At 66.8% G+C, this 55,786-nt stretch carries 55 protein-coding genes and 1 CRISPR repeat array (2 of these 56 running past the window's edge); of the genes, 23 read left to right on the forward strand and 32 right to left on the reverse strand.

The window, feature by feature from the left end:
* From glnA to ABB22_RS06740, 8 genes are all read left to right on the forward strand, one after another.
* Positions 1-457, forward strand: the 3' portion of a protein-coding gene (gene glnA / locus ABB22_RS06705; RefSeq protein WP_055772805.1) for a type I glutamate--ammonia ligase. It extends 953 nt beyond the left edge of the window; only the last 457 of its 1,410 coding nucleotides appear in the window; its start codon lies off the left edge, out of view; it ends in the stop codon at positions 455-457.
* A 285-nt stretch (positions 458-742) separates the two neighbouring features.
* Positions 743-1,081: a P-II family nitrogen regulator gene (locus ABB22_RS06710; protein WP_055772808.1), complete on the forward strand. Its 339-nt coding sequence runs from the start codon at positions 743-745 to the stop codon at positions 1,079-1,081.
* Between the two features lie 171 nt (positions 1,082-1,252).
* A complete protein-coding gene (locus tag ABB22_RS06715; protein WP_425477789.1) occupies positions 1,253-2,512 on the forward strand; it encodes an ammonium transporter in 1,260 nt (419 codons plus the stop codon).
* Between the two features lie 79 nt (positions 2,513-2,591).
* On the forward strand, positions 2,592-3,650 hold the full coding sequence (locus tag ABB22_RS06720; RefSeq protein ID WP_055772814.1) for a two-component system sensor histidine kinase NtrB: 1,059 nt from the start codon (positions 2,592-2,594) through the stop codon (positions 3,648-3,650).
* Positions 3,643-5,076 (forward strand): nitrogen regulation protein NR(I), encoded by a 1,434-nt coding sequence (ntrC, locus tag ABB22_RS06725; protein WP_055772817.1) that lies wholly within the window; start codon positions 3,643-3,645, stop codon positions 5,074-5,076. The genes ABB22_RS06720 and ntrC overlap by 8 nt, the downstream gene beginning before the upstream one ends.
* 212 nt (positions 5,077-5,288) lie before the next feature.
* A complete protein-coding gene (locus tag ABB22_RS06730; RefSeq protein WP_055772820.1) occupies positions 5,289-7,769 on the forward strand; it encodes a serine/threonine-protein kinase in 2,481 nt (826 codons plus the stop codon).
* A 160-nt stretch (positions 7,770-7,929) separates the two neighbouring features.
* Positions 7,930-8,499 carry a superoxide dismutase family protein gene (locus ABB22_RS06735; RefSeq protein WP_055772823.1) on the forward strand — a complete coding sequence of 190 codons (570 nt, stop codon included), beginning with the start codon at positions 7,930-7,932 and terminating at the stop codon, positions 8,497-8,499.
* A gap of 45 nt (positions 8,500-8,544) precedes the next feature.
* Complete coding sequence (locus ABB22_RS06740) at positions 8,545-9,168, forward strand: superoxide dismutase family protein (protein ID WP_055772826.1); 624 nt, start codon at positions 8,545-8,547, stop codon at positions 9,166-9,168.
* 98 nt (positions 9,169-9,266) lie between these two features.
* Here the strand turns inward: ABB22_RS06740 and ABB22_RS06745 are convergent, their stop codons facing one another.
* Positions 9,267-9,647 carry a hypothetical protein gene (locus tag ABB22_RS06745; RefSeq protein WP_152984058.1) on the reverse strand — a complete coding sequence of 127 codons (381 nt, stop codon included), beginning with the start codon at positions 9,645-9,647 and terminating at the stop codon, positions 9,267-9,269.
* 205 nt (positions 9,648-9,852) lie between these two features.
* Complete coding sequence (locus tag ABB22_RS06750; RefSeq protein ID WP_055772832.1) at positions 9,853-10,740, reverse strand: hypothetical protein; 888 nt, start codon at positions 10,738-10,740, stop codon at positions 9,853-9,855.
* 107 nt (positions 10,741-10,847) lie between these two features.
* Between ABB22_RS06750 and ABB22_RS06755 the strand changes: the two genes are divergently transcribed.
* Positions 10,848-12,128, forward strand: a complete 1,281-nt coding sequence (locus ABB22_RS06755) for an acetyl-CoA C-acetyltransferase (RefSeq protein WP_055772835.1) — start codon at positions 10,848-10,850, stop codon at positions 12,126-12,128.
* Positions 12,129-12,244: 116 nt separating this feature from the next.
* Here ABB22_RS06755 and ABB22_RS06760 read toward each other — a convergent pair whose 3' ends face one another.
* From ABB22_RS06760 to ABB22_RS06775, 4 genes are all read right to left on the reverse strand, one after another.
* Entirely contained in the window at positions 12,245-12,961 is a 717-nt protein-coding gene (locus tag ABB22_RS06760) for an ankyrin repeat domain-containing protein (protein WP_055772838.1), read from the reverse strand.
* Between the two features lie 23 nt (positions 12,962-12,984).
* Positions 12,985-14,247, reverse strand: a complete 1,263-nt coding sequence (locus ABB22_RS06765) for a heme biosynthesis protein HemY (RefSeq protein ID WP_055772841.1) — start codon at positions 14,245-14,247, stop codon at positions 12,985-12,987.
* Positions 14,244-15,224, reverse strand: coding sequence for a uroporphyrinogen-III C-methyltransferase (locus ABB22_RS06770; RefSeq protein WP_055772844.1), 981 nt, complete (start codon positions 15,222-15,224; stop codon positions 14,244-14,246). The genes ABB22_RS06765 and ABB22_RS06770 overlap by 4 nt, the downstream gene beginning before the upstream one ends.
* Positions 15,225-15,320: 96 nt before the next feature.
* Positions 15,321-16,103 (reverse strand): uroporphyrinogen-III synthase, encoded by a 783-nt coding sequence (locus ABB22_RS06775; protein WP_055772847.1) that lies wholly within the window; start codon positions 16,101-16,103, stop codon positions 15,321-15,323.
* 53 nt (positions 16,104-16,156) lie between these two features.
* Here ABB22_RS06775 and ABB22_RS06780 point away from each other — a divergent pair, with 53 nt between their 5' ends.
* The 5 genes from ABB22_RS06780 to ABB22_RS06800 all read left to right on the forward strand — a co-directional run bounded on the left by ABB22_RS06780 (position 16,157) and on the right by ABB22_RS06800 (position 19,245).
* Positions 16,157-16,615 carry a YiiD C-terminal domain-containing protein gene (locus tag ABB22_RS06780; protein ID WP_055772851.1) on the forward strand — a complete coding sequence of 153 codons (459 nt, stop codon included), beginning with the start codon at positions 16,157-16,159 and terminating at the stop codon, positions 16,613-16,615.
* A gap of 25 nt (positions 16,616-16,640) precedes the next feature.
* The gene (locus tag ABB22_RS06785; protein WP_055772854.1) at positions 16,641-17,069 is read left to right on the forward strand and encodes a hypothetical protein; all 429 of its coding nucleotides are present in this window, start codon (positions 16,641-16,643) and stop codon (positions 17,067-17,069) included.
* Between the two features lie 67 nt (positions 17,070-17,136).
* Entirely contained in the window at positions 17,137-17,580 is a 444-nt protein-coding gene (locus ABB22_RS06790; RefSeq protein WP_055772857.1) for a rhodanese-like domain-containing protein, read from the forward strand.
* Between the two features lie 104 nt (positions 17,581-17,684).
* The gene (secB, locus tag ABB22_RS06795; RefSeq protein WP_055772860.1) at positions 17,685-18,197 is read left to right on the forward strand and encodes a protein-export chaperone SecB; all 513 of its coding nucleotides are present in this window, start codon (positions 17,685-17,687) and stop codon (positions 18,195-18,197) included.
* A gap of 19 nt (positions 18,198-18,216) precedes the next feature.
* The gene (locus ABB22_RS06800) at positions 18,217-19,245 is read left to right on the forward strand and encodes an NAD(P)H-dependent glycerol-3-phosphate dehydrogenase (protein WP_055772862.1); all 1,029 of its coding nucleotides are present in this window, start codon (positions 18,217-18,219) and stop codon (positions 19,243-19,245) included.
* 305 nt (positions 19,246-19,550) lie between these two features.
* Here the strand turns inward: ABB22_RS06800 and ABB22_RS06805 are convergent, their stop codons facing one another.
* On the reverse strand, positions 19,551-20,123 hold the full coding sequence (locus tag ABB22_RS06805; protein ID WP_055772865.1) for an OmpO family porin: 573 nt from the start codon (positions 20,121-20,123) through the stop codon (positions 19,551-19,553).
* 341 nt (positions 20,124-20,464) lie between these two features.
* Here ABB22_RS06805 and ABB22_RS06810 point away from each other — a divergent pair, with 341 nt between their 5' ends.
* The 6 genes from ABB22_RS06810 to ABB22_RS06835 all read left to right on the forward strand — a co-directional run bounded on the left by ABB22_RS06810 (position 20,465) and on the right by ABB22_RS06835 (position 25,613).
* On the forward strand, positions 20,465-20,803 hold the full coding sequence (locus tag ABB22_RS06810; RefSeq protein WP_055772868.1) for a hypothetical protein: 339 nt from the start codon (positions 20,465-20,467) through the stop codon (positions 20,801-20,803).
* Between the two features lie 4 nt (positions 20,804-20,807).
* Positions 20,808-21,224 (forward strand): DUF2231 domain-containing protein, encoded by a 417-nt coding sequence (locus ABB22_RS06815; RefSeq protein WP_055772871.1) that lies wholly within the window; start codon positions 20,808-20,810, stop codon positions 21,222-21,224.
* Positions 21,225-21,292: 68 nt separating this feature from the next.
* Entirely contained in the window at positions 21,293-22,024 is a 732-nt protein-coding gene (locus ABB22_RS06820) for an RNA polymerase sigma factor (RefSeq protein WP_200911412.1), read from the forward strand.
* The gene (locus tag ABB22_RS06825; protein WP_235504354.1) at positions 21,988-22,521 is read left to right on the forward strand and encodes an H-NS histone family protein; all 534 of its coding nucleotides are present in this window, start codon (positions 21,988-21,990) and stop codon (positions 22,519-22,521) included. Before ABB22_RS06820 ends, ABB22_RS06825 begins: the two co-directional genes overlap by 37 nt.
* Positions 22,522-22,833: 312 nt before the next feature.
* Complete coding sequence (locus ABB22_RS06830; protein WP_055772880.1) at positions 22,834-23,586, forward strand: DNA-formamidopyrimidine glycosylase family protein; 753 nt, start codon at positions 22,834-22,836, stop codon at positions 23,584-23,586.
* Between the two features lie 161 nt (positions 23,587-23,747).
* A complete protein-coding gene (locus ABB22_RS06835) occupies positions 23,748-25,613 on the forward strand; it encodes an alpha/beta hydrolase family protein (protein ID WP_235504355.1) in 1,866 nt (621 codons plus the stop codon).
* A 61-nt stretch (positions 25,614-25,674) separates the two neighbouring features.
* Here ABB22_RS06835 and ABB22_RS06840 read toward each other — a convergent pair whose 3' ends face one another.
* From ABB22_RS06840 to ABB22_RS18100, 16 genes are all read right to left on the reverse strand, one after another.
* On the reverse strand, positions 25,675-26,166 hold the full coding sequence (locus ABB22_RS06840; protein WP_244481332.1) for a c-type cytochrome: 492 nt from the start codon (positions 26,164-26,166) through the stop codon (positions 25,675-25,677).
* A complete protein-coding gene (locus ABB22_RS06845; protein ID WP_055772888.1) occupies positions 26,166-27,845 on the reverse strand; it encodes an electron transfer flavoprotein-ubiquinone oxidoreductase in 1,680 nt (559 codons plus the stop codon). Before ABB22_RS06845 ends, ABB22_RS06840 begins: the two co-directional genes overlap by 1 nt.
* Positions 27,846-28,176: 331 nt before the next feature.
* Positions 28,177-28,602 carry a hypothetical protein gene (locus ABB22_RS18090; protein ID WP_152984059.1) on the reverse strand — a complete coding sequence of 142 codons (426 nt, stop codon included), beginning with the start codon at positions 28,600-28,602 and terminating at the stop codon, positions 28,177-28,179.
* A gap of 68 nt (positions 28,603-28,670) precedes the next feature.
* Positions 28,671-28,895 (reverse strand): hypothetical protein, encoded by a 225-nt coding sequence (locus ABB22_RS06850; protein WP_055772891.1) that lies wholly within the window; start codon positions 28,893-28,895, stop codon positions 28,671-28,673.
* 1,248 nt (positions 28,896-30,143) lie between these two features.
* Entirely contained in the window at positions 30,144-30,527 is a 384-nt protein-coding gene (locus tag ABB22_RS06855) for a nuclear transport factor 2 family protein (RefSeq protein WP_055772894.1), read from the reverse strand.
* A gap of 68 nt (positions 30,528-30,595) precedes the next feature.
* Positions 30,596-30,973: a hypothetical protein gene (locus ABB22_RS06860; RefSeq protein WP_152984060.1), complete on the reverse strand. Its 378-nt coding sequence runs from the start codon at positions 30,971-30,973 to the stop codon at positions 30,596-30,598.
* Positions 30,974-31,054: 81 nt separating this feature from the next.
* Positions 31,055-31,681, reverse strand: a complete 627-nt coding sequence (locus ABB22_RS17700; protein WP_082443803.1) for a GNAT family N-acetyltransferase — start codon at positions 31,679-31,681, stop codon at positions 31,055-31,057.
* Positions 31,662-32,750, reverse strand: coding sequence for a ligand-binding sensor domain-containing protein (locus ABB22_RS17705; RefSeq protein WP_152984061.1), 1,089 nt, complete (start codon positions 32,748-32,750; stop codon positions 31,662-31,664). The genes ABB22_RS17700 and ABB22_RS17705 overlap by 20 nt, the downstream gene beginning before the upstream one ends.
* A 160-nt stretch (positions 32,751-32,910) precedes the next feature.
* A complete protein-coding gene (locus ABB22_RS06870) occupies positions 32,911-33,354 on the reverse strand; it encodes a hypothetical protein (protein WP_055772904.1) in 444 nt (147 codons plus the stop codon).
* Between the two features lie 57 nt (positions 33,355-33,411).
* On the reverse strand, positions 33,412-33,714 hold the full coding sequence (locus ABB22_RS18995) for a DUF3658 domain-containing protein (RefSeq protein ID WP_161809352.1): 303 nt from the start codon (positions 33,712-33,714) through the stop codon (positions 33,412-33,414).
* 81 nt (positions 33,715-33,795) lie between these two features.
* On the reverse strand, positions 33,796-34,227 hold the full coding sequence (locus ABB22_RS06875; RefSeq protein ID WP_057505122.1) for a tetratricopeptide repeat protein: 432 nt from the start codon (positions 34,225-34,227) through the stop codon (positions 33,796-33,798).
* Positions 34,228-34,306: 79 nt separating this feature from the next.
* On the reverse strand, positions 34,307-34,693 hold the full coding sequence (locus tag ABB22_RS17715) for a ribonuclease E inhibitor RraB (RefSeq protein ID WP_082443808.1): 387 nt from the start codon (positions 34,691-34,693) through the stop codon (positions 34,307-34,309).
* A gap of 65 nt (positions 34,694-34,758) precedes the next feature.
* Positions 34,759-34,959 carry a hypothetical protein gene (locus ABB22_RS06880; RefSeq protein ID WP_057505123.1) on the reverse strand — a complete coding sequence of 67 codons (201 nt, stop codon included), beginning with the start codon at positions 34,957-34,959 and terminating at the stop codon, positions 34,759-34,761.
* Between the two features lie 817 nt (positions 34,960-35,776).
* Positions 35,777-35,977, reverse strand: a complete 201-nt coding sequence (locus tag ABB22_RS06890) for a hypothetical protein (protein ID WP_055772907.1) — start codon at positions 35,975-35,977, stop codon at positions 35,777-35,779.
* A gap of 482 nt (positions 35,978-36,459) precedes the next feature.
* Positions 36,460-36,792, reverse strand: a complete 333-nt coding sequence (locus tag ABB22_RS18095) for a hypothetical protein (RefSeq protein ID WP_152984062.1) — start codon at positions 36,790-36,792, stop codon at positions 36,460-36,462.
* Positions 36,793-37,601: 809 nt separating this feature from the next.
* Positions 37,602-37,895: a hypothetical protein gene (locus tag ABB22_RS18100; RefSeq protein ID WP_152984063.1), complete on the reverse strand. Its 294-nt coding sequence runs from the start codon at positions 37,893-37,895 to the stop codon at positions 37,602-37,604.
* 249 nt (positions 37,896-38,144) lie between these two features.
* Between ABB22_RS18100 and ABB22_RS06900 the strand changes: the two genes are divergently transcribed.
* Complete coding sequence (locus ABB22_RS06900) at positions 38,145-39,170, forward strand: integron integrase (protein WP_055773107.1); 1,026 nt, start codon at positions 38,145-38,147, stop codon at positions 39,168-39,170.
* Positions 39,171-39,243: 73 nt separating this feature from the next.
* Here the strand turns inward: ABB22_RS06900 and ilvD are convergent, their stop codons facing one another.
* Positions 39,244-41,082 carry a dihydroxy-acid dehydratase gene (gene ilvD, locus ABB22_RS06905; protein ID WP_055772912.1) on the reverse strand — a complete coding sequence of 613 codons (1,839 nt, stop codon included), beginning with the start codon at positions 41,080-41,082 and terminating at the stop codon, positions 39,244-39,246.
* Positions 41,083-41,347: 265 nt separating this feature from the next.
* Here ilvD and ABB22_RS06910 point away from each other — a divergent pair, with 265 nt between their 5' ends.
* On the forward strand, positions 41,348-41,914 hold the full coding sequence (locus ABB22_RS06910; RefSeq protein ID WP_055772914.1) for a DUF1190 domain-containing protein: 567 nt from the start codon (positions 41,348-41,350) through the stop codon (positions 41,912-41,914).
* A 4-nt stretch (positions 41,915-41,918) separates the two neighbouring features.
* Positions 41,919-43,106, forward strand: coding sequence for a glutathionylspermidine synthase family protein (locus ABB22_RS06915; RefSeq protein WP_055772917.1), 1,188 nt, complete (start codon positions 41,919-41,921; stop codon positions 43,104-43,106).
* 360 nt (positions 43,107-43,466) lie between these two features.
* Here the strand turns inward: ABB22_RS06915 and ABB22_RS06920 are convergent, their stop codons facing one another.
* From ABB22_RS06920 to ABB22_RS06955, 8 genes are all read right to left on the reverse strand, one after another.
* Positions 43,467-44,765: a DUF58 domain-containing protein gene (locus ABB22_RS06920; protein WP_055772920.1), complete on the reverse strand. Its 1,299-nt coding sequence runs from the start codon at positions 44,763-44,765 to the stop codon at positions 43,467-43,469.
* 922 nt (positions 44,766-45,687) lie between these two features.
* Positions 45,688-46,707, reverse strand: coding sequence for an AAA family ATPase (locus tag ABB22_RS06925; protein ID WP_055772925.1), 1,020 nt, complete (start codon positions 46,705-46,707; stop codon positions 45,688-45,690).
* Positions 46,704-47,849 (reverse strand): DUF4350 domain-containing protein, encoded by a 1,146-nt coding sequence (locus ABB22_RS06930; RefSeq protein ID WP_055773110.1) that lies wholly within the window; start codon positions 47,847-47,849, stop codon positions 46,704-46,706. The genes ABB22_RS06925 and ABB22_RS06930 overlap by 4 nt, the downstream gene beginning before the upstream one ends.
* The gene (locus ABB22_RS06935; protein WP_055772928.1) at positions 47,846-49,420 is read right to left on the reverse strand and encodes a DUF4129 domain-containing protein; all 1,575 of its coding nucleotides are present in this window, start codon (positions 49,418-49,420) and stop codon (positions 47,846-47,848) included. Before ABB22_RS06935 ends, ABB22_RS06930 begins: the two co-directional genes overlap by 4 nt.
* On the reverse strand, positions 49,410-50,402 hold the full coding sequence (locus ABB22_RS06940) for a stage II sporulation protein M (RefSeq protein ID WP_055772931.1): 993 nt from the start codon (positions 50,400-50,402) through the stop codon (positions 49,410-49,412). Before ABB22_RS06940 ends, ABB22_RS06935 begins: the two co-directional genes overlap by 11 nt.
* The gene (locus ABB22_RS06945; protein ID WP_055772934.1) at positions 50,399-51,076 is read right to left on the reverse strand and encodes an RDD family protein; all 678 of its coding nucleotides are present in this window, start codon (positions 51,074-51,076) and stop codon (positions 50,399-50,401) included. The genes ABB22_RS06940 and ABB22_RS06945 overlap by 4 nt, the downstream gene beginning before the upstream one ends.
* Positions 51,077-51,269: 193 nt before the next feature.
* Positions 51,270-52,169 carry a DUF2167 domain-containing protein gene (locus ABB22_RS06950; RefSeq protein ID WP_055772937.1) on the reverse strand — a complete coding sequence of 300 codons (900 nt, stop codon included), beginning with the start codon at positions 52,167-52,169 and terminating at the stop codon, positions 51,270-51,272.
* 129 nt (positions 52,170-52,298) lie between these two features.
* The gene (locus ABB22_RS06955; RefSeq protein WP_055772939.1) at positions 52,299-52,838 is read right to left on the reverse strand and encodes a gamma carbonic anhydrase family protein; all 540 of its coding nucleotides are present in this window, start codon (positions 52,836-52,838) and stop codon (positions 52,299-52,301) included.
* 205 nt (positions 52,839-53,043) lie between these two features.
* Positions 53,044-55,786: a CRISPR direct-repeat array (repeat unit 28 nt; unit sequence TTTCTGAGCTGCCTACTCGGCAGCGAAC); it runs 3,229 nt beyond the window's last position.

Consider the following 55,786-nt stretch of genomic DNA (forward strand, 5'->3'; position numbering starts at 1 on the left):
CAGCTACAAGCGCCTGGTGCCGGGTTTCGAGGCGCCGGTGATGCTGGCCTACTCGGCGCGCAACCGCTCGGCGTCGTGCCGCATCCCGTGGGTGTCCAACCCGAAGGCGCGCCGCATCGAGATGCGCTTCCCGGATCCGATCCAGTCCGGCTACCTGACCTTCACCGCGCTGATGATGGCCGGCCTGGACGGCATCAAGAACCAGATCGACCCCGGCGCTCCTTCGGACAAGGACCTGTACGACCTGCCGCCGGAAGAAGAGAAGCTGATCCCGCAGGTGTGCTCCTCGCTCGACCAGGCGCTGGAAGCGCTGGACAAGGACCGCGAGTTCCTCAAGGCCGGCGGCGTGATGAGCGATGATTTCATCGACGGCTACATCGCGCTGAAGATGAAGGAAGTCACCGCGTTCCGCGCGGCGACCCATCCGCTGGAATACCAGCTGTACTACGGCTGCTGATCGAGGCGGCCGCCATCGCGCGGCCGTCCCTCCCTTGCCGCCGGCAACGGCGGCGATGGCAAAGTCCCTCCCTCCCGCTTTCGCCATCGCCGCCACCCGGCGGCAAACCCCGGCAACATCCAGGCAGTGGCAAGAGAATCCGGAAACGCGCTGCGCGGGCCAAGCTTCGTCCCCGCGTCACCGGCCCGCAGCGCCTCCGGAGCAACGCCAGCGGTCGTTTCCTGGCCGATGGACGACACGATGCCGGCCCGCGTCGGCCGGCCTCCTCCACATCGGGACCCGCGCATGAAACTGATCTCCGCCATCATCCGCCCGTTCAAGCTCGACGAAGTGCGCGAAGCCCTGGGCGCAGCCGGCGTATCCGGCATCACCGTCACCGAGGTCAAGGGCTTCGGCCGGCAGAAGGGCCACACCGAGCTGTACCGCGGCGCCGAGTACGTGGTCGATTTCCTGCCCAAGATCCGCATCGAGACCGCCGTCACCGACGACAACGTGGATGCGGTGATCGAAACCCTGCAGGCGGCCGCCGGCACCGGCAAGATCGGCGACGGCAAGATCTTCGTCACCCCGCTCGAGCAGGTGGTGCGCATCCGCACCGGCGAAACAGGCGCCGACGCGCTCTGAGTACCCGCTGACGCCCCGTCCTCCGGCGGCGGCAGCCGCCGGGCAGCGGCAGGTCGCCGGCAGCTTTCCCCCCAACCGGAGTCGACAATGCGAACGGAAATTTTCACCGGGCCCAGGGCCCGGGTCGGTGGTCTGTGCCTGTCATCCGCGTCCGCTGGCCTTGCGCTGGCGATGCTTCCCCTGGCTGCATCGGCGCAGGAAGCCGCGCCCGCGTTCGACCGCGGTGACGTGGCCTGGATGCTGACCTCCACGCTGCTGGTGCTGATGATGGTGGTACCCGGGCTGGCGCTGTTCTACGGCGGCCTGGTGCGCGCCAAGAACGTGCTGTCGGTGCTCAGCCAGGTGCTGGTGGCGTTCTCGCTGGTGCTGCTGCTGTGGGTGGCCTACGGCTACAGCGTGGTGTTCAGCGAGGGCAATGCGCTGTTCGGCTCGTTCACGCAGTTCGCCTTCCTCCGCGGCTTCGGCCCGGGATCGGTGGGCAACACGCCCGTCGCCGGCCTGCCGGATTATCTGTTCGTGGCCTTCCAGTCCACGTTCGCCGGCATCACCACCGCCCTGATCGTCGGCGCCTTCGCCGAGCGCATCCGCTTCCGCGCGGTGCTGCTGTTCTCGGCGCTGTGGTTCACCCTGGGCTACCTGCCGGTGGCGCACACCGTCTGGGGCGGCGGCTGGCTGGGCGAGATGGGCGCCATCGACTTCGCCGGTGGCACCGTGGTGCACATCAACGCGGGTGTGGCGGGACTGGTGGCGGCATGGTTCGCCGGCAAGCGCCTGGGCTACGGCCACGTGGCCTTGAAGCCGCACAACCTGCCGTTGACCTGGCTGGGCGCGATGCTGCTGTGGGTCGGCTGGTTCGGCTTCAACGCCGGTTCGGCGGCCGCCGCCGACACCGTGGCGGCGCTGGCCTTCCTCAATACCCTGCTGGCCACCGCGGCGGCGGTGCTGGGCTGGACGCTGGTGGAAGCGGCGACCAAGGGCCATCCCTCGGCGCTGGGCGCGGCCTCGGGCGCGGTCGCCGGGCTGGTCGGGGTGACGCCCGCCTGCGGCACGGTGGGGCCGCTGGGTGCCATCGTGATCGGCTTCGTCACCGGCATGCTCTGCGTGTGGGGCGTCACCGGGCTCAAGCGCCTGCTGCGGGCCGACGACACCGCCGACGTGTTCGGCGTGCATGGTGTCGGCGGCATCGTCGGCGCGATCCTCACCGGCGTGTTCAGCGCGCAATCGCTCGGCGGTACCCGGGCCAGGCTGGATATCGCGCACCAGCTGTGGGTGCAGGTGGTCGGCGTCGGCTTCACCGTGCTGTGGAGCGCGCTGGTCACCGCGCTGGCGCTGCTGGTGGTGCGCGCGCTGGTCGGCCTGCGCGTGGGCGAAGAGGCCGAGCGCACCGGCCTAGACATCAGCACCCATGGCGAATCGGCCTACGAGACGTGAGCCGGATGGGCGGCGCAACCGGTGGGCGCCGTCCCTGCAGGAATCGGCAGGGCGGCCGTCTTTGCACTACATTGGTGCAATGCGCGATTCCGGATTCCCGCCCACCCCAGACATGATGGCCACGCCCCTGGTGTGGGCCGCGCCGGACGGCCGCATCGCCGGGGCGAATCCGGCGTTCTGCCGCTGGCTGGGGGTCAGCGTGCGGCGCCTGCTGGGGCAGCCGCTGGCCTCGCTGGAAAGCCAGGGAGAGGATCTGGCGGAACGGCTGGGCCAGCGGGAAGGCACCGACGCCGCGCGCCTGCCGCGGCTGGCGCTGGCGCTGCCGGGCGAGCGCGCCCGTTTCGCCGAGGGCTGGCTGACGCCGCTGGATGCCGGCGGCTGGCTGCTGGAGGCGCACCCGGTGGATGAGTTCGCCGCGCCCGATCCGGCGCAGGTGCTGCCCGGCGCCTTCGCCGCCGCGCTCAAGGGGCTGGCCCATGAGCTGCGCAATCCGCTGGCCGGGCTGAAGGGCGCGGCGCAGCTGCTGGCGCGCCGCGCGGGCAACCGCGATGCCGCCGAAAGCGAACTGATCGAACTGATCGGCGCCGAGATCGAACGCCTCAACACCCTGCTCGAACAGCTGCTGTCGCCGGCGCCGCAGCGGCCGCACGCACCGCTCAACATCCACGCCGCGCTCGAGCGGGTGCTGCGCCTGGCCGAGAACGAGGCCGGCTGGGCATTGCAGCTGCAGCGCGACTACGACCCGAGCATCCCGGAATTTTCTGGCGATGCCGACCGCCTGACCCAGGCGCTGCTCAACCTGGTGCGCAACGCGATCCAGGCCGGCGCCACCCGCATCGTGCTGCGCACCCGCGTCGAGCATGGGGTGCGCGTCACCGAGCATGCCCCGCCGCTGGCGCTACGCCTGGAAGTGGCCGACGACGGCCGCGGCGTGCCCGACGATCTGGCCGAGCACCTGTTCCTGCCGCTGGTCAGCGGCCGCGCCGAAGGCACCGGCCTCGGCCTGGCGCTGGCGCAGCAGGTGGCACGCGAACACCGCGGCACGCTGAGCTTCCGCTCGCGCCCCGGGCATACCGTGTTCACCCTGCTGCTGCCGTTGCCGGCTGCCGGCGAGGACAAGGAGATGGCCGATGCCTGACGTTCCCGCGCCGGCAGCCACGATCTGGGTGGTGGACGACGACCGTTCGGTGCGTTTCGTCCTGACCACCGCGCTGCGCGATGCCGGCTACACCGTGGAGGGTTTCGACAGCGCCGCGGCGGCGCTCGACGCATCAGCGCGGCAGCCGCTGCCCGACCTGCTGTTCACCGACGTGCGCATGCCCGGCGACGACGGGCTGGTCCTGCTGGAAAAACTCAAGGCCGCGCATCCGCAGCTGCCGGTGATCGTGATGTCGGCCTACACCGACGTGGCCAGCACCGCCGGTGCGTTCCGCGGCGGCGCGCACGAATTCCTGTCCAAGCCGTTCGACCTGGACGACGCGGTGGAACTGGCGCGCCGCGCGCTGCCCGAACCCGAGGCCCGCGTGGAAACGCCGCGCGCCCCAGCGGAGGGCGGGCAGGCGCCGCAGCTGATCGGCGACACCCCGGCCATGCGCGCGCTGTTCCGCGCCATCGGGCGGTTGGCGCAGGCGCCGCTGTCGGTGCTGATCAACGGCGAGACCGGTACCGGCAAGGAACTGGTGGCCAATGCGCTGCACCGCGAATCGCCGCGCGCGCGCGGCCCGTTCGTCGCGCTCAACACCGCCGCCATTCCCGCCGAACTGCTGGAAAGCGAACTGTTCGGCCACGAAGCCGGCGCCTTCACCGGCGCGGCCAGGCGCCACATCGGCCGCTTCGAGCAGGCCCACGGCGGCACCCTGTTCCTGGACGAGATCGGCGACATGCCGCTGCCGCTGCAGACCCGGCTGCTGCGGGTGCTGGCCGAAGGCGAGTTCTTCCGCGTCGGCGGGCGCGAGCTGATCCACGTCGACGTGCGCGTGGTCGCCGCTACCCACCAGGACCTGGAGGCGCTGGTCGAGCAGGGCCGCTTCCGTGCCGACCTGCTGCACCGGCTGGACATGGTGCGGTTGTGGCTGCCGCCGTTGCGCGAACGGCTGGACGATGTGGCGAGGCTGGCCGCGACTTTCCTCGCTGGCGCGTCGCGTCGACTGGACATGCCGCCCAAGCGTCTGTCCTCCGCCGCCGTACACGCGCTGCGCCAGCACGATTGGCCCGGCAACGTACGCGAGCTGGAGAACGTGTGCTGGCGCCTGGCCGCGCTGGCGGTGGCAGACACCATTTCCGCGGACGATGTGCATGCGGCGCTGGCCCGTGGCGGCCGCGCCCGCGCGGGCGGAACCGCGGCGGCGCCCGCGCAATGGGACCAGGCACTGGCGCAGTGGGCGCGCCAGCGCCTGGCCGAAGGCGCCAGCGGCCTGCATGCCGAAGTGCGCGAACGCATGGAGGCGGTGCTGCTGGAGGCGGCGCTGGCCGCCACCGATGGTCATCGCGGCGACGCCGCGGCGCGCCTTGGCCTTGGCCGCAACACCGTCACCCGCAAGCTGGGAGCGGGGCGCAGGCGCTGACCGGATCCATCCTTGTCCATCCCGGACTCCTGCCGGCCGGGCGGAATCGGGGGCGGGGCGGCCGTGTATGATCGGCTCCCGATGGAGAAGCCGCTGCCACCTTCGGACATGGCCGGCCAGGCGCGGGGCGTGGCGGATGGCCGGCCGCAGAGGCGCGCGGCACCGGCGCATGGCCCGCGCCCCCTGCATGTCTGGCCTGTACCCCGGATACCATGCTGAACGCCGATGCCTGGAACCGTCTGACCGACCTGTTCCACCGCGCCACTGAACTGCCCGAATCCGAGCGGATCACCTTCATCCATTTGCATGCCGGCGATGACCCGGAGCTGCAGCGCGAGCTGCTGGCGCTGATCGTCGCCGACACCGACGCCACGCGGCTGCGCGCTCCGTTGCGGCAGGCGGTCAAGGCCGTGGTGCAGGCCCGCGATGCGGAGGTGGCGTCCGGGACGCGCTTCGGCCCGTGGGCGGTGGAGCGGCTGATCGGCTCGGGGGGCATGGGGCGCGTCTACCTGGCCCGGCGCGCGGACGGCGCCTATGAGCGCGAGGTCGCGCTCAAGCTCGTGCACACGCCTGCGCTGGACGAGCGCCGCCACGGTCGTTTCGAGTACGAGTGCCGATTGCTGGCGCAGATGCAGCACCCCGCCATCGCGCAGATCCATGACGCCGGCGTCGACGCGGACGGCCACGCATGGCTGGTGATGGAGTACATCCATGGGCAGCCGCTCTCCGCATGGTGCGACCAGGACGCGTCGAGCCTGCGCCAGCGCGTCAAGCTGCTGGCCAGGGCCGCCGAAGGCGTGCAGCACGCGCACCAGAAGGGCGTCATCCATCGCGATCTGAAACCGGGCAACATCCTGGTCGCCACGGTCGATGGACAACCCCTGCCGAAGATCATCGACTTCGGCATCGCCATCGAGACCGAAGAGGCGGCCGACGCGGTGGGCGGCGGCACGCCCGGCTACATGAGCCCGGAACAGGCGGCGCCGGGCGGCGACATCGATGCGCGCAGCGATGTGTACTCGCTTGGCGCGCTGCTGTACGAGCTCGCCTGCGGCGTGCGTCCGGAACCCGGTTCCGGCATTCCCCCGTCGGGATGCCTGCGGGCGCTGCCGGATGGACGGCAACGGGAAGCCGCGGAGCTGCGCAGGACCACGCCGCGGCGGTTGCTGCGCGAACTGCGCGACGGACTGGATGCGATCGCGCTCAAGGCGCTGCAGGCCGAGCCGGCTGCGCGCTACGACTCGGTATCGTCGCTGCTGGACGACCTGCGGCGCTGGCTCGCCCACTATCCGCCGCGCGCGGCGGGGACCGCGCGGCTGTTGGCGATGCGCTCGTTCGTACGCCGGAACCGGCTGATGGTGGCCGCCGCCGCCCTCGTGGCGGCGGCACTGGTATCCGGCCTGGCCATCACCGCCTGGTCGCTGCGCGAAGCGCGCCAGGAGGCGGCACGGGCGAAGGTGACCTCGGAGTTCCTGGCCTCGGTGCTGGACAGCGTCGATCCGGCGATCTCGCAGGACATGGACAAGACGCTGATGCTGCGCGTGCTCGACGATGCGTCCAGGCGCGCCGCGCGGGAGCTGGCCGCCTATCCGGACATCCAGGCCGACATGGAGCTGCTCATCGGCATCAACCAGAACAGCCTGGCGGAGTTCGGGCCTGCCGTCGCCCACCTGCAGGCGGTGCGCGAACTGGCCGGGCGGCATCCCGGCCTGCTCGAGTTCCAGTACCTGCGCGCGACCCAGGTGCTGGGCGATGCGTTGGTGGGCGCCGGCAAGCAGCGGGAAGCCGGCACCGTGCTTGCCGAGGGCATCGAACGGGCACGCCGCGGCAAGCCTGAGTACCTGTGGCTCGCCTACGACATGCAATCCCGCCTGGCGATGGTGCTCATCGGTATGGGGCGACCGGCCGAAGCATTGCGCGATGCGCGCGAGGCGGAGAAGGGACTGGCGCGCCTGCTGCCCGCGGACAACCAGAACCGCCTGGACGCGGAAAAGCGTCTCGCCAACGTGCTTTCCAGCACGGGCGGTCAGGTGCAGGCCATCGCGCTGCTGCGCGACCTTGTCCAGCGTCGGACGGCCGCCATGGGGGCCGATCATCCGCTGACCCTGGTCACCCGCAGCGATCTCGCCGTGGCCTATCTGTACCAGCGCGACTTCCCTGCCGCCGAAGTGCAGTTGCAGGAAGTGGTGAGCGCTTATCGGCGCCTGTATGGGGACGACAACAGCTATACCGCCTCCGTCCGCGGCCTGCTGGCCAGCGCCCTGCGCCAGCAGGGCAAGGTGGAGGAATCCGGGCCTCACTATCGCGCCGCGATGGAATGGAGCAGCGCCCATTCGGGGCCGGAAGCGCTGGATACGCTCATCACCCGTCACAATCACGCCAACTGGCTGCTGGAGTCCGGCCACGCGGAAGCGTCGGAACAGGAGCAGCGCGCACTGCTGGAGATCGCGGACCGGACCCTGTCGCGCAACCACCCGGTCACCGCCGAGATCCTGCGCGGCCTGGCCGAGGCCGAACTGGCGCTCGGCGAAGTCGGCGCTGCGCATGGCCATGCCGAAGCCGCACTGCGGGCGATGCGGGCGGTCCATGGCGACGACAGCGACGATCCCCTGCGCAGCGTGCGCGAGACCCTGGCGAAGGTCGAGGCGGCCGGCAAGAAGGCGTCCGGCGGCTCGAGACAGGCACCGCCGTAGCGCACCGTCTGCGCTCACGCGGCTCGCATCGTGCATGCGCGGAGCCGCATCGGCGCCCGCGATCAGGGCGATGCGTGCGTTTGTCTGGTGCCGGGCATACGATGGTTTCCCTGCCCGAGGCAGGAGCAGACGACCATTGCAGATGCCCCGGGAGCCCACCATGCGCCTTCGCCTACCTCTGACGATCCTCGCCGGCAGCGCCCTGCTGGCCGGTTGCGGCACCCGCCCGCCGGCCAGGCCGGAAGCGCCGCCAGCACCGGCGGCGGTCAGCACCGCGCAGATGGCCGAGGCGAACCTGGCACCGGCCTCGGCCAGCCTGGTCAGCGGGCGCGTGGCACTGGTGCCGGAAGCCGGCGGCGTACATATCACCGGCGTGATCGGCGGCCTGCCGCGCGGCCGCCAGGCTGCATTCCACGTGCACGAGAAGGGCGACTGCAGCGCGGTGGATGCCGCCAGCGCGGGCGGTCACTTCAACCCGGCGGCGCAGCCGCATGGCCGCGCCGGCAGCGGCGCGCACCATGCCGGCGACATGGATAACCTGCAGGCCAATGCCGATGGCGTCGTGCACGTGGACGTACACCTGCGCGGCGTTACCCTTGGCGGCGGCGCGGCCAACGACATCGCCGGTCGCGCGCTGGTGGTCCATGCCGATGCCGATGACTACCACAGCCAGCCGGCAGGCAATGCCGGCGCCCGGGTCGCCTGCGGGGTGATCCGCGTGACCCGCTGAATGCGGCGATCCGGTCGATCCGGCACCAATCAAGGGAGTACGACGATGCGTTTGATCCACACCAGCCTGTTCCTCGCCAGCGCCTTGGCGCTGGGCGCCTGCAAGCAGGGCGCCGAGCCCGCTGCCGCCCCCGCCGACGCCGCCAGCGCGCCGGCCCCGGCCGTCGATCCCGCCGCGCCGCCGGCCATGGAGCCTGCGGCAGCCAGCGCAGCAGCCGTGGCCACCGCCGACCTGCAGCCGACCAGGGACAGCACCGTCAAGGGCAGCATCCGCTTCACCCTGGTGGACGGCAGGCTGCATGCCAGCGGCGACATCAGCGGGCTCAAGCCGGGCAGCGAGCATGGTTTCCACATCCATGAGAAGGGCGACTGCAGCGCGCCGGACGGCACCAGCGCCGGCGGCCACTTCAACCCGGGCAACGCCGAGCACGGCAGCATCGACGCGGCCGTGCACCATGGCGGCGACATGCCCAACATCGTCGCCGACGCGCAGGGCAACGCCCATGTCGACGGCCCGGTGTCGAGCAACGTCAATGCCGGCAAGGGCGATGGTTTCGACATCATCGGCCGCGGCCTGATTGTGCATGCCGATCCGGACGACTATCACAGCCAGCCGACCGGTAATGCCGGCGCGCGGCTGGCCTGCGCGGTGATCACCAAGGCCGAGTGAGGTTTCCGTCGCGGAAGTGAAAACGCCGGCATTGCCGGCGTTTTCGATCAGGCGTTTCCCCGCAGGCGCTTGAATGTGGGCGGGTGGTGGGGCCCGGGCTAGGTCCCGCAGCCGGCGGGGCTCGCCGGGGCCGGGCTCACATATGTGACTTGCCCGTTGCAGATGCGGTAGGCGAACGATTGGCTTGCCAGGCCCGGGTCGGGAACGGTCGCGGTATGCAGCACGCGGCCGTCGCGTGATACCAGGCGGACCAGCGTCCCATGCGGGCTGGCGGCATTGCCTGGCGTCACGAGTTCCAGTGCGGCGCCATCGGCCAGCTGGAGTGTCATTGCCTGGCGGGCCGGAAGGCGAAGGTCGAAATCCACCGGCACACCGTCGTCGTACTGCACGGAGCCGGTGAACTGGACTTGCTCAGGGGCAAGTGCGAAAGCGGGAAGCGGCAGGCCGCACACCAATAAGGCGATAGCGATGGTCTTCACCGTGCATCTCCAATGTTGTGTGAGCGGGCCCCGTACAGGATAGAGCGGATGATCCCCGCAGCCTGGCCGGCATCGTCGCCCTGCGGGAAGACCGCTGCAAGCAGGGCGCCATCGCATCGGAACAGTGGGCGGCAGGGAAAAGAAAACGCCGGCGGAGGCCGGCGTCTGTCCATTCATGCTTGGCTGGCCCGTGGTTGCCCGATCGTCAGCGCGCCATCACCACGCGCGCGTCCTGGCCGGCTTCGACGTGCACGTACAGCACGTCCAGGCCGTGGGCCTCGAGCACCGCGGCCATCTGCCGCTGGCGCATCAGGTACTGCTCGTAGATGCGCTGCAGGCGGTCGCAGTCGTTTTTGTCCTGGGCGTAGTGCGCGCACCAGCCGGCGGGATCGAACAGCGCCATGCGTACCTCGCTGCCGGCATAGCGCAGCAGCGGTTCGGGCGCGACGTCCAGCCACTGCTCGCGCTCGGGCGAGAACATTGCCGTCTCCAGCAGCGGCCACAGTCCGGCCAGGCCCTGGTTGTCGTACTGCATGGCCATCATCGCGGCCAGGTCGTTGACGGTGAAATAACGCGCGTGCTCGACCTGCGCGCCGAAGGCGTTCTGCGCCAGCAGGGCGGTATCGGCCTGGGCCATGCCGTTGGCCAGCAGTACCTCTTCCAGCGCATCGCGGGTCTCGGCCAGCAGCGTGCCATCGCTGCCGGTCAGCACGAACGGCAGGACGCGCAGGCCGCCGCCGGTGAGCGCAGGGTCGGCCTGCAGGGGCAGCGGCACCTCGCCGGAGGCGTCGGCACCGAAGGCGAGCAGGCGTGGTCCCTGGTTGCGGCCGGGCGCGCGCATCTGCAGCTCTTCCAGGCGCCGGTGGACCGGCCAGCCAGGGCGCAGCACCTCGGCCGGGTCGAAATGCGCCGCGGCCAGCACCAGGTCCAGCCCGCTGGCCTGTGGCACCAGCCTGGCCAGGTCGCGGCCCACCAGCGTGGCCAGTTCGCCGGCCTGATCGGAAGGCAGCGCGGCGCGCGCGGGTTGCTGGCCGCCGGCCAGTTCCAGCGCCATCACGCCCAGTGCGTTCATGTCGGGGTTGGAATTGCTCATGGTTCGCGGTTGGCCCGTCACAGGCTCGAAGCTACACTCGATGTCCATTATGCCTGCTGCCGCAGGCAGGTCCGCGTCGCCTTCCCCCACCAGCCCCAGGTAACCGCATGTCCAGCGCCCGTCCCGTCGCCATCCTCGGTGGTGTCCGCATCCCGTTCTGCCGCCAGAACACCGCCTACGCGGATGTCGGCAATCTCGGCATGTCGGTGCGCACGCTCGGCGCGCTGGTCGAACGCTTCGGCCTGCACGGGCAGCAGCTGGGCGAAGTGGCGATGGGCGCGGTGATCAAGCACCCCAGCGACTGGAACCTCGGCCGCGAGGCCGCGCTGTCCTCCGGGCTGTCGCCGCTGACCCCGGGCATCACCCTGCAGCGCGCCTGCGGCACCTCGCTGGACAGCATCATTACCGTGGCCAACAAGATCGCCCTGGGCCAGATCGACTCGGGCATCGGCGGCGGTTCGGACACCACCTCCGACGTGCCGATCGTCTACGGCAAGAAGCTGCGCGGGCGCCTGCTGGCCGCCAACCGCGCCAAGAGCACCGGCGACAAGATCAAGGCGCTGCTGTCCGGCTTCCGCCTGTCCGAGCTCAAGCCCGAGTTCCCCGGCGTGGCCGAGCCGCGCACCGGCAAGAGCATGGGCGACCACTGCGAGGACATGGCCAAGGAGTGGAACATCTCGCGCGATTCGCAGGACGAATGGGCGGTGTCCTCGCACCGCAAGCTGGTCGCCGCCTACGAGCGCGGCTTCTTCGGCGACCTGATCGCGCCGTTCCGCGGCGTCGAGCGTGACAACATCCTGCGCCCGGACACCTCGCTGGAGAAGCTGGCCACGTTGAAGCCGGCGTTCGACAAGACCTCCGGCCGCGGCACGCTCACCGCCGCCAACTCCACGCCGCTGACCGACGGCGCCGCCGCGGTGCTGCTGGCCAGCGAGGAATGGGCGCGCGCCCACGGCCACGAACCGCTGGCCTACCTGCGCGACGCGCAGGTGGCGGCGGTGGACTTCGTGCACGGCGAAGGCCTGCTGATGGCGCCGACCATCGCCGTGCCGGAGATGCTCCGGCGCAACGGCTTGACCCTGCAGGACTTCGACATCTACGAAATCCACGAGGCCTTCGCCGCGCAGGTGCTGTGCACGCTGCGCGCCTGGGAGAGCGAGGACTACTGCCGCAACCGCCTGGGCCTGGACGCGCCGCTGGGCCGCATCGACCCGGAGAAGATCAATCCGCTGGGTTCGTCGCTGGCCACCGGCCATCCGTTCGCCGCCACCGGCGCGCGCATCGTCGCGACCGTGTCCAAGGAACTGGCCGAACGCGGCGGCGGCCGCGCGCTGGTGTCGATCTGCACCGCCGGCGGCATGGGCGTGGTGGCGATCATCGAGCGCTGAGCGCAGGTGACGGCTGTCGGCCTGCGGCACGGGCCGGCCGCGGCTCACACAGGCCTGCGTGACGGGCCGAATCCCGGCGGCCTGCGTTGCGCCTGCTTCCTTCGGGTGAACCGGCGTCAGTGCCCGCTGGCGGCATCCAGCCGCATGTTCCGCTTGATCGCCGACTGGCGGATGGTCTCGTCCGGTGCGGCGCCGGACGCCAGCAGCAGGTCCACCATCGGCTGGTTGCGGCAGCCGACGGCATAGCGCAGCGCCGTGGCGCCGCTGTCGGTCGCCAGGTTCGGCGATGCGCCGGCCTGGAGCAGTACGCGGGCCATGTCGAGCCGGTTGTTGGCCGCAGCGACGATCAGTGCGGTAGCGCCGGACTCATTGGTCATATCCAGTGCCGCGCCGCGTGCGAGCAGGTAATCAAATACCTGCCGCGAGCCGGAATGGACCGCATCCTGCAGCAGGCCGCCCGCGCGTTCCTGCAGGGGATGGCCGGCGGCTTCCATGCGTTCGAGCATGGCCACGTCGTCGGCGAAGGTCGCCAGGATCAGGGGGTCGAGCCACCTGCGTTCGGTCAGCAGGGCCGGGTTGACAAAGGCTGCAACAAACTTCGGATCGGGCGACTCGGGCAAGGGGGGCTCGACGCTTGCCAGTGCGGTGCTTATGGCATTGCGTTGCGCCTCGGTCGGCACCCCCAATGCGCAGACATTGCCGGAAGTGCGGGTGTTTTCGTATTGATGGCCCAGGACATCAAATGCCAGCGCGCGCGCCTGCATGTAGCGGCTTTGCGCCAGCGCGGGCGGGATGCACAGCACCAACAGGGCGAGTGCGGCCAGCTTCTTCATGGGCGTCCTCGCGCGAGGGGTGTTCAACCCGGCAGCCGCGGGAAACCGTGTGCGTCGCGCTCCTCGGCCACGGCCTGGTCCTGGATCTGCTGGCGCAGGTCGCGGCGTTGCAACGACTGGGTGGCGTGGCCGCGGCGGTGGTGCAACGCGTTGAGCAGGCATTGACGGGCCAGTGCGTCCTCGCCGGCGGCGGCGAAGCCTTCGCCCAGTTCCTCCCAGGCGTCGCTGCCGGCGCCCTGGGCGATGGCGCGATGCAGGAATTCCTCGGCCTGCGTCCACTGGCCCTGGCCGCGCGCCAGGCGCCCCAGGGTCAGCAGCAGCGCCGGGCTGGACGGATGCGACTGCAGCCAGCGCTGTGCGCTGGCGCGGCGCGAGTCGAGCTTGTCCACAGGCAGTTCGCCGTAGAGCGCGATCAGGGCTTCGTCCCAGTGGCTGTCCAGCGCCTGTTCGATGCTGCGCAGGGCGACGTCGTTCCAGTTCAACGCCACCGCACGGCAGGCGTAGCGCGTCACCGCGACCGGCGTGCCGCGCAGTGCCCTGGGCAGGACCTCCCAACGCGCGGCCAGGGTGTTCACGTCGCCGGCCTCGTCGAGCATCTGCAGGGCGAGCCGGGTTTCCAGCGCGGCCAGGGTGTCGGCCGGTACCGCCTGCTGCTGGCGCAGCGCGCCGAGCTGGCCATAGGCCTCCTCGGCGCGGCCGGCGCGGGCCAGCGCGTCGGTGCGCAGCCATAGTCCGCGCGGCGGCAGCGGCTGGATGGCCGGCAGGTCCAGGGCGTCGATGGCCTGTTGCGGCTTGTCCAGCTGCAGCCAGCGTTCGGCGCTGTGCAGGGCGTGGAGGGTGGCGTCCAGCGCGCCCAGCTGCTGCAGGTGCTGGCCGGCGCCGGCGGCGTCGCCACGCGCTTCGGCCGCGCGCATCGCCGCGACCAGCGCGATCGGGCGCACTTCCTTTTCGCTGGCGGCGCTGGCCAGCAGCTTTTCCGCGCGCTGCCACTGCCCGCCGTCCAGGGCCTGCAGGCCGTCGATCAGCCGTGCGCGCCCTTGCCGGCGCCGGTAGCGTGCCCAGGTGCGGAACGGTGCGCTGAGAAGGGTCCACAGCAGCCACAGCAGCAGACCGGCGATCAGCAGGGCCAGCAGCGCCTGCGGCAGGGTGGCGATGTAGTCGTTGCCGCCGGCGCGCACGATCACCTCGCCGATGCCGCGTACCGACTCCTGCCCCAGCCACTGCGCGCCGAGGATGCCGATGGCGGCCACCAGCAGGACGATCACCAGCGAACGGAATGCCTTCATGGCGCCACCTTGCCGTCGCGCATGCCGCGCAGTTGCTGCAGGGTACTGCCCAGTTCCGGCAGCGCGATGCGCAGGTCGACCTTGCGCAGTTCCGCCAGCGCATGGCGCTGGCTGCGCCGTCGCGGCGAATCCGGCCACAGCCGCAGCAGCCAGCCGTCCACGCGCTGCAGCGCCTGCTGCCAGCCATCGGTGTCGCCGCGCTCCAGCGCGGCGCGGGCCAGGCTCAATTCGATCTGCAGCGCGTCGCCGGCGGCGATGCGTTCGGAACGGGCCACCAGTACCTGCGGGTCGGCCGGGCGGATCTGTACCAGCGGCGAGAGCATCTGCTGCCACCACGATGGCTGCGCGCCGGCCACCTCTGCGCCCTGTTCCGGCAGGGAGTCCAGTGCTTCGACCCACTGAGTGAGCTGGCCGGCGGTGCGGGCACGGACGCCCGGGCCGAGCGCGTCGACCGCGCTGCGCTCCTGCAGCAGCGCCTGCCGCAGGTTCAGGTAGCCGGGGCTGTCCATGTTCTCGAGCACGCCGGCGGCCAGCGCATACAGATGGCGGGCGCCGTCCAGGTCGCCGGCATAGGCCAGGCGCTGCTGCGCCTGGCTGAGCAGCAGCTCGGCCTCTTCGCGGCGCACCGCCTGCGCGCCCTGGCGCGAATGGTCGGCCAGGCGCGCCACGTTCTCCTCCAGCAGCGCGTTGCGCTGGCCCAGCCCGAGTACTTCGTCGCGCAGGATGCGGTTGGTGGCGGCGACGTCCTGCAGGCCACGAGCGTTGGCGCGCTGGTCGCGGCGCAGCGCCTCCACCGTCTGCTGCAGCGCCGCCAGCTGCTGGCCGGCGGTGGCGCGGCTGCGCTCGGCCAGGCGTTGCTCCGCCTGCCAGCTCCGCCAGCCGTACCAGGCGGCCGCGGCCAGCGCGGCGAGCAGCACGATGGCGATGATCCAGCGCGCCATGCGGCGCCGTGGGGAGGGGGAGGAATCGTCATTCATGGGGGTACGGCATCCTTGGCAGGCCGCCCAGCGGGCGGCGGCGGTGCGCTTCAAGCATCGCCGCGACGCCGCACGGCTGCAAGCCGCCCGGGTGCTTCAGGCCGGGGTGGGAAACAGCGCGTCGCGCGCGGCGGCCGCGAGCTGGCCCGGCAGGGGCCCGGCGGCCACGTACGCATGGGCGAAACCGAGCGTGGTGGCCAGTTGCGCGAGCCGTGCGCTGGCGGCGACCACCGGCTGCTCCTGCCAGCGTCGGCGCAGGGCGGGCGGCATCTGCGGCAGCACGCGTTCGAGCGCTTCGCCGCTGCTTACCGCCAGTACGGCGGGGGCATCCAGCGCCTGCAGGCGCGACCACAGCGAGGACGGGACCTGCAGCGGCACGCGTTCGTAGACGTCCACGCGCAGCAGCAGCGCGCCGCGTGCCTGCACCTGGGCCGCGATCATGCCGCGGCCACCGGGCGCGGTGACCAGCGCCACCCGCTTCCCTTCCAGCCCGGCCATGGCCGGCAGCGCCAGCAGGCCTTCGCTGTCCATGCGGGCAGGCGCCTGCACGGCGGCTGCGCCATGCCGCACCAGCGTGCGCGCCGTGCCCTGGCCGACGGCGACAAGGCTGCCGGCCTTCAATTGCCCGAGCGGCATCAGCCGGGCGGCAGCGCTGGCGGCCGCCGGACTGGTGAAGACCAGCCGGTCGCAGGCCTGCGCCTGCAGCAGCTGGTCGCGGGTCGCGGCATCGTCGCGGGCCTGCAGGCGCCACGGCGAAACCGCGACCGTGCGCGCGCCATGGCGGGCGGCGGCGCGGCGCAGGCCGTCGTGCTGGCCGGAAGGACGCAGGGAAATCAGATACCAGGCCGTGTCGGCCGGCACATGGGCACGGCTGTTCATTCCATGCATTATGCGGGCGCTTTCCGTTTCCTGTTCTCCCGTACGGCTCCCCCATGTCCGATACATCCGATCACGACGCCCTGCTGCGAAGGCTGCAGGCCACCCTCGATGCGATGCCGCCGGTTGCGGCGATGGGCATCCGCATCGCCGGCTACGCCGATGGCGCGCTGCGCCTGCAGGCGCCGCTGGCCACCAACGTCAACGACAAGGGCAATGCCTTCGGCGGCAGCCTGGCCTCGGTGATGACCCTGGCCGGCTGGGCGCTGGTGAGCCTGCGCCTGTCGCTGGCCGGGCACGGCGCCGAGGTCTACGTCGCCGACAGCAGCATCCGTTACCGGGCGCCGGTCTATGGCGACCTGGACGCCACCGCGCGCGCGGCCCCCGACGAGGACTGGGGCGCCTTCCTGGCCCTGTTCGACAAGCGCGGCCGTGCGCGCATCGCCGTGCGCGCGCAGATCGAGGGCGGCGCCGCGGAACTGGAAGGGCGCTTCGTGGCCCTGGCCAAGGGGTAGGATGGCGCGGTTCCGGGGAGACACCATGCAACGACGACTCATCCAGTCCGCCATCGCCGTGCTGCTGGGCGTGACCATGGCCGCCCAGGCCGCCGGCCCCAGCCGCAGCCAGCGCAACAAGCTCACCCAGACCCAGGACGCCTACGTGGCGGCGGTGCGCTGGAGCGACTTCGAGGCCGCCGAGGGATTCATCGACCCGGAATACTGGAGGGCGCATCCGCTGACCGACCTGCAGCGCGAACGCTATAAACAGGTGCAGGTATCCAATTACCGCGAACGCTCCAGCGGCATGGCGGCAGATGGCGCCGTTGAGCGCCGGGTCGAGATGGGCGTGATCAACCGCAACACCCTGGCCGAACGCACCGTGATGGTGACCGAACGCTGGCGCTGGGACCCCGACGCCAAGCGCTGGTGGCAGGCGCAGGGGCTGCCGGACCTGTGGCAGGGCCAATAGGCGGGGCTGGCCGTCCCGTGGCCGGCTTGTGCGACAATCGCCGCCCGCTTGTCTGACCGTGACCCGAGTGAATTACGAAGAGCTGCTGGCCTTCGCTGGCCGAAACCCGATGCTGTCGCTGGCCTTCGCCGGCCTGACCATCGCCATCATCGTCACCGAGATCGCACGGCTGTTCCGCGGCTACAAATCGATCAAGCCGGCCGAACTGACCCGCCTGATCAATGCCGGCGACGCGGTGGTGATCGACCTGTCGGCGGGCAGCGACTTCGAGAAGGGCCACATCACCGGCAGCCGCAACGTGCAGCCGGCCCAGCTGACCCCGACGCACAAGCTGCTGGCCTCGGCCAGGCAGTCCCCGGTGGTGCTGGTGTGCCGTACCGGCACCGGCACGGCCTCATCCAATGCCGCCAAGGCGCTGAAGAAAGCCGGTTTCGAGCAGGTATCCGTGCTCGATGGCGGCATCGCGGCCTGGCAGGCGGCGGACCTGCCGCTGGTCAAGGGCCGCGGCTGAGCCTTCATTTGACGTTAAGCCCTTGTGCGGGGCCGCTGCCGCCCCCATCGCAGGTCTTGTAACAATCCCATTCAACGAACGAACCGTTCTGGAGTCACAGAGAAATGTCCGAAGAGAACAACAACGCCGTTCCGGCCGAAGCCAACAACGGCCCGGCGTTCACCGTCGAGAAGATCTACGTCAAGGACGTTTCCTTCGAATCCCCGAACTCGCCGACCATTTTCAGCGAGAACGTGCAGCCGGACCTGCAGCTGAACCTGAACCAGAAGGTGCAGCGCCTGTCCGACGAAGCCTTCGAAGTGGTGCTGGGCGTGACCCTGACCTGCAAGGCCGGCGACAAGACCGCCTACGTGGCTGAAGTCGAGCAGGCGGGCGTGTTCGGCCTGATCGGCCTGGAGCCGCAGGCGATCGACGTGCTGCTCGGCACCCATTGCCCGAACATCCTGTTCCCGTACGTGCGTTCGATGGTCAGCGACCTGATCCAGGCCGGCGGCTTCCCGCCGTTCTACCTGCAGCCGATCAACTTCGAAGGCCTGTACGCCGAAACCCTGCGCCAGCGCCAGCAGCAGGCCGATGGCACTTCGCTGGCCGACTCCGAGCCGGCCGGCAACGCCTGACCGGCGTCCATCCCTGCGGATGAGTACCAACGACGCGGAAAAGATCGCCGTCCTCGGCGCGGGCTCCTGGGGCACCGCGCTGGCCAGCCTGCTGGCCCGGCATGGTCACCCGACCGTGCTGTGGGGGCGCGACGCGAATGTGGTCGAGGCGATCGACCGTCGTCACGAGAATCCCCGGTACCTGCCGGGGATTGCGCTGCCCGACTTCCTGCGCGCCAGCACCGATCTGGCCGGTACCGTCGCCGGTGCCCGCTGGATCCTGGTGGTGGTGCCGTCGCACGCCTTCGGCGAGACCGTGCGCGCGCTGGCGCCGCTGCTGCCGGCCGGTGCCGGCGTGGCCTGGGCGACCAAGGGCTTCGAGCCGGGTTCCGGCCGCTTCCTGCATGAAGTCGCGCGCGACGTGCTGGGCCCGGACGTGCCGCTGGCAGTGGTCACCGGCCCGTCCTTCGCCAAGGAAGTGACCCTGGGCCTGCCCACGGCGATCACCGTGCACGGCGACGATGCCGCGTTCACCCAGCAGGTCGCCGACGCCATGCACGGCCCGGCGTTCCGCGCCTATACCGGCGACGACATGGTCGGCGCCGAGCTGGGCGGGGCGATGAAGAACGTGCTGGCGGTGGCCACCGGCGTGGCCGATGGCATGCAGCTGGGCCTGAACGCCCGCGCCGGCCTGATCACCCGGGGCCTCAACGAGATGCTGAGGCTGGCCGCGGCCATCGGCGGCAGGCCCGAGACCCTGATGGGCCTGGCCGGGCTGGGCGACCTGGTGCTCACCAGCACCGGCGACCTGTCGCGCAACCGGCGGCTGGGCCTGGCGCTGGGGCGTGGGCAGAGCCTGCCGGAAGCGGTGAAGGAGATCGGCCAGGTGGTCGAGTCGGTGCAGACCGCCGACGAGGTCATGCGCCAGGCCGGCCGTCATGGCATCGACCTGCCGATTTCCAAGGCGGTGCAGTCGGTGCTGCACGGCGAACTGAGTCCTTCCGATGGCCTGAAGCAGCTGCTGGCCCGCGAACAGAAGCCGGAATATCCGGAGACGCTGTTCAAGTAGGAATCGGCGAAGAAGAAAGAAAAAGCCCGGCGATGCCGGGCTTTTTCGTTGGCGACTGCATTGCACGGGCGCCGGTTCCCGTGGCGGTCGCCTTCAGCTCGTCTGGATCCTGCAAAGTGGGGCAGCGCCCCGCTGGGGTCTTCCCTGCTACAGCCCGCTGGACAATGCCAGGCCTGGCAGAACATCCCGCCCCGGCAGAAAACGGCCGCCCTGGGGCACCACAAAAAAAGAGCCCGGTCGGGGAGGACCGGGCTCCGGGGCGCGGGGGAGAGAGAGCACGCGCCTTGAAACGATGTACTGCCGGCTTACCAGGTGAAACGCGGGCCGACGAACCATTCCTTGTCGCCACCCTTGCCCAGCTTCACTTCGCCGCTCACGCCCCAGTTGGCGTTGAACTTGGCGGCAGCGCCGACGCGGCCATAGAACTCGCCGTCCGGGTTGTGGCCGGCCTTCTTGTTGTAGTCCTCGTAGCCGGCCAGCGCGTAGCCTTCGATCATCGGGGTGAAGGCGGTACGCACGCCGACCTCGGCGCTGTAGCCGTTGAGGGTCGGGGCATGCTGCAGGTCGAAGCGCTGGTAGGCCACGCGGGCCAGCAGGTCGGTGTTCGGGGCGACGCCGTAGTTGTAGCCCACGCCCAGGCGCCACTGGTCGACGTCGTTCTTGAAGGTGTCGGTCTCCTGGGTGCTGTAGTCACCGAAGACATGGAAATTCGGATGCACGGCCACCGAACCCTTCACCTTCCAGCCATCGGCGTCGCCGCCCTTGGCATCGGTGTTCACGTAACCACCTTCCACGTAGTTGTAGGACAGGCCATCGGTCGCCGAAGCAGCGAACGGCAGGGCGGCCAGCAGGCCCAGAGCGATCAGGGAAGTCTTCATTACGGATTACCTTTTTATTTTGGTTTGATCGACTTGGCGGTAATGGCTTGCCGGTCGACAGGTGTGAATTATCCGTTAGCCAACGGAATCGGCCCTGAATATCAAACTGACCAGTACATAAATTAGCCGGTGTCGACGGGAACTTGTGCCGCCGCGGTGGAACACGGCCTGGCGCCGATCCAGCCGCCGCTTCCGTCGGGTTGTGTGGCGGATCCGGGCTGCATCGGGAACGCAGCGCGCCCGGGCCGCATCAGACAGGACAGGAGCGTAGGAATGGGCGGTTCGAGCTCGCATTCCCCTCCTGGAGGCTGCTTTCCCACGTCACCCACCGGAGCCGTCCAATGCTTGCCTATGCCCTGATCGTCTTCGCGGTCGCCGCCATCGGCGGCCTGGTCCTCGCCGCGCATGTCCTGCGCGGGAAGTTCGCGCCCTGGGCGCTGTCCCTGCTGCATGCGGTGCTGGGCGCCACCGGGCTTGTCCTGCTTGTCGTGCTGATGGTCCAGGGCGCCGCTTCCCGACCGGTCATGACCGGCCTGGCGGTATTGCTGCTCGCCGCGCTTGGCGGGTTCTTCCTCGCTTCGTTCCATCTGCGCCGGAAGCTGCCGCCCAAGGCGGTGGTGGCGATCCACGCCGGCGTCGCCGTCGCCGGCTTCCTGGTGCTGCTCAGCCAGGTGCTCTGACGCCATGCGCCATCCCCTGCATCCGGCGATAGTGCATTTCCCGGTGGCCTGCTGGTTGCTGGCCGTGGCGGCCGATGTTGCCGGCCTGTGGCTCGGGGAAAGCGCGTGGCGATGGTCCAGCGGCCTGCTCGTCGTTGGCTGCGCCATGGCGCTGCCGGCGATGCTGGCTGGCCTGCTGGAGCTGCGGCAGGTGCCCGAAGGCGCGCCCATGCGCGACGCCTATGCGCACATGACCGCCATGTTGATGGCGTTCGTCCTGTTCGCGGCGCGCCTGCTGCTGTGGCAGGAACAGGGTCATCCCCTGCCGCCGGGCCTGCCCGCCGTGCTGCTGGACGTCGCAGGCGCCGCCGCACTGGTGACCGGCGGATGGTTTGGCGGACGATTGGTGTACGGCCACGGCGTCGGTCGCGGACAGCCTTGAGCCGGCGCGACGACAACGTTTCATCCGATCAAGCATGACTCCCTGTCCTGGAGATGCACATCAACACCTTGTCCGCCACGCATGAATCGCTGCAGGCCCCGGGCATGCCGGAACCATCCGAGGCCGAGCTGACAGCACGCGCAATCTCAGGCGACGGCCGTGCCTTCGAAGTCCTGATGCGCCGGCACAACCGGCTGTTGTTCCGAACCGCGCGGAGCATCGTCAACGATGACGCGGAGGCCGAGGATGTCGTCCAGGACGCCTACCTGCACGCCTGGAGGGCGTTGCGCGACTACCGGACGGAGAGCCGCCTTTCGACCTGGCTGGTGCGCATCGCCATCAACGGGGCGCTGGGCCGCCTGCGCCGTAAAAGCGCGCAGGTCATTCCGCTGGAAACCGCCATGGCCGACCACGATTCCGACATCCAGTCCCGGCTTGCCGATGCGCCCGAACGCGGCCCGGAGCCGTCGGTGATGCGCGAGCAGATGCGCAGGCTGATGGAGGCGCGGATCGACCGGCTTCCGGAAGCGTTCCGCCTCGTGTTCGTGCTGCGCGCGGTCGAGGAAATGAGCGTGGAGGAAACCGCGCAGGCGCTGCGGATACCGGAGGCGACCGTCAGGACGCGCTTCTTCCGGGCACGCAGCCTGCTGCGCGAGAGCCTGGCCCGCGAAGTGGATACCGCACTCACCGACGCTTTCGGCTTCGACGGCGCGCGATGCGACCGCATCGTCGGGCGGGTGCTGGCCAAGGGCCTGGAGGAAGGATGGGTGCTCCCGGCGCCATCCTCGATGCCGGACTGAGTGGCCGCCCCCGCTACTTCACGTCGCCGCTGAAATCATGTCTTGACACCTGTGCGCCCCAAACTGAGGCTAGCGGCATGCACATCGACCTTACCGCCCTGAATCTCCGCGAGCTGGACATCCTGATCCGGGCCGCCAAGGACAGGCACAAGACGCTCACCGGGCGCGCGCCGGCGGAAAAGGTCAGGCGCATGCTGGCCACCGAAGCGCGGCGCGCCGGCTATGCGATCGAGGAAATCTTCGGGCCGGATGCCGATGCGGCGCGGCCGGAGCCGAAAACCCGCGGCAGGCGCAAGCGCGCCAAGGTCGAGCCGAAGTACCGCGATCCCGACAACCGCCGCAACACGTGGACCGGCCGTGGCCGGATGCCGCGCTGGCTTGCGGCGAAGACGAAACATGGACGGAGCGTGGCCGACTTCCTGATTCCGGGCGTGGCCAGGCTCACGCCGAAAACCCAGGCGGTCACCGGCCAACGCCGGCTGGTCAAACAGGGCTGAGTCGTTCGCCGAACCGCGTCGGCGTGGTGGCCGCCACGTCGCCGTTGCATCGGGAGAAATAGAAATCCGGCGGCGCGGTGACGATTGCCGCCACGCGGAAGGCACGTATCCACGCGCGGCGGATCGGCCGGTTTCACGCCCGCGTGCACACCGATTCACGACTGCATGACGAAACCGATGGGACCGTTGGGGCTCCGCTTCGGGAGTGCTCCGTGTCGCTGCGCATCCATCGCCCGCCATCTGCCCATCCATGCTTGGAGGCCCCGCAGGAACAAGCCGGCAGGGCGGCGCGGTGGCGGGAACGGAGGCGAAATGCCTGAGGGCCCGTCTCTTGTCCTGCTGCGCGAGGCCGCCGAGCGGTTCCGTGGCCACATCGTGCGCGAAGTGAGCGGCAACTCCCGCCAGGATCTGGCCCGCATGCGGGGGCGCGAGGTGCTCGGCGTGCGCACCTGGGGCAAGCATTTCCTGCTGGAGTTCGACGACTTCAGCATGCGCATCCACCTGATGATGTTCGGCAGCTGGCTGATAGACGAACGCAAGCCGGTACTGCCGCGGGTATCGCTGCGCTTCGACAACGGCGAGTTGAACTTCTACGCCTGCTCGGTGAAGTTCGTCGAACAGCCACTGGACGAGGTCTACGACTGGCGCGCCGACGTGATGAGCGACCAGTGGGATCCGCGCCTGGCGCGGCGCAAGCTCAAGGCCCTGCCCGACATGCTGGCCTGCGATGCCCTGCTGGACCAGCAGATATTCTCGGGCGTGGGCAACATCATCAAGAACGAGGTGCTGTTCCGGATCCGTGTCCACCCCGCGACCCGCATCGGCGACTTGCCGTCGCGCAAGCTGGGCCAGCTCATCGCGCAGGCGCGCGAATACAGCTTCGATTTCCTTGCCTGGAAACGCATCTACGAACTGCGCAGGCACTGGCTGGTGCATACCCGTGGCACCTGTCCTGTCTGTGGCGGCCCGATCAGGAAGGTCTACATGGGCAGGACCAATCGCCGCACGTTCTTCTGCACGCATTGCCAGAAGAACTACAGCGCCGAGCAGGCACCGGCGCGGTGAATCCGGCCCCGGGCCCGCCGGCGCGATTCCGGAGCATGGGCCGATAGCCTACGCTGCGGCTTCAACCTGGCTTCTTGAGAGTTGTCATGGGAAGGGGATTGCGTGGGGTGTTGTTGCTGTTGACAGGGATGTTCGGTGGCACGGCATGGGTGCCGGCAGTAATGGCCCAGGCAGTGCCGGTGGAAGCCTTCGCCAGGGCCAGCCCGTTCTCGCTGCCGCGCCTGTCGCCGACGGGCGAGTACCTCGCGTTCTCAACCGATTTCGGGGAGGGCAGCCATGCCGTGCAGGTCCTGCGCCTGTCCGACATGACGCGGACGGCCGTGCTGCGCCTCCCGCGCTACGAAAGCCCGTTCCAGATCGCCTGGGTGGGCGACAGGCGCCTGGTCGTCGCCAAGGGGCGCAAATATGGGTCGCTGGAGAGGCCGCTTCCCATGGGCGAGATCATCGCCAGCGATTTCGACGGAAAGAACCAGCGCTACATCTACGGCTACGAGCAACAGAACGCCGCGGCGGGGCTGGATCGTGGCTTCGGCCATATCGAAAGCGTGGCCGAGAGCAATGACGGCCGTTTCTACATGCGCCAGCTCAAGCGCAGCCCTACCTCGTCGATGCTCTACGTGGTCGACACGCAACGGCCGACGTTCAAGCTCATCGCCGACATCAATGTTCCGCAGCTGGAATTCCTGATCGACCGCAACGGCGTGGCGCGCTATGCATGGGGACGGAACGATGCGGACGACTACCTGTTGTACCGGTCGGATGACGGCAGGCGCTGGCAGCCCATGGCGGCGCCGCAGGCCGGCAGCATCTGGACGCCGCTGGCATTCTCGGCGGACAACACCAAGGTGTACGCCCGCTTCAGCCGCGACGAGCGGCCATCGCAGCTGGTAGTGAGTGACCTGGATGGCCGCGACTCCGAGGTGCTCGCCGGCGACAGCTTCGCGAGCATCGGCCTGACGCAGTGGACCGGCCACCCCTCGGTTCCGTTCGCGGCCGCGCCGCAGAGCGGTCGCCCCCGGCTGGATTACTTCGATCCGGGACGCCCCGAGGCCGAACTGCACAAGACCCTGGCGGGCCTGCTGCCGCAGCAGCACGTGACCTTCGTCGATGTGAGCCGCAACGGCCAGGTGGTGCTGCTGCATGTGGCCGGAGACCGCGACCCCGGCAGCTGGTATGTGTTGCGGCGTTCGGCCAACAAGCTGGAGAAGGTGCTGTCGACGCGCGAGGCCATCGATCCGGCCCTGATGGCCGAGCGGCGCGCGGTGCGCTTCAAGGCTGGCGACGGACTCGAACTGGAGGCCGTGCTCACGATCCCGCGCGACAGCGGGGGCCGCCGCCTTCCCACGGTGGTGTTGCCGCATGGTGGGCCGCATGGGGTCAGCGACGACTGGTTCTACGACACCGACGCGCAGTTCCTGGCCAACCGGGGTTACCTGGTGGTGCAGGTCAACTATCGCGGCAGCGGCGGGCGCGGGCGCGCGTTCGAGCGCATGGGCTACCTGCAATGGGGCACCCGCATCCAGCAGGATCTGCTGGACGGGCTGGATCACGCGGTGGCCTCCGGGCTGGCCGATCCTGAGCGGGTCTGTGCGATCGGCGCGAGCTTTGGCGCCTACTCGGCGATGATGCTGGCCGCGCGTGCGCCGGAGCGGATCCGGTGCGCTGTCGGCCTGGCTGGCGTCTACGACCTGAAGATGATGTACAGGAAGGGCGACATCAAGGATGACGCCTATGGGCGCAACTATCTGCAGCGCGTGATCGGCCGCAGCGACGAGGAGCTGCTGGCCAATTCGCCGGTGAGCCTGGCCGCGGACATCCAGGCACCGGTGCTGCTGGTGCATGGCGAGCGTGATGAAAGAGCGCCCATCGCACAGGCGAACGCCATGCGCAGCGCTTTGATTGCGGCAGGGAAGGCGCCGGGCTGGATGGCGGTTCCAGGCGAGGGCCACGGCTTCTACAGCGACGACAACAGCATCGCGTTCTATCGCGCGCTGGAAAAATTCCTGCAGGAGCATATCGGCGGCTGAACCGCGCCCGGAATATATCCCGAAGCGCAGCCGATGGATTCCATCGGCTGCGCTTGGCCGGCTACTTCTGTGTGGACAGGTACTCGATCACCGCCTGCCGGCGCTGCGGGTCGGAGGTCGCATTGAGCATGCGCGTACCGGGCACCTGCTTCTGCGGCGAGGCGAGGAAGGCATCCAGCGTCTGCGCATTCCAGACGATGCCGCTGCTCTTCATCGCCTCGGAGTAGGCATACCCCGGCGCACTGCCGGCACGGCGGCCGATCACGCCATGCAGGTTGGGACCGAAGCGATGCCCCAGATCGGCGCGGGTGTCGTGGCAGCCGGCGCAGATGGCGAAGGCCCGCTCCAGTTCGCGTTGATGCGGCGTGGCATCGGTGGCGTGGTTGAACGCGTCGCGCTGGCCGCAGGCGCATAACGCCGCGCCCATTCCGAGCAGCAGGATGCAGCGCCGCACGGCACCCTTGCGCCAGCGCATCCGCAGCTGCCGGGCTTGCCCGCCGGAACGCGAAGCCTTTTCCATTCCCATGCCGGCAACCACGCGCGGTCGCGCCATCACATCGCCGGGTAGTTGGGCCCGCCGCCGCCCTGCGGGGTCACCCACACGATGTTCTGGGTCGGGTCCTTGATGTCGCAGGTCTTGCAGTGCACGCAGTTCTGCGCGTTGATCTGCAGTCGCGTGTCGGCACCTTCTCCAACGAACTCGTACACGCCCGCCGGGCAGTAGCGCGCCTCAGGGCCGGCGTATTCGGCCAGGTTGATCCGTACCGGCACCGCCGGGTCCTTCAGCGTCAGGTGGCTGGGCTGGTCTTCCTCGTGGTTGGTCGAGGACAGGAACACCGAGCTCAGCCGGTCGAAGGTCAGCACGTTGTCCGGCTTCGGGTAGTCGATCTTCGAGTGTTTGGCCGCCGGCTCCAGGCATTGGTGATCGGCCTGGGCGCGGTGGAGCGTCCACGGCGCATTGCGCAGGCCCAGCTTGGGCAACAGCCACTGCTCGATGCCGGTCATCAGCGTCGCCAGCGTTCGCCCCTTCTTGAACCACTGCTTGAAGTTCTTGGACTGCAACAGTTCGGTCTTGAGCCAGCTGTTCTCGAATGCTTCCGGGTAGGCGCTCAACTCATCGCGCGAGCGGCCAGCCACCAATGCGTCGAACGCGGCCTCGGCGGCCAGCATGCCGGTCTTGATCGCCGCATGGCTGCCCTTGATGCGGCTGACGTTGAGGTAGCCGGCTTCGCAGCCGACCAGCGCGCCGCCCGGGAACACCGTCTTCGGCAGCGACAGGATGCCGCCGGCGGTGATTGCACGCGCGCCATAGGCGATGCGCTTGCCGCCCTCCAGGTGTTTGCGGATCGCCGGGTGGGTCTTGAAGCGCTGAAACTCCTCGAACGGGCTCAGCCACGGGTTCTTGTAATCCAGGCCGACCACATAGCCGATCGAGACCTTGCCGCCGTCGGCGTGGTACAGGAACGCGCCGCCATAGGTGTCGTCATCCAGCGGCCAGCCGGCGGCATGCACCACCAGTCCCGGCTCATGTTTGGCCGGGTCGATCTGCCACAGCTCCTTGATGCCGATGCCGTAGCTCTGCGGATCCTTGCCTTCGTCGAGCTTGAAACGAGAGATCAGCTGGCGGCCGAGATGGCCGCGCGAGCCCTCGGCGAAGATCGTGTACCGGGCATGCAGTTCCATGCCGCGCTCGAAGTTCGGGCCGGGCGTGCCGTCCTTGTGGATGCCCATGTCGCCGGTGGCCACGCCCATCACCGCGCCGTTCTCATCAAACAGCACCTCGGCGGCGGCGAAACCCGGGAAGATCGCTACTTCCAGCGCCTCGGCCTGCTGCGCCAGCCAGCGCGTCACTTCGCCCAGGCTGACGATGTAGTTGCCGTGGTTCTGGAAGCACTCGGGCAGCAGCCAGTTCGGCGTGGCCTTGGCGCCGGTCTCGTCCAGGAACAGGAACTCGTCGCGGGTCACCGCCTGCTTCAGCGGCGCGCCCTTGGCCTGCCAGTCCGGGAACAGCTCGCTCAACGCGCGTGGGTCCATCACCGCGCCGGAGAGGATGTGCGCGCCCGGCTCGGAGCCCTTTTCCAGCACGCACACCGACAGGTCCTGGCCCTTCTCCATGGCCAGCTGGCGCAGGCGGATGGCCGTGGCCAGGCCGGCCGGGCCGGCGCCCACGATCACCACGTCGAACTCCATCGCTTCGCGCGGCGGAAGGGCGGAGGAAGCTTCAATGTTCATGCAGGGACTCTTGGCTGGGGCCGGCGACGGCGTGGCGACGGTCTGAAGCCCCATTTTCACCGACCCGGCGGCGATCTTCCAATCTGCGGGCACTGCCTGCAGCCTCGCCAGCCACATGAAGGCGGCGCGTGGGCCTCGGCGGTGGTCGAACAGCCGGGCGATACGCGCCTGGGAGAAGGGGAATTCCGACTCCTGCCGAGCTCGATGAGCGCGCACGCAGTGGGCCCACTGGAACGTCCATGACCAGCCTGCCGCGGTAGGCGATGTCCACGATCACCGGCTCCGGGGAGTCGAATGGCCGGTCCAGCTCCCTGTGTGCCTGACGCCTGCATCAAGCCGAGCCTCGAAGCGGGTTCGGCTTGAACGGGGTGTTGGATCGCCTCCCCACCGTGTCTGGGCACTTGTACCGCACGAATTTCTGGCTTGGCACGGACGTGTCGTCAATCAGCTGACGCCCATCTCGAGAGAGCTTGAAGTTTGCAGTGGAAAGCCAAGTCTCCCCTTCACCCGATAGTTCAGAGATCAGGGCGATCTCGCCGTCTCCACGGGTCACCACAGCTCTGATCGGACCATCGCTTTCCCAGTAGGAAATATGCCGGGGCGCGATGCGAAGAACCATGTCGTCCGCGTCCGACCCGCAAGAGTCAGGGCTTCCGGCCCAATGCCCAAGAAAACGATCTGGAACCGCCGCGCCACCATCGTCGGCAAGAACCGAGGCGGGCAGCAGCAATGCGGCGATTGCCCAGGCGGTCTTCATTGGACTCTCCGAAGGTCTAGCGCCTGGGCCAAGCGGCGCCGCGAAACGGCGTCGGCTTGAATGAGTCGTCAGGCTGCGTCACGACGATTGGCGATATGGATGACGCGCCCGATGAAATAGAGAGTGACGCCACCCAGGAAGCTTCCGAACGTAAGCCAGATAAGAAGGAATCGCGTTGATTCCGCCGCAGGACGCAGGAACAGCGTCGAGGCAAAGGCGACGACGGCGATGGCCAGGAAAAGCAGGCCGGATTTGACATAAATATTTGCGCCATCAAGGCGGAATTTGAACATGCATTACTCCTTTTCCATCTTCTGCCGTCAGCCTGGCAGGCTCACGCTTCATGCCTTGAGTTTCCCCGGCCTGGGTGCCGAGAGCCCGGCGTGCGTACCCGATAACGTCCCGGTGTCGGCGCCACCATGATTCAGCATGGGGCGTACGTCGGACCTCGCGTCCAGCGCCCGGACAGCGGGTCGGGGTTTCCCTCGAACTGATGAGCGCGGGCCTGGGACGCGATGCTGACGGCCAGCCAACTGTAGCGGAGAAATGCCATGGCGGCAGCAGGGATCGCGGTGATCAAGACCCGCCTGGATCAGCTGCTGGAAGGGCCGAGCAAAGTAGCCCGTTTCCCAACACCGCAACCGGAACGGCCAAGGCCATCCAGCGGCTGCGAGTACTGAAGTCGACCGGGATCGTGGGGGGCTCCATCGGCGGCTACAGGCAGTCGCTGTTGGAAGCCTGCTGCGATGCTGGCCTGTGGACTGCGCGGGTGTGCCCATGCCAAGCCTGTAGCTTCGCGCGAGCCACGGGTGAGCTGGCCAGGACCGATGCCATGGATGCCCCTTGCGGGCACTGATGGCGCGGCTCTTTGCCGATCGCCTTCCGTCCCTGCCAGGCACGGCCACCATGGCAGCGTGAGATGCGCGACCGACTGCGTCGAAGGGCTCAGGAGGTCGTGACGTTGCAGGCAAAGAAACAGCAGGCGGCGGCGGCCCCAGCATCGGTGCGCAAGCGGGTTTCCCGTACCATCGCTGTATTGGCCCGCCGCCGAATCTCGATCAATGAAGCCGTCCATGTACTGATCAAAAGGTATGGATAGCCTGGCGTGCGATCCAGCGAGGGACTCGGCCCGGTCTTCCAAGCCACCGTACTGGTGTTGCTGCCCGAGTCGGGTCATCTCGGTCGCCGATGGATCGCCAAGCCGCCCGGCGTGGCGCCCATGAATCGGGATGGTGGCCAAGGCGGCGGACAACGCCGCCCCGCGCACGGCGATCGTCAGCGTAGGTAGGCCACACTGTCAGCGATGCGTTGAGAGCCGCTGATGAAAGCGTAATGCCAGCAACTGCATGGGCGCGGAAAGCAGCGCAGGGCCGCGCTGGTGGCCTGCATGCGCAAGCTGCCGGGAATCGTCAATGCCAATCGGCGTTATGAAACGCGTACCGGAAATTTGACCATGGCCTGGGCAGCAGCTTCAGAAGACTGTTGCTGGATCGGGACCGGCCGCGAAGCGAAGGCGGCCTGGATGCGTTGTCAGGGTGCACTCAACTGCGGTCGACAATTCTTGTGATCTGCCCATTGCCGAACGAAAATTCTGATTCGCCCTGAAGATAAAGGACGGTGCCTGCCGATGGGCCATCGGGAATGTCTGCGGCCAGTTTCCCCCGGTAGGCGATGACTGCGATGGCAGAATCATGGCCGAATTCCAGGCCTGCGATGCGCTGCTCGCGCTCGGAGAACAACGACCTGGATTGCTCTGCGAGTTTCCTGAACTCATCTATGCCACTTGTCGCTGCTGTGAGTTGATCGCCGGAATAGTTCTCGAAGCGAACATCCTGGGAAAGAAGCGAAAGCATGCCGTCAACGTCGTAGGCGTTGTAGGCAGCCAGGTAGCGGTCGATGAGGTCTTTCATGCTTGAAATTTTCATGATCTCTCCATGCACATCTGCCGCTTGAGTTGAGCCGCGTGCGAAGCAGCGCCGGCTTGAACCAATTGTCAGTCATGGTGTCCGGCAGGCTGTGATTGCTTGAGAAAGTGCATGCACATACGCACGAACCCGAAAGAGAAAAGTACTGCAAATACGGCATACACGGTGAGCGTGGCCAGATGTGCCTCAGGGCCGAACGTCATCTCCAGGCTGCCGCCCCAAGACTGCTCGAAAATCCACCACGCCGGAAGTAGGAGCGTACTTGCCAGAACGCTGAAGCGGCCAGGCAACCGGGTCTTTACGGCAACGAACAAGGCCGCCATGGCCACGCAAAGAAAGGCAAACACGCTGATCCAAAACCCGATCATGCCGATGCTGCCAAGGAGCTCGATCTCTCCTGCCGTAGGTGGCGTTGCGTCAACGATGCGAACAGGACTACCTGCCATGATGGCTGATGTCCATGTCAAGCCACGCCGCGCCACGAAGTGGCGTCAGCTCGGGCAAATTGTCAGGTGCCATGCAGGATCCTATAAATCAATGGAGAAATAATTGGCCTCATGCAACATGCCTTTTCGAAAATAGAACCGGTGCGCGTCCGTGCGTTTCACGCCAGATACCAGCCGCAGCTGGCGGCAGCCTTCACGTTTGGCTTCGGCGGCAAGCCAGTTGAACAGATGATCACCATAGCCCTTTGATCTTTCGGTCTGCCTGGTGACGAGGTCTTCGATTTCAAGGTATTTTCCGGAATGGAGCCATTCGGAAATCCGGTATCCCGCCACCGCCTTTATGTCTTCGTCGATCAGATAGGCGATTCTGAATCCAGTGGTCTGGCTCAGTCTGTTTATCGTGTTGAGAAAATCTTTCTCCTGGAGATGCGGCCTGAGTTCACGGATTATCGGATGACACGCGGCGATCTCATTGCTGCTTTGTGCAACTTGTATTCTGACGGTCACGAATGCTTTCCTTGGTGGCCAACGCCGGAGCTGAGCTGCGTCACGGAGCGGCGTCGGCTTGAGTGATTGTTGGGCCGCAGGCGGCCTGCAGGCCTGGTTGGCGTTGTACTGCAATGGATCCCAGCGATTTTCGGTCCTGCGCTGCAGCGTGCGGAAGCTCGCCTTATCGTGCAGCAAGCCTTCAGAGTTTCCTTCCAGCATCTTCTCGGGTGAAATTCGAAAAGGTCTTCCCGTCGAAACGGTACACGCCGCCCGATGTGCCCACCCAAAGAGTTCCATCCCTGTCTTCCAGGATGCTTTGAACATAGGTGTTTCCAAGACCGTCTGCGCTCGAATAATGGGTGAATGACTTTCCATCATGGCGATACAGGCCGTCGCCCAGGAGGCTCACCCAAAGCAACCCCGCCCGATCTTCCAGCATCGTCCAAACATAGCCGCCATCAGCGTCGGGCTTCATCGATGAATGAGCGAATGCAATCCCATCGTAGCGGCTCAGTCCGGCATCGCGGGTGCCGAACCAGAGGATCCCTGCCCGGTCCTGCATGATCGTCTGCACGATATCGCTACCCAGCCCATCCTGCTTGGAGAAACGGACTATGTTGGACCCATCGTAACGAAAGGCACCCCGGCCATTGGAACCGAACCAGATATTTCCATCGCGATCCTCGGCGATACTCCACATCAGGCTGGCCGCATGACCGGTGACATCGACCCCCGGGATCTCGAAGTTGGAGAAAGTGTTTCCGTCGTAGCGCGACACGCCACCCGCAGTGCCTATCCAAAGGACTCCCGACCGATCCAGCAGCAGGCTCCATACATCATCATCGGGTAGCCCGTCACGTGCGGTAAAGTTTGCAAACGACTTGCCGTCGTATCGTGAGACGCCGCCCGAAGTGGCGAGCCATAGATGGCCATTCCGGTCCTGAACGATGCCTCTTACCGTTCGGCCCGCCAATCCTTGCTCAACTGAATAGTAGTGCAAGGCGTTGCCGTCATACCGAACTACGCCGTCGTCATTGGTGCCGAACCATATGTCGCCAGCTTTGTCCTGAAACATCCGGCGTATGTACTGACTGACTTGGGTGGTTTCTGACTTCAGGAAGCCGGGTTGGCGCAAGGCAACTGCACTGGTCGGGCGCGCCTCGACTGAGCTTCCGAGTGCAGGAGCTCCGTTCGGGCGAGCGCCGCTCTCTTGCCCCCTGAAACACACCGCTAGCATCAACAACAACATCGGCCATGACAGCTTTAAGATCCAGGCGTTGCTTTTCACACGACTTCCTCTGATCTCGTTACGTGCTGTATCCCCGGGGCGGATGTTTGGCGTCTGTAGCAGTGACGGTCAGAAGCAGCAATGAATCTACTTCTGCGGTCTTACGCCTGAGTTAAGCCGTGCCGCGAAGCGGCGTCGGCTTGAATGAATTGTTAGCAGACTACTCGTGTGGTGCCAGTCGATAGGTTTTAGGAAACTTAGACTGAAAGCTGTCGATCCCCGTGTAGTCCAACAGACCAATCGCTTGCTTCCTAGCCATATCGGATTGCTTGGCCAGCGACCCGGAAAAGCGCTGATCGCCCCAATGCAACAGCAAGGCCAGAACTGAGCAGGCATGCGGCTCCGCACCTGCGCCAATGATGCTTGATCGATCCAGATATGCAAGGAAGTTCTCGAGCCCTTGCTCAGAGGCGAAGGCAGCTTTAAGGCCAGCCAGATAGTCGTAATGATCGAACTGCTTGGCTTGCGGGCAGAGGTCGGAGCAGGCGTCGGCAGAACCGGACAGGATCTCCTTAACCCAAGACGCGCATTGTTTATCCGCGTCATCGGCGGAGGCCGAGCCAGGCGCAAGAGCCAAGGCCATCAAAGCTGCGAGCCGTTTCATGTCTGCTAACTCTGGAATTAAGCCGACTCGCGCAGTGAGTTCGGCTTGAATGAACTGTTAGGCCGCCGGCTCATGGCTGCTAAGCCTGACTTGATAGTTAAGTTGTCTGTCAACAGTGCCCACTGCCTCTACGGCACCAGCAGCTACAAGCTTGCGCAGGCGGTATGAGAAGAAGACGTCTGGCACCGCTGGAAAACTTGAGAGCAAGGAAGCGTATGCGCTTGCAACTACGTTCTTTGCGTCACTCCAAGACAGCGTTAGCGCGTCGATGACAGCCGCATCAATGGCTTGAACGTCGCTGCCACTGAGCGATGCCACACGCTCAAGGTCAGACTCTCTTGGCTGTTCTTGTGGATTCACGACTGTGCTCTTCCTGCGGCCTAACGCTTGAGTTAAGCCGCGCCGCGAAGCGGCGTCGGCTTGAATGAATTGTTAGCCCGTCTATTCAACCGGCTTGGGCCGACTTTGAGAAAATTCTGTCTCAATAAAATCTAACCATGCATTAACTCTGTAGTGTTCCTCTGGGGCGACTTTGAGCAGGCCTTTTAGAACCTGTTTAGCCTCTGAGAGCTCGCCAAGCTGGTAGTGCGCTTTGGCAAGAGCCCAGTGGGCCGCAGGACGCCTGGGTTGAGCACCAACCCACTCCATGGCAGTGAATTTCGCTGCCGTGCTTTGGCCTGAGGCAAGCAGGTCCTCTAGTTCATTGTGCTTGGATTGACTGGCGTTCTCGCGGCGGTTGTCTCGCATCACGCTGATGATGTTGGCCACCAAGAAGAAGAAAATGCCGACAACAGCTACAACGCCGAGGGCGATGAACGCCAGCAGCCACTTGATGGCAGTCAGTTCGCGAAGAAGTGGCTCGACAGATTCCAAGGGAACTCCGCTGTGAGGGCTAACTCTGGAATTAAGCCGACTCGCGAAGCGAGTTCGGCTTGAATGAACTGTTAGGGCGCTACTCCACTACGCTCGTGCCCCAGCCATCATAGTCACCGCCGTGCTTGGTCGCTACTGCCTCAAGAGCACGCGTCGTTGCGGTCATAGCATCCAATTGCGGCACCATCTCACGGGTAGCATGAATCTGCCATTGCGACTGTCCGGAAGTACGATCTATTGAAGTGATGGTGTAGCCAAGTTGCTCCATATCCGCAGCCGCAGCTTTAGCTTTTCTTTCGGTTGGTACGAACATGAAGAAATCAATGTTATGCGGCTTTGAAACGTTCGATCCGGCAGAAACCAAGTTCTCTATGACGCGAGCGTCCTGTTGTTCTGCTATGGACTGAGCCATGCAAGGGCCAGAGAAGAGCAGGGAAAGCAAAGTCAGATGGAGGAAAACTTTCATAGTGCCCTAACGCTTGAGTTAAGCCGCGCCGCGAGGCGGCGTCGGCTTGAATGAATTGTTAGGCCTCACTTGCCCGGTAGGGAAGAGGTGCCGTGAGCGCTTTTGCGAGACTTGGAAATAGCTAAGAAGGCGACACCTAGCGCCGTGAGCGAGGGGCCGAGTGCCCAGAAGACCGTTAGTTGAGTGGTTAGGCCAATGATGAGAAAGACGATTCCATTGGCGAGAAACACGAAGCCGATGAGCAAGAGGCTTCTAATCGAATCCATGATGTTGCTCCTTGTGAGGCCTAACGCCTGAATTAAGCCGCGCCGCGAAGCGGCGTCGGCTTGAATGAATTGTTAGGCCTCACGGCCTGGCCCCTGAATCGCCTCAAACCGCTCTGCACAATCTAAGCAAAGCCCAATTTCATTGAGGGCAAGGGGATGGAAGTGCTCCATTGCTTTGTCCTTAAAGTACAGCCCTTCTTTCACCTGAATCTTGACAGGATCGTATCCGGTGCTTTGGCACATGACACATTGGTTCAAGTACTTCTTGAACCCTCGATACTCATCCAGCCACTCGTCCCGATCACGTCCTGTCTTCATAAGGCCTAACGCCTGAATTAAGCCGACCCGCGAAGCGGGTTCGGCTTGAATGAATTGTTAGGTGGCAGCTTAACGCTCATTGGTCCGACTAGCCTCCTGAAAAAGCGCAGCCAGGTCCGAGCTGGACATCTTGCTGAGACTGTCATAAGCAGGCTTGGTGGCGGACTCGGCCCCAGTCCCTTCGCCGTGCAGCTCAATGCCACCGTTACCGTTCGGCGTGAGGACAAATACGAACGGAGTAGCAGGATTGGGCGCGTCGGCAGCGACCACTACAGAATGGCCATCAGCGCAGCCATACGCGAGCCAGTCATTGCCTCCGAACTGCTTCACTGCAGGTCCAATGTCGCATCGGAGCGCCGGTTGCTCAGTGGCAGGCTCAGTCGACGTGCCAGCAGTAAGAATCGTTATGAGTAGAGTTGCGATCATGTCTGCTCTGCCGCCTAACGCTTGAGTTAAGCCGCGCCGCGAGGCGGCGTCGGCTTGAATGAATTGTTAGGCCTCACTTGCCCGGTAGGGAAGAGGTGCCGTGAGCGCTTTTGCGAGACTTGGAAGTAGCTAAGAAGGCGACACCTAGCGCCGTGAGCGAGGGGCCGAGTGCCCAGAAGACCGTTAGTTGAGTGGTTAGGCCAATGATGAGAAAGACGATTCCATTGGCGAGAAACACGAAGCCGATGAGCAAGAGGCTTCTAATCGAATCCATGATGTTGCTCCTTGTGAGGCCTAACGCCTGAATTAAGTCGCGCCACGAAGTGGCGTCGGCTTGAATGAATTGTTAGGGGGCGCCACGGCTAGTCGAAGCACATGCCAGCCACAACCATCCCCGCCTTGACCTCGTTGTAGCATCCGTAGATGTCATGCGTATCCGTTTGGCACGTGCCACCGGCTTTAGCCCCTATGACGGCATCCTGTGCGGCCTTGCACATACCCTGACACTCCGCCCCATCTTTGCACTCCCTGCCGCCATCCGTGTAGGGAACGACACAGGCTGGTGCGGCCAACATACCCACACCCCGAACCGTACCGCCCTGAGCTTTGCATTGGGCCACATCAACTCTGGGATGCGAAGCGCACGACGTGCAAGCCAAGACAACTGAAAGCATGGTCAGACGGTAGCGTCCCAACATAGCCCCCTAACGCCTGAATTAAGCCGAGCCGCGAAGCGGCGTCGGCTTGAATGAATTGTTAGGCATCAAGCTCGCGTAGCCGCTGCTCAATTTTGTCACGATCCAAGCAATGAGCTACCACTGGCCAATGCTGTGCTGCCGTAATGCGCAAAACACCGTGCCCAATGACCAAGCCGACAATAAGCGCCCCTGCCGTGGCGAACAAAGTAATCATTGACTGTGCCCGAAGTACGCCTAAAGCGATAGCCGCAATGAGGAGCGGGATTGTCAGCGCAACCGCCTGCCTCTTGAGCATTGATCGCCAGCTATTGTCTATAGGCTCGTTTAGACCAGCGAGCATAGACGTCAGCACCTGCTTCTCTTCTCGTTTGGTGAGCGAGCGAATCTTCATTTGATGCCTAACGCCTGAGTTAAGCCGACGCTGCGAAGCAGCGGTCGGCTTGGACGAACTGTTAGGCGGGAATGGGCCAGTGATCCGTCCCTGGGCCAGTGCCGCCTCCCCAACTACCTGATGCAACCCGATGGTGCCACAGCTTGCATGACGGGGCTTGCCTGTCGATGCATGAAGCGCGGAACCACCGAGGTGACAACAATGATTGCGTGGAACAGGTAACGCCTGAGCCGGAGCGGAGAGCCTGCCGGCACACGCGGCGGTGATGACTGCTTGCCGGGGCCGACCGGGAAACTATTAGCGCATTGGCCGAAGCCAGAGCCACCTGCCCACTGCCCCCATTCCACCTAACGCTCTGAGTTAAGCCGCTGCCACGAAGTGGCAGTCGGCTTGGACGAATTGTTAGGTCGCAAGCCGGCGATTGATGAGTGCACGAGCTAACGCGCCGACAACGCTCCCGGCTGCAAAGCCCATGATGAGCCCCATGGTGAGCTTGCCGAAAGCATAATGGCCGATAGCACCGCCTGCGGTCAGCCCAAGAAGAGCAAGCACGCGCCAAGCAAGCTGGCCCCGGCTTTGCAGCCGAGCAGGTCGCATCTGCATATTGGCCTGAGCAGCCTCTTGCTCCTGCCTGAGTGGGTGGAGTAGAGCATCTGTGGCTACTTCAGTTTGTTCCCTTCTCACGGCTGCGACTCCTCTTGATTTCTGCGGCCTAACGCCTGAATTAAGCCGCGCCGCGAAGCGGCGTCGGCTTGAACGAATTGTTAGGCGCCGATTCGCTAAGTGCCGGTTACCACTAACGATAATTATCAGCGAGGCAGCGCCTTGGGAGCGACGACATCCGGTGTAATGGTCGTCTTTCTCTCCCGTAGCAGCATCATGCCGGAGGTGTGGCCTGTAATTGCATCTTTGGCAACAGCGGCTCCCGCCCAACCAGCCGCAATAGCTATGTTGCCGGTGTGATCAATGATCTTCTGAGTTATCCGTTTTGCAGGGCTAGCCAAGTTTGGATGAGCTTGGTTGTAGTGGATCAGCATGCGCTCCGCGCTGATCATCGTGACGATTTCTTTCTCCTTCGTCACGCCCGGCTTTGGGAATTTCAATTTCTTCGCTCCAGTGACCATTTCTTACCTCGTGATCGTTATTGAAAGATGAGTTTGTCACAGCCCACATGCTCTCTACGACGCCTAATACCTATTCGGCCGCCTACCTGCGGCGTTGCCCGGAGTATCGCTGCTTCCCATTGCCTTGTGAACCGGATAAATCCTACCTCGTATCAATGGGTTGGGTGATGGAGGTGGATGTGGCGCGGGCTGCAGGATGGCAGCGTTATGCCGCAGGAGCGCAGCCATATGGATTACACCCCTCAATCTGCTGGTGTACTTGAGCCCAGATCACCGCGCCTGCTTGATCTGGTCCGTGAGCGGATCCGGCTGCGCCACTACAGCATCCGCACCGAGCAGGCCTACGTCGGTTGGATCCGGCGTTTCATTCTCGCCAACAGCAGGCGCCATCCAAGGGAATTGGGGGCGAAGGAGGTCGAGGTATTTCTTACCCGCCTGGCGACGCAGGGCAAGGTGGCGGCGGCCACGCAGAACCAAGCGTTGTCGGCATTGCTGTTCCTTTACCGGGTGGTATTGGAGATCGAGTTGCCCTGGATGGAGGACGTGGTACGTGCCAAGCGGCCGCGCCGGCTGCCGGTGGTGTTGTCGCAGGAGGAAGTGGCATGCATATTGGCTGCCATGCCCGAAGGCCTGCCCGAGTTGATGGCGCGCCTGTTGTACGGCACTGGTATGCGCCTGCTGGAATGCCTGCGCCTGCGGATCAAGGACGTGGATTTTGCCCGGAAGGAAATCTGCGTGCGCAGCGGCAAGGGCGACAAGGATCGACGGGTACCGTTGCCGGAATCATTGCGCGGGCGTCTGCTGCGGCAGCGCGAGCGGGCGTTGCTGCTGCATGGGCAGGACCGGGTCGCCGGCCGCGGGCGGGTATATCTGCCGCATGCGTTGGCACGGAAATACCCGAATGCGGACAGCGAGCCGGGTTGGCAGTACCTGTTTCCTTCCGGGCGGATTTCTGCCGATCCACGCAGTGGCCGGGCAGGGCGCCATCATGCTGGCGAGGAGACCCTGCAGCGGGCCATCAAGACCGCACGCATGCGTGCCGGCATCGCCAAGCCGGCCACCTGTCATTCGTTGCGGCATTCCTTCGCCACGCATCTGCTGGAGGCCGGGCACGACATCCGCACCGTGCAGGAACTGCTGGGTCACAAGGACGTGGCGACCACGCAGATATACACGCACGTGCTGGGGCGTGGCGCCGGTGGCTTGTTGAGTCCGCTGGACCGTTTGCCGGGGGCAGGATCGGTTTCGGATTGATGGTGTATGCCGGGCGAGCCCGGCATCTACAGGGGTGTGCGAACCGGGGAGGAACGCACGCCGGCGTGGACGATCACCCTTCCAGCAGCGCCTTGTCCCGCACGGCGCCCTTGTCCGCGCTGGTCGCCAGCAGCGCATAGGCTTTCAGCGCAGTGCTGACCTTGCGCGGGCGCGGCTGCGCCGGTTTCCAGCCGCTTGCGGCCTGTTCCTCGCGGCGACGCGCCAGCTCGGCGTCGTCCACCAGCAGGTGGATGCCGCGCTGCGGTATGTCGATGCGGATGCGGTCGCCGTCGCGGACCAGGCCGATGGCGCCGCCGGCGGCGGCTTCCGGGGAGCAGTGGCCGATGCTCAGGCCCGAGGTGCCGCCGGAGAAGCGGCCATCGGTGAGCAGGGCGCAGGCCTTGCCCAGGCCTTTGGATTTCAGGTAGCTGGTGGGATAGAGCATTTCCTGCATGCCGGGCCCGCCCTTGGGGCCTTCGTAGCGGATCACCACCACGTCGCCGGCCTGCACCTCATTGCCGAGGATGCCCTTCACTGCCGCGTCCTGGCTTTCGTAGACGCGGGCGTTGCCCTCGAACACGTGGATGGATTCGTCCACGCCGGCGGTCTTCACCACGCAGCCGTCGGCGGCGAGGTTGCCGTACAGCACGGCCAGCCCGCCTTCGCTGGAGAAGGCGTGGGCGACGTCGCGGATGCAGCCCTCGGCGCGGTCCGTGTCCAGCGACGGCCAGCGCGTGCTCTGGCTGAAGGCCACCTGGGTGGGGATGCCGGCCGGGCCGGCCTTGTAGAACTCGTGCACGGCGGCGTCCTGCACCTGGGTCACGTCCCAGCGTGCGATGGCGTCGCCCAGGGTGCGGCTGTGCACGGTCGGCACGTCGGTATGCAGCAGGCCGCCGCGCGCGAGCTCGCCGAGGATGGCCATGATGCCGCCGGCACGGTGCACGTCCTCGATGTGGTATTTGGGCGTGTTCGGCGCGACCTTGCACAGCTGCGGCACCTGCCGCGACAGGCGGTCGATGTCGCGCAGGTCGAAAGCCACTTCCGCCTCCTGCGCGGCGGCGAGCAGGTGCAGGATGGTGTTGGTCGAGCCGCCCATGGCGATGTCCAGCGTCATCGCATTCTCGAAGGCCTCGAAGGTGGCGATGCCGCGCGGCAGGGCGCTGGCGTCCTCGCCGCCATACCAGCGGTGGCACAGCTCGACGACCAGGCGTCCGGCGCGCTTGAACAGCGCCTCGCGGTCGCTGTGCGTGGCCACCACGGTGCCGTTGCCCGGCAGCGACAGGCCCAGCGCTTCGGTCAGGCAGTTCATCGAGTTGGCGGTGAACATGCCGCTGCACGAGCCGCAGGTGGGGCAGGCGCTGCGCTCGATGGCGGCCACCTGCTCGTCGCTGACCGCTTCGTCGCCGGCGGCGACCATCGCGTCGATCAGGTCGAGCTTGTGCTCGGCCAGCTTGGTTTTGCCGGCTTCCATCGGCCCGCCGGAAACGAACACCACCGGGATGTTCAGCCGCAGCGCGGCCATCAGCATGCCGGGGGTGATCTTGTCGCAGTTGGAGATGCACACCAGCGCGTCGGCGCAGTGCGCGTTGGCCATGTACTCCACCGAGTCGGCGATGATCTCGCGGCTGGGCAACGAGTACAGCATGCCGTCGTGGCCCATGGCGATGCCGTCGTCCACGGCGATGGTGTCGAATTCCTTGGCCACGCCGCCGACCGCTTCGATCTCACGCGCCACGAGCTGGCCAAGGTCCTTCAGGTGCACGTGCCCGGGCACGAACTGGGTGAAGGAGTTGGCCACGGCGATGATCGGCTTGTGGAAGTCGCCATCGGTCATGCCGGTGGCGCGCCACAGGGCGCGGGCGCCGGCCATGTTGCGGCCGGCGGTGGAGGTTTTCGAGCGGTATTCGGGCATGGGGAAGGCAGAAAAAACGCAGTGCGAACGATTCTGCATGAAGAACCCGGTTGCTGTTGCAACCATCGCCCTGGTGGGAATGGCGGCTGGAAAGCGGGCGCGCAAGGCGTACGCGGGGAGAAGACGGTGGTCGTCAGGGCCGCGGACCTTGCCGGCGGTCCGGTCCTTCAACCTGAAAAGGCGTTCAGGTTGGATGGGGCGCCGATTTCCGTCCACGGGGCTGGATCGGGCATCATCCGGGAACGAATTCATGGGGTTATCGACGATGAAGCGATCCAGGACCACCGCGCTGCTGCTGATGAGCACCGCGCCGCTGCTGTTCACCGCCTGCCAGCAGGAACAGGCCGTACAGGTGCAGGAAGGGCTGTACACCTCGGTGGAAGCCTGCAGCGAAGCCACCGGTGATCCGTCCGCCTGCCGCACGGCCTTCGCCACCGCGCAGCAGCAGGCTGCCGACGCCGCGCCCAAGTACGCCAGCAAGGAAGAGTGCGCCAAGGAGTACCCGGCCGAGCAGTGCGTGCAGCAGCACACCAGCGCCGGCACCTCGTTCGTCGGCCCGATGATGATGGGCTTCTTCATGTCGCAGATGCTCAACAACCGCGCAGGTGCCGTGGCCGCTCCGTCGGCCGCGCAGCCTGCGTTCAAGGACAACGCCAACGGTTGGGCCAAGCCGGCCGCCCCGGGCGGCAGCGGCGGCCTGAACACCGCCAGCGGCATCGGTGCCGGCAAGGCCGGCCTGGCGCCGGTGACCAGCGAACCGAACCGCGCCGTTACTGCCAGCCGCGGCGGCTTCGGTTCGCGCAGCGGCGGCCGCACCACCGTCGGCGGTTGATGCGGTGAGGCGGGTTGCCATTGCCGAGCGCTCCAACTGGCGCGCGCGTGCCGCCGAGGCGGGGTTCCGTTTCCACACCATCGACGGCGCGCCGTACTGGGACGAGACCGCGTACTACGCCTTCACCCTGCGCCAGATCGAAAGCGACCTGGAAGACCCCAGCGCCGAGATGCATGCGATGGCGATGGACCTGGTCGGCGAGGTGGTGGCCAGCGAGGAACTGATGGAGCGGCTGGCGATTCCCGCGCCGTTCCGCGACTGGATCGCCGAAAGCTGGCACCGTCGCGATCCGCATCTCTACGGGCGGCTGGACTTCGCCTACGACGGCAACGGCCCGGCCAGACTGTACGAACTGAACTACGACACGCCGACCTCGCTGTACGAGGCGGCGTTCTTCCAGTGGCAATGGCTGGAAGACCAGCGCAACCGCGGCGCGCTGCCGCAGCAGGCCGACCAGTTCAATTCCCTGCACGAGACCCTGGTCGAACGCTTCGCCGGACTGGCGGCGCAGCTGCCGCCGCCGTTGTACTTCAGCGCGGTGCGCGAGTCCGAAGAGGACCAGGGCACGGTCGCCTACCTGCGCGACTGCGCGGCGCAGGCCGGCCTGCACGGCGCGGCGATCGCCATCGAGGACATCGGCCTGTCGGCCGACGGCCGCTTCACCGATCTGGACGACACCGTGATCGGCAGCCTGTTCAAGCTGTATCCGCTGGAAGACCTGATGCGCGAGGAATTCGGCGCGGCGCTGCCCGGTTCGGGCGTGCAGCTGCTGGAGCCGGCGTGGAAGGCGGTGCTCAGCAACAAGGGCATCCTGCCGCTGCTGTGGCAGCGCCATCGCGGTCATCCCAACCTGCTGGAAGCGCACTTCGACGACGGCAGCGCCCTACCGGCCGGCTGGGTGCGCAAGCCGCTGCATTCGCGCGAGGGCGCCAACGTCGCCATGCACATGAGCGACGGCCGCTGGCAGGAAAGCGAAGGCCCGTATTCGGGGCCGTGCATCGTGCAGGCCTTCCATCCGCTGCCGGCGTTCGAGGGCAATTACCCGATGGTCGGCAGCTGGATCGTGGGCGACCGTGCCTGCGGCATCGGCGTGCGCGAAGACGACAGCCGCATCACCCGCGACAGCGCCCGTTTTCTGCCGCACGCGATCATCGACGATGCACCGCAGGGAAGCACGCGCATCTACGTCTGACGCCGACACACCCGTAGAGCGGGGCAACGCCCCGCTGGGGCTTTCCCGGCGAAGCTCCGCCGGGCCTTGCCCGGCGCTACACATCAACAGGACGGAAGCCAACCGCAGGGCCGCACGATCAAGGCACGGCGACGCCAGCCGGCCGCATCTGCTCTGTAGAGCGGGGCAACGCCCCGCTGGGGCTTTCCCGGCTAAGCTCCGCCGGGCGTTGCCCGGCGCTACACATCAACAGGACGGAAGCCAACCGCAGGGCGGCACGATCACGGCGCAGCGACGCCAGCCGGCCGCACCTGCTCTGTAGAGCGGGGCATCGCCCCGCTGGGGCTCTACCGGCAAAGCCCCGCCGGGCGTTGCCCGGCGCTACAACAACCCGTCGCGCTTGACCGCGAGGTAGCGCTCCACCAGCGCGGCGGGCAGCTCTTCGGCGGTGACGTCCAGCACCATCACCCTGTGGCTGCGCAGCGCCTCGTGCGCGGCGGCGCGCTGCTGCAGGTAGCGGGCGATGGCGCCGGCCTGCACCGCGTCGGGCAGCGTGTCGGCGCCCCGGGAGAGGGCATCGTCCAGTTCGCGCTCGCGCAGGCTGGCCACGCATACCAGGTGCCGCTTCTGCAGCAGGCGCACGGCGGCGAGCAGGTCCTCGATGTCCTCGTCGCGCACGTTGGTCACCAGCATCACCAGGCAGCGCCGCGACTGTCGCAGCGACAGTCCGGTGGCGGCGGCGAGGTAGTCGGTGGCCACCGGCTGCGGTTGCAGGTCGTAGCTGGCGCGCAGCAGCGTGTCGATCGCACCGAGCCCGCGCTGCGGCGCCACCCAGCGGGTCTCGCCGCCGCTGGCGAACAGGCCCACGCCGTCGCCCTGGCGCAGCGCCAGGTAGGACACCACCAGCGAGGCGTTGAGCACATGGTCGAAGTGCGACAGCCCGCCCTCGTCGGCCAGCATGCGCCGGCCGGTGTCGATCATCATCACCAGCTGCTGGTTCTTCTCGTCCTGGTACTCGCGGGAGATCAGCTTGCGCGCGCGCGAAGTGGCCTTCCAGTCGATCTGGCGCAGGCTGTCGCCGACGCGGTACTCGCGCATCTGGTGGAAGTCGGTGCCCTCGCCGCGGCGTCGCTTCAGGTGTGCGCCTACCAGGCGAGAGGCCATTTCCGCGCTGAGCAGGGCCAGCCGCGTCAGCGGCACGAAGTTCGGGTAGACGCGCACCTTATGGGCTGGCCCGGCGATGCGCGATTGCCGCCACAGCCGCAGCGGCGAATACAAGCGCAGCTGCACGCCGTCGAAGGCGAAGGCGCCGCGCGCGCCGGGGGTGAAGTGGTAGCTGAAGCGGGATTCGCTGGCGCGTGAAAGCCGCAACGTACGCGGCAGGCCTCGCGTGGTCCAGCCGCCGGGTACCAGGTCGAACACGTCCACGCGCTGCTTGCCGAAGCTGTCCAGCTGCAGCCAGGTTTCGCGCTCGATGCCCAGGGCCAGGGTTTCGGGCAGTTCGCGCCGTACCGAGGGGGTTGGGCGGCGCCGCAGCCATAGCGCGTCGGCCAAGGCAGGCAGAGCGATCGCGCAGGCGGTTGCCGTCCAGAGGATGGTGGGCAGCAGGTGCAGGGCGACGGGGATGCCGAGCAGGCCCCACAGGGCGAGCAGCGCGATCAGCAGCGGTGCGGGCCTCATGCGGTGGCCCTCATGCCGGATGCGATGCCTGCGGACGAGCGCGGATGCACAAAATCCTTTGCGGTTGCGGTTGCGGTTGCCTGTGAATTTGCTGCCGCTTTTGGCTTTTGACTTCCGGGTCCCCTTCCGCAGCGACGGAGCTGGCGGGAAAAACCTGAAGGGCGACGTGCAGGGATGCACGTCGTTTTTCTAAGCGACAGGGATGTCGCGTAGAAAAATCCCGCCGGCGGAGTGGACCCGGCGCGTGCAGGGCGTCGGGCGCGTAGGCAGGGGCGTGTTTCTTTGGGCCACGTTTCTTTGCACGAGCAAAGAGAAGCTTTTTCAACAGCCGAATGGCTGGTCAAGGTGGCTCGCTCCTGCGGAGCAGGAGTGAAAGCTCTGCTTTCAAGATTCCGCTTTGGTTCTTCGCCGTGGCCGTTGCCGTTCTTTTCAGTTTTGAAAAGCCAAGGCAACGGCATAAACAGGATCAAGGGCTTTCGCTCCCCTTCGGGGGAGCGAGTTACTTCTCTTTGCTCGTGCAAAGAGAAGTAACCAAGAGAAAGCACGCGCCGGGACGCGATCCGTCGGGCTGCGCCCGCCGGTCCCCTGCGCTCCTCGCGTGCCGAGGGGACGGCGCACAACTCGCTTCGCTCAGACACGTGCGCCTCTTCGCCCCTCGGCCCGCTGCGGTGCTCGGCTCGCTCTACGGCGATAGGGGTCAAAAGCCGGAAGGAAGAAGAAAAATCACGGGCAACGGCAACGGCAACGGCAACAACAACAGCAACAGCAACAGCAACAGCAACAGCAACAGCATTTCCTGCCTGTGCGGCGACCTCGATGGATGCACACATGGCAATGACGGCAACAGCAGCCCGCCCCAAGCCCTCCCTCCGCACCGTGTACGAGGGAGAAGGAACCGAAGCCGCATGGCCGCCACACGGGCTCACTTGCGCGGCGCCTCTACCTTGGCCAGCAGCGCGGTCAACGCATCGTCCGCCGACTGCCCTTCGATCTGCAGCTCCGGCGCCAGCGCGATGCGGTGCCGCAGCGCGGGCCTGGCGATCTCGCGCACGTCATCGGGGGTGACGAAATCGCGCCCGGCCAACACCGCCTGCGCACGCGCCGCGCGCACCAGCGCAAGGCTGCCGCGCGGGCCGGCGCCCAACGCGATGCCGGGCCACTTGCGGGTGGCGGCCACGATGCGCACGGCGTAGTCGATCACCTGCGGGTCGACGGTGATCGCGGCCACCGCCTGCTGCATGCGCACCACGTCGGCGCCGCTCATCACCCGCGGTACCTGCGACAGGTCGAAGTCGCTGGCGCTGCGGCCGGCGGTGATCGCCTCGACCATGCGCTTCTCGTCTTCCAGCTGCGGGTAGTCGATCAGCACCTTGAGCAGGAAGCGGTCCAGTTGCGCTTCCGGCAGCGGGTAGGTGCCTTCCTGCTCCACCGGGTTCTGCGTGGCCAGGGTGAGGAACGGCGGGTTGAGCGGGAAGGCGCGGCCCTCGATGGTGACCTGGCCTTCCTGCATCACCTCCAGCAGCGCCGACTGGGTCTTGGCCGGCGCGCGGTTGATCTCGTCGGCGAGCAGCAGGTTGGTGAACACCGGGCCGCGGCGGATCTTGAAGCTCTCGGTCTTGGGGTCGTACACGGCGTGGCCGCTGACGTCGCTGGGCATCAGGTCGGGGGTGAACTGCACGCGCGCGTAGTCCAGCTCCAGCGCCTGCGCCAGGGTGCGCACCAGCAGGGTCTTGCCGAGGCCGGGTACGCCTTCGATCAGTATGTGGCCGCCGGCCAGCAGCGCGACCAGGATCTGGTCCAGCACGTCGGCCTGGCCGATGAAGGCCTGGCCGACGGCTTCGCGCAGGCGTTCGACGCGTTCGATCAGGTCGGTGTTGCCGGGCGCGGGCGCCGGTGCGGGCGCATCGCCGGGGAGGGCGGGCGGAGCAGGCAGGTCGGTCATAGCTGGTTTCTCATCTGGATCAGCAGGGCGATGCGTTCGCGCAGCGCGGTGTCGTCGCGCGACGGCGGAACTTGCAGGGCGAGCCGCACGCGTTCAAGCGGCCAGCGCAGGTGGTCGGCGATGGCCTGCAGCTGGGCGTCGCCGGCGAGGGCGGCGGCCAGCGGTGCGCGCCGGCGCAGGCGCGCAAGGAAGGACTGACGCACCGCGTCGTACAGCAGCGGCGCCTTGCCGTAGCGGTGCAGGTGCTCGCCGCTGGCGCGCACGTGTTCGAGCAGCGAGCGGCGTTCCTGCCGCGGCGAAGGCAGCAACGGACCGAAGCGCTGCGCACGCATCCACAGCCATGCGAGCAGGGCCAGCAGCAGCGGCAGCCAGATCGGCCAGCCGCGCTGCAGCACGGTGCGCCACAGCGACGGCGCTTCGGCCGCATAGACCAGGTGCATGCGGCCCTTGCCGTAGTTGGGGGCGAGCACAAGCCGCGCGAGGTCGCGGTGCGGCAGGTCGCGCAGGCCGGTGTCCTTGTCGTCCCGGCCGTTGCGCAGGAAATCCATATCGGCCAGTACATCCACGCGGCCGCTGCCGTAGCGCAGCCGCGCATAGGCCAGCGTGTCGTCGCTGGCGTCGCCCCAGCGCAGCTCGGCGCGGGCGCTCTCGCCCAGGGTGAAGCGGTTGCCGGCGCAGAATTCCTGGTGCTCTTCCTGTCCCTGCACGCGCCATGGCTGGCAACGCGGTGCGGCCTCGTCGGGAACGATGCCGAAACGGTCGAACAGCGTCTGCTCGCCGTCCAGCGTGTCGTCGGCCTTGGGCATGCGCAGCAGCAGGTGGCCGCCGTACTCCACCCAGTCCACGAGCTGTTCGACCTGTGCGGATGCGAGCTGGCGCGGGTCGTCGAGCAGCAGCACGGTGTCGCGCGGCTGCAGGTGCATGGCCGGCAGGTCGAGCGTGCGCCGCGTCTCGGCATCCACGCCGTCGCGGCGCAGGGTTTCGCGCAGCGCGAACAGCGGGTTGAAGCTGGGCTCGCCATAGGCCGGCAGCGTGGCCTGTTCGCAGACGCGCTGGTAACTGCGCAGGAACCACATCACCGCCACGCCCGCCAGCAGCAGGACGACCACGGCGATCAACGCATTGCGCCAGCGCGGGCTCATGCCGTCCACCCGTACTGCTGGCGCAGGTCGTCGAGCAGGGCCTGGAACTCATCCTCCGATGGCAGGCGGCCGGCGTAGGCGGCGTACTGCCAGGTGCGCACCATGCGCGCGAACAGGCGCCGGTCCGCTTCCTGCGGCATGCGCTTCGATGCGCGCAGGCACTGTGCCTCGGTGCTGCCCGGCGGCAGCACGATGTCGGCGCGCTGGGCCAGTTCATCCAGGTTGGCGCGGTACAGCAGGGCCAGCGCATGCCGTGGCCTGCCGTCCTGCCACAGGCGGCGGGCGCTGGCGAGGATGTCCGGTGGCAGGGTGTCGGGCAGCTGCAGTTCGTGCTGGGTGACGTCCGACTCGGCTTCGCGCCGGCGGCGGTGCCCGCTGCCGCGCAGCCAGGGCAGCCACCAGCGGGCGGTCAGCGCCAGCGCCAGCAGCAGCGCACCGACCACGATCCACAGGAAGCCCTCGCTGAGCAGGGCCAGCAGCTTGATGAACGCGCCCACCAGTTCGCCGCCGGGGAAGTTCCAGTCCCGCGTCGGCTTCTCTTCCTCCGGCTTCCTGCGCTCCCAATGGCAGACCATGTGTTTGGCGCCGAGTTGCGGATCCTCATAGGCGCGTGCGGCGGCCTGGCGGAAGCCGGCGGTATCGACCGGCGACGGGCCGAAGATCGCCACCGGCGTGTCGGCCACGGGTGCAGGCGCGGTGCCGCCCTTGTGGTTGTCGTGCGTCGTCGGTGCCGCATCACTGGCTTCCTGCGCGTGGACCGGAAGCGACAACGGCGCGAATGCCAGCGCCACCAGCAGCAGGAGCGGCGCCGCGCGTGCCAGCCGCTCACGCAGGCGGCGGAAGGCGATCTCTACGTCCCAGGCTTCCAGCTGGGTGCGGCGGTTGAGGTACAGGCCGAAACCGGCGCCGCTGTAGAACGGGCCGATCAGCGTCATCGCCGCCCAGGCCAACAGGTTGAAACCCAGCCATACCCACGCCGGGGTGTCGCTGCCGATCAGCGATACCGCCACGCGCAGCGATTCGGGCAGCGCATCCAGCGGCACGAACATGAAGACCAGGGCGATGCCGGCCAGCTGCAGCATCACCTCGAAATGCCAGTACACCAGGGTCAGCAGCGCCGCATGGCCGTAGGCCGTGCCACCCAGCACACGCCGCCGCAGCCGCCGTTGCCCGGCGTCGCCGCCTTCAAGCAGGTCCACCGGCATCAGCAGCGAGCGCGCCGGGCTCAGGCGCCGCCAACTCAGATAGGCCAACAGGTCACGCCAGCCCCAGCGCCACTGCGCGCGCAACGTATCGGCGGTGCCGGGCACCGCACCGAACGCGCCGCGCGAAATCACGTACAGCGGGATACGCTCGAACGCCGGCTTCAGCCACCACATCAGCAGCGCCGGCAGCCAGAAGGCCTCCAGCCACCAGCCGGCCAGGTTGAGCAGCGCGAACACCGGCAGGGTCAGCAGCAGCCACGGTTTCCAGATGGCCGCGGCATGGCGCCGCACCAGCGCGCTGCCCAGCTCCATCGCCTCCCACTGCGAACGTGCGCGCAGCACCACGTCGAGCTGGTCAATGCGCATCGCCGCCCCCGTGCCCGCCGCGCCACAGCCAGGCGAACACCAGCGTCCACAGCACGCCGGAGACGGTGAACTTGCCCCACGCCGGCACCCAGGCGATGGACGACCAGAACGCCTCGATGAAGGCTGCCACCAACAGCATGAACGCAATGCCCAGGCACAGCCGCGCGCCGATCACCCCGCCTTCCACCAGCGCGTCGATGCGCCGCTTGCGGCCCGGCGCGATCAACCGCAGGCCCAGCTGCAGGCCGGCGCCACCGGCAATGACGATGGCGGTCAATTCGAACGGCGCATGCCCCACCACGAAGCGCCAGAACGCATCGCCGTAGCCCACGTGCTGCAGGTGGCCGGCCACCGCGCCGATGGTCAGGCCGTTGAACAGCAGCACCAGCACCGTGCCGACGCCGGCCAGCAGGCCGCTGGCGAAGGTGCGCAGGCCGATGCTGATGTTGTTCATGATGTAGTGGCCGAACATCGCCCAGTCGGTGCCGCTGTCGCGGCCCAGGTGCTCGGCGGTGGGCGCGTACATCTTTTCCATCTGCGCGACCTGCTGCGGGTCCAGCAGCAGGTGCACCAGTTCCGGCCTGTACTGCAGCAGCACGAACACGCCCACCAGCGGCACCACGAACAGCGCGCACGCCACCCACATCGCCGCGGCCTGGCTGCGCACCAGCTGCGGGAAGCCGGCGAACAGGAATTCCACCGCGCGCTGCCAGCGCGGCGCCGGCGCGCGGTACAGCAGGTTGTGGCCGCGCTGCATCAGCTGCTGCAGGCGTTCGACCAGCTGCGGGCTGTAGCCGCGGCGGCGCGCCAGCGCCAGCTGCTGGCACAGGCGCCGGTAGCGCTCGGGAATGGTCTCGTCGCCCGGCAGGTCGGGCGCGGGCGTGCCGCGCGCCTTGCGCGCGTTGCCGCCACGCTGCCGCAGCCAGTCCTCGAACTGGCGCCATTCGTGCTGGTGGCGGGTGACGAACTGTTCCTGCCTCATCGGCGCCCCAGCAGCCAGTTGGCCATCGCGTACAGGCGCAATACGCCGGTCTGGCCCTGCGCCCGGCTCAGGCCGCCGGCGATGTCGGCCAGCTCGCTCTGGCGCGGGCCGGACAGCGCCGGCGCGCGGTCGGCGAAGGCGATCACCGCCTGCTGCTCAGCCGGTTGCAATGGCAATGGCGGCGCCAGCACGGTATCGATGCGCGCCGGCGGCACCGGCGCGGGCGCCGGCACATGCACCACCAGGCTGCCGGCCACCAGGTCGCCCAGCCGGCGCCCGTGCGCGTCGCACAGGCAGGCGATCAACCCGAGCGCGTAGCCGAACGGCAGCATGTCCACGGTGCGCAGCAGGTTGCGCACGATCGCCGGCATCCAGCCCAGCGGCGCGCCGTCGCGCGCCACCACGCGCAGGCCGAGCACACGCTTGCCCAGGGTCTGGCCGAACCAGACCTCCAGCACGATGGGGTAGCCCCAGAACATCAGGAACATCAGTCCCAGGTACAGGCCCTGGCCCAGCCCGCCCAGCGCCATCAGCAGCGGGCTCATCAGCGCCAGCACGCCGAAACGCGCCATCAGGTCGATCAGCCACGCCAGCGCACGCGGCACCGGCCCGGCCGCAGGCAACTGCAGCGGCACGCCTTCGGGCGTGATGACTTCGCGGTAGGTATCGAGCATGGGCGGCGCTGCGCTCAACGGCCGGGCGCCGCCCGTCGCGTGCAGGGTCGGGAGTTGTCGCAAGCCCGGTATCCGGACCGGGCGGCTGCCGCTGGCATGCGTGTCTCGGTAGCGTCCTGTCAGCGGCTGACTTTACCGGCCGCCGCAACGGATGCCCAGCCCGCGGAAGGGGGCTCCCGCGGGCCGGTACGGCTTACCGCACCGTGGTGTTCTTGCGTTCGCCGCCGAAGAACTTCTTCACCACGCCGCCCAGCGCCACCACGCCGATCAGCAGCAGCTTCCAGAACTTGGCGAAGATCAGCCCCAGCTTGGCGAACAGCCCGGCCTTGGCCGCAAGCCCGCCGCCGATCAGCGTCGCCACGCCATAGGCGGCGATCTTGTCGGTCTTGGGGTTGTGGTCGGCATAGCGCGCACCCTGCTCGAACTCGGCCATCGGCAGCAGCTTTTCCATGCCGGTGCGCACCAGCGGCAGCTCGCCCATGCCCGACACCGCATTGAGGCTCAGGTAGCCATGGCGGCCGAGCACGCGGATGCCGTAATTGAGCACGTGGCCGGACTGGCCATTGAACTCCAGCTCCTTGGCCCAGTACAGCTTGTTGTTGCCGGCGTCGTAGCGCGGCGGCACCGCCCAGCCCACCAGCTTCAGCGTGCCGTAACCGGCCTTTTCGCGTTCCGGGTTGGCTTCGTTGATCTGCTCCTGCATGTCGCGCAGCAGCTCGTCGTAGTTGATCTTCGACGCGTCCTCGTCGGACACATAGCCGTCGTCGGCATAGGTGACCACCACCGCCCAGCTGTCCTCGTCGGCCAGGCTCGGCGAGCGCGGCACGATCAGCCCCAGCACGTCCTCGTCGGGCGGGTTGCCCCACATGTCCTCCAGCACGCGCCGCGCATCGGCCTGGTCCAGATAGCGGAACTCCGGGCCCAGATTGAAGCGCGCCTTGGCCTCGGGCACCTCGATGGCGCCCGAGCGGAAATGCAGCGACTGCACGAACGCCGCGGCGTCCTGCTCGTCCTGCGCCAGCGCGGCCGGCGAAGCGGCGCAGAACAGCGTCGCGCCGGCCAACAGGCCCAGCGCCATGGATCTGATCGACATGAAAGGGTTCCTTTCCCTGGAGGGCGTCCCCACGCCCGAGGCCGGCAGTGTGAGGCAGCGTGGACCCGGCGGCAACGCGAAACGCCGGCGGCGCCCTGTAGAGCGGGGCAACGCCCCGCTGGCCAGCCGTCAGCCCGCCATCCCCAGGTACTGATCCTTCAACCGCACGTAATGGTCCGCCGAATAGCGCAGCCCTTCGATGTCCTTCGCGCTCAAGGTGCGTACCGGCCGCGCCGGGTTGCCCACCCACAACTCGCCACGCGCCACCCGCTTGCCCGGCCCCACCACCGCACCGGCACCGATGAACGCCTCGTCCTCGATCACCGCGCCATCGAGCACGCACGCGCCCATGCCGATCAGGCAGTAATCGCCGATGCTGCACGCATGGATGATGCAGCCATGTCCCACGGTCACGCCCTCGCCGATCAGCGTGGGATAGCCGCCCTTGTTGTACGGGCTCTCGTGGCTGACATGGATGATGGTGCCGTCCTGCACATTGGTGCGCGCCCCGATGCGCACATGGTTCACATCGCCCCGGATCACCGTGCCCGGCCACACCGACACGTCATCGCCCAGCACCACGTCGCCGATGATGGTGCAGGCGGGGTCGATGTAGACGCGCTGGCCCAGGGTGGGGGATTTGTCTAGGAAGGAGCGGAGGGGGGGCACGGAAAAAGTCCAAGGCTGGTCGTCTGGCTTTGGATGATAGGCGTATGCCCTGCGTTCTCCTACATCGGGTGGATTGTCGGAAGTGAAGTGGTTGCCGAGCGGAAAGAACAGAAAGCCTGCTAGCCTAGCTGGATTCCGTCGAAGGCTTCTGGTCTGGTTGCTCGGCAACGAACGCGCGGGGTGGTGTTTTCCATGCATCGAACATGCTCTGAGCTGCCTACTCGGCAGCGAACAGGTTGATCTGGATGTGCACGGTGTCGGCGCTTTTCTGAGCTGCCTACTCGGCAGCGAACAACGAAGCGCTGGACCTCCTCGCCGCCTACATTCTCTGAGCTGCCTACTCGGCAGCGAACCGTGGCATGTACCAGCCCATCAGCCTCGACATTTTCTGAGCTGCCCACTCGGCAGCGAACCAGTACAGCCCCCATAGAACCAGCAGGATCATTTTCTGAGCTGCCTACTCGGCAGCGAACTCCCTGTGCCTCTGGCGCGTGGCCCTGGCGTTTTTCTGAGCTGCCTACTCAGCAGCGAACCGGCGACGCGGCGGCGCCCAGCTTGGCTAGCATTTCTGAGCTGCCTACTCGGCAGCGAACCGTGGAGAAGCCGGTGCTGCCGGTGATGGTGTTTTCTGAGCTGCCTACTCGGCAGCGAACACCAGCAGATGCTTTCTGCTCCGGTTGCCGCATTTCTGAGCTGCCTACTCGGCAGCGAACATCGCCCGAGGTGATGAACTCCCGGCGCTTGGTTTCTGAGCTGCCTACTCGGCAGCGAACTTGGGCCTGCGGGGTGAGGCCGTTGTGCCCAATTTCTGAGCTGCCTACTCGGCAGTGAACGTCGGCAACGGACCAAAGCGAGATTCCCGCAATTTCTGAGCTGCCTACTCGGCAGCGAACAACAGCAAGGCCCTGCGCCTGCGCCCGGTCAATTTCTGAGCTGCCTACTCGGCAGCGAACTTGACTAGGAATTCAATCTCAACGGAGACGATTTTCTAAGCTGCCTACTCGGCAGCGAACGCGGTGACGCTACCCGGCGCGGGTTCCGAAGTTTTCTGAGCTGCCTACTCGGCAGCGAACTTCATTCGCGCCCTGGAGGGTCAGGGCGGTCGTTTCTGAGCTGCCTACTCGGCAGCGAACTAGGGCATGAATTGGAATTCCCCTTTCGCCATTTTCTGAGCTGCCTACTCGGCAGCGAACCTGCAGGCGGCGAGTTCGAGGTCAGTGCAACATTTCTGAGCTGCCTACGCGGCAGCGAACGGTACGGCGCGGGATCGACCAACATGTCCAAGTTTCTGAGCTGCCTACTCGGCAGCGAACAGGGCTTGCTTGAGCGCCGGCTTCTCGTCCGGTTTCTGAGCTGCCTACTCGGCAGCGAACGAAGGCGTTCTTTCGCCGGCATGGGCTCGACTTTTCTGAGCTGCCTACTCGGCAGCGAACTTGGAGGACTGGGCAAATGGCGGAACTGGATTTTTCTGAGCTGCCTACTCGGCAGCGAACCAGGGTGAGCGGAATGGCCCAGAGGGCGCAGATTTCTGAGCTGCCTACTCGGTAGCGAACGCTCCACCTTCAAGCAGTGGGCCGATGAGGTTTTTCTGAGCTGCCTACTCGGCAGCGAACGGCTGGGAAGGCTGCGCGGCGGCGGCGGCGCTTTTCTGAGCTGCCTACTCGGCAGCGAACACCAGATCGAGCAGCTGGGCGGCAGCGCTTCCTTTCTGAGCTGCCTACTCGGCAGCGAACACGAAGCGCTCGCTGATGCGCAACGCCGAAATTTTCTGAGCTGCCTACTCGGCAGCGAACTCAAGCGGAACGCCGCCGGGAAGCATGGAGGCTTTCTGAGCTGCCTACTCGGCAGCGAACTCGTGCGCTGGTCGCGCAAGGTGCTGTCCCGTTTTCTGAGCTGCCTACTCGGCAGCGAACCCGACCAGTGGACCCAGTCCCTGAAGGACTATTTTCTGAGCTGCCTACTCGGCAGCGAACTGCCGAGGCCCTGCGTGCGGCGCGCTCGGCCTTTTCTGAGCTGCCTACTCGGCAGCGAACGCGTCGTCGTCGTGTCGCGCCGCGCTACCGCTTTTCTGAGCTGCCTACTCGGCAGCGAACAGCGTGGTCGCCAACGTCATCGAGGCCACATTTTTCTGAGCTGCCTACTCGGCAGCGAACAGGCGGGCGGTATAGGTGCCGTCGCGGCGGATTTTCTGAGCTGCTTACTCGGCAGCGAACGGCAATAGTCGCGCATACAACGGGGTCAGGGATTTCTGAGCTGCCTACTCGGCAGCGAACTCAACCGAGCGGAGCGTGACAAAGTTGGGGGCTTTCTGAGCTGCCTACTCGGCAGCGAACATGAGGCCCGCAAGTGCCGAATTGGCGTGAACTTTCTGAGCTGCCTACTCGGCAGCGAACCAGGTCCAGCAGGCCCATGTAGCTGATGTCGATTTCTGAGCTGCCTACTCGGCAGCGAACTTCTTCAGGGCCACGATGTTCGTGCCCTGTACTTTCTGAGCTGCCTACTCGGCAGCGAACGTGCTGGTGCACCGGCCACCGAGGGCGGGGAGTTTCTGAGCTGCCTACTCGGCAGCGAACGGTTGCAGGGTTCATGCAGCAATTATTCCTATTTTCTGAGCTGCCTACTCGGCAGCGAACGGCCACGGCTACGATGCCCCGCTCAACAGCCTTTTCTGAGCTGCCTACTCGGCAGCGAACCGGGTCGGCGAAGAACTCGACCAGTTCGGGGTTTTCTGAGCTGCCTACTCGGCAGCGAACGGCATCAAGGCGCGCAACTCCAAGCTGTTCGATTTCTGAGCTGCCTACTCGGCAGCGAACGTACTCGTTGGCATGCTTCGCCGGGCCGTGATTTTCTGAGCTGCCTACTCGGCAGCGAACACGAGAGCGCGCCTCAGCGCTGCGATTGCATTTTTCTGAGCTGCCTACTCGGCAGCGAACCGGGCCACGTCACCG

It is taken from the genome of Stenotrophomonas nitritireducens (assembly GCF_001431425.1).
Lineage (GTDB): Bacteria > Pseudomonadota > Gammaproteobacteria > Xanthomonadales > Xanthomonadaceae > Stenotrophomonas > Stenotrophomonas nitritireducens.

Bases quoted from the DNA above. Each gene is read 5' to 3' on its own strand.
- ABB22_RS06710 (WP_055772808.1), top strand. From the start codon at position 743: ATGAAACTGATCTCCGCCATCATCCGCCCGTTCAAGCTCGACGAAGTG.
- ABB22_RS06715 (WP_425477789.1), top strand. From the start codon at position 1,253: ATGCTTCCCCTGGCTGCATCGGCGCAGGAAGCCGCGCCCGCGTTCGAC.
- ABB22_RS06720 (WP_055772814.1), top strand. From the start codon at position 2,592: ATGCGCGATTCCGGATTCCCGCCCACCCCAGACATGATGGCCACGCCC.
- ntrC (WP_055772817.1), top strand. From the start codon at position 3,643: ATGCCTGACGTTCCCGCGCCGGCAGCCACGATCTGGGTGGTGGACGAC.
- ABB22_RS06730 (WP_055772820.1), top strand. From the start codon at position 5,289: ATGCTGAACGCCGATGCCTGGAACCGTCTGACCGACCTGTTCCACCGC.
- ABB22_RS06735 (WP_055772823.1), top strand. From the start codon at position 7,930: ATGCGCCTTCGCCTACCTCTGACGATCCTCGCCGGCAGCGCCCTGCTG.
- ABB22_RS06740 (WP_055772826.1), top strand. From the start codon at position 8,545: ATGCGTTTGATCCACACCAGCCTGTTCCTCGCCAGCGCCTTGGCGCTG.
- ABB22_RS06750 (WP_055772832.1), bottom strand. From the start codon at position 10,740: ATGAGCAATTCCAACCCCGACATGAACGCACTGGGCGTGATGGCGCTG.
- ABB22_RS06755 (WP_055772835.1), top strand. From the start codon at position 10,848: ATGTCCAGCGCCCGTCCCGTCGCCATCCTCGGTGGTGTCCGCATCCCG.
- ABB22_RS06760 (WP_055772838.1), bottom strand. From the start codon at position 12,961: ATGAAGAAGCTGGCCGCACTCGCCCTGTTGGTGCTGTGCATCCCGCCC.
- ABB22_RS06765 (WP_055772841.1), bottom strand. From the start codon at position 14,247: ATGAAGGCATTCCGTTCGCTGGTGATCGTCCTGCTGGTGGCCGCCATC.
- ABB22_RS06770 (WP_055772844.1), bottom strand. From the start codon at position 15,224: ATGAATGACGATTCCTCCCCCTCCCCACGGCGCCGCATGGCGCGCTGG.
- ABB22_RS06775 (WP_055772847.1), bottom strand. From the start codon at position 16,103: ATGAACAGCCGTGCCCATGTGCCGGCCGACACGGCCTGGTATCTGATT.
- ABB22_RS06780 (WP_055772851.1), top strand. From the start codon at position 16,157: ATGTCCGATACATCCGATCACGACGCCCTGCTGCGAAGGCTGCAGGCC.
- ABB22_RS06785 (WP_055772854.1), top strand. From the start codon at position 16,641: ATGCAACGACGACTCATCCAGTCCGCCATCGCCGTGCTGCTGGGCGTG.
- secB (WP_055772860.1), top strand. From the start codon at position 17,685: ATGTCCGAAGAGAACAACAACGCCGTTCCGGCCGAAGCCAACAACGGC.
- ABB22_RS06800 (WP_055772862.1), top strand. From the start codon at position 18,217: ATGAGTACCAACGACGCGGAAAAGATCGCCGTCCTCGGCGCGGGCTCC.
- ABB22_RS06805 (WP_055772865.1), bottom strand. From the start codon at position 20,123: ATGAAGACTTCCCTGATCGCTCTGGGCCTGCTGGCCGCCCTGCCGTTC.
- ABB22_RS06810 (WP_055772868.1), top strand. From the start codon at position 20,465: ATGCTTGCCTATGCCCTGATCGTCTTCGCGGTCGCCGCCATCGGCGGC.
- ABB22_RS06815 (WP_055772871.1), top strand. From the start codon at position 20,808: ATGCGCCATCCCCTGCATCCGGCGATAGTGCATTTCCCGGTGGCCTGC.
- ABB22_RS06825 (WP_235504354.1), top strand. From the start codon at position 21,988: ATGGGTGCTCCCGGCGCCATCCTCGATGCCGGACTGAGTGGCCGCCCC.
- ABB22_RS06830 (WP_055772880.1), top strand. From the start codon at position 22,834: ATGCCTGAGGGCCCGTCTCTTGTCCTGCTGCGCGAGGCCGCCGAGCGG.
- ABB22_RS06835 (WP_235504355.1), top strand. From the start codon at position 23,748: ATGGCCCAGGCAGTGCCGGTGGAAGCCTTCGCCAGGGCCAGCCCGTTC.
- ABB22_RS06840 (WP_244481332.1), bottom strand. From the start codon at position 26,166: ATGGCGCGACCGCGCGTGGTTGCCGGCATGGGAATGGAAAAGGCTTCG.
- ABB22_RS06845 (WP_055772888.1), bottom strand. From the start codon at position 27,845: ATGAACATTGAAGCTTCCTCCGCCCTTCCGCCGCGCGAAGCGATGGAG.
- ABB22_RS18090 (WP_152984059.1), bottom strand. From the start codon at position 28,602: ATGAAGACCGCCTGGGCAATCGCCGCATTGCTGCTGCCCGCCTCGGTT.
- ABB22_RS06850 (WP_055772891.1), bottom strand. From the start codon at position 28,895: ATGTTCAAATTCCGCCTTGATGGCGCAAATATTTATGTCAAATCCGGC.
- ABB22_RS06855 (WP_055772894.1), bottom strand. From the start codon at position 30,527: ATGAAAATTTCAAGCATGAAAGACCTCATCGACCGCTACCTGGCTGCC.
- ABB22_RS06860 (WP_152984060.1), bottom strand. From the start codon at position 30,973: ATGGCAGGTAGTCCTGTTCGCATCGTTGACGCAACGCCACCTACGGCA.
- ABB22_RS17700 (WP_082443803.1), bottom strand. From the start codon at position 31,681: ATGCTGGAAGGAAACTCTGAAGGCTTGCTGCACGATAAGGCGAGCTTC.
- ABB22_RS06870 (WP_055772904.1), bottom strand. From the start codon at position 33,354: ATGAAACGGCTCGCAGCTTTGATGGCCTTGGCTCTTGCGCCTGGCTCG.
- ABB22_RS17715 (WP_082443808.1), bottom strand. From the start codon at position 34,693: ATGAAAGTTTTCCTCCATCTGACTTTGCTTTCCCTGCTCTTCTCTGGC.
- ABB22_RS06880 (WP_057505123.1), bottom strand. From the start codon at position 34,959: ATGGATTCGATTAGAAGCCTCTTGCTCATCGGCTTCGTGTTTCTCGCC.
- ABB22_RS06890 (WP_055772907.1), bottom strand. From the start codon at position 35,977: ATGGATTCGATTAGAAGCCTCTTGCTCATCGGCTTCGTGTTTCTCGCC.
- ABB22_RS18095 (WP_152984062.1), bottom strand. From the start codon at position 36,792: ATGAAGATTCGCTCGCTCACCAAACGAGAAGAGAAGCAGGTGCTGACG.
- ABB22_RS06900 (WP_055773107.1), top strand. From the start codon at position 38,145: ATGGATTACACCCCTCAATCTGCTGGTGTACTTGAGCCCAGATCACCG.
- ilvD (WP_055772912.1), bottom strand. From the start codon at position 41,082: ATGCCCGAATACCGCTCGAAAACCTCCACCGCCGGCCGCAACATGGCC.
- ABB22_RS06910 (WP_055772914.1), top strand. From the start codon at position 41,348: ATGAAGCGATCCAGGACCACCGCGCTGCTGCTGATGAGCACCGCGCCG.
- ABB22_RS06920 (WP_055772920.1), bottom strand. From the start codon at position 44,765: ATGAGGCCCGCACCGCTGCTGATCGCGCTGCTCGCCCTGTGGGGCCTG.
- ABB22_RS06925 (WP_055772925.1), bottom strand. From the start codon at position 46,707: ATGACCGACCTGCCTGCTCCGCCCGCCCTCCCCGGCGATGCGCCCGCA.
- ABB22_RS06930 (WP_055773110.1), bottom strand. From the start codon at position 47,849: ATGAGCCCGCGCTGGCGCAATGCGTTGATCGCCGTGGTCGTCCTGCTG.
- ABB22_RS06935 (WP_055772928.1), bottom strand. From the start codon at position 49,420: ATGCGCATTGACCAGCTCGACGTGGTGCTGCGCGCACGTTCGCAGTGG.
- ABB22_RS06940 (WP_055772931.1), bottom strand. From the start codon at position 50,402: ATGAGGCAGGAACAGTTCGTCACCCGCCACCAGCACGAATGGCGCCAG.
- ABB22_RS06945 (WP_055772934.1), bottom strand. From the start codon at position 51,076: ATGCTCGATACCTACCGCGAAGTCATCACGCCCGAAGGCGTGCCGCTG.
- ABB22_RS06950 (WP_055772937.1), bottom strand. From the start codon at position 52,169: ATGTCGATCAGATCCATGGCGCTGGGCCTGTTGGCCGGCGCGACGCTG.